Origin of the sequence: Ottowia sp., from assembly GCF_047975795.1 — a bacterium.
Classification (GTDB): domain Bacteria; phylum Pseudomonadota; class Gammaproteobacteria; order Burkholderiales; family Burkholderiaceae_C; genus Ottowia.
In genome coordinates, this window is sequence record NZ_JBKEEE010000083.1 from 1 (window position 1) to 56,086 (window position 56,086).

At 63.2% G+C, this 56,086-nt stretch carries 51 protein-coding genes and 3 tRNA genes (1 of these 54 cut by a window edge); 31 read left to right on the plus strand and 23 right to left on the minus strand.

Features of this window, described 5'->3' with window-relative positions:
• Positions 1-206 precede the first annotated feature (206 nt).
• The 4 genes from ACK5NW_RS12300 (at position 207) to ACK5NW_RS12315 (ending at position 3,824) form a co-directional block, all read left to right on the plus strand.
• Complete coding sequence (locus tag ACK5NW_RS12300) at positions 207-1,646, plus strand: alpha/beta hydrolase family protein (RefSeq protein WP_416928457.1); 1,440 nt, start codon at positions 207-209, stop codon at positions 1,644-1,646.
• A 401-nt stretch (positions 1,647-2,047) separates the two neighbouring features.
• Entirely contained in the window at positions 2,048-2,413 is a 366-nt protein-coding gene (gene arsC, locus ACK5NW_RS12305; protein WP_416928459.1) for an arsenate reductase (glutaredoxin), read from the plus strand.
• Positions 2,414-2,517: 104 nt separating this feature from the next.
• Positions 2,518-3,222, plus strand: coding sequence for a chromate transporter (locus ACK5NW_RS12310; protein ID WP_416928461.1), 705 nt, complete (start codon positions 2,518-2,520; stop codon positions 3,220-3,222).
• The gene (locus ACK5NW_RS12315; protein ID WP_416928463.1) at positions 3,219-3,824 is read left to right on the plus strand and encodes a chromate transporter; all 606 of its coding nucleotides are present in this window, start codon (positions 3,219-3,221) and stop codon (positions 3,822-3,824) included. Before ACK5NW_RS12310 ends, ACK5NW_RS12315 begins: the two co-directional genes overlap by 4 nt.
• 179 nt (positions 3,825-4,003) lie before the next feature.
• On the opposite strand, the gene ACK5NW_RS12320 is transcribed toward ACK5NW_RS12315, so the two are convergent.
• Together ACK5NW_RS12320 and ACK5NW_RS12325 are read right to left on the minus strand one after the other, a co-directional pair.
• Positions 4,004-4,354: a hypothetical protein gene (locus ACK5NW_RS12320; RefSeq protein ID WP_416928465.1), complete on the minus strand. Its 351-nt coding sequence runs from the start codon at positions 4,352-4,354 to the stop codon at positions 4,004-4,006.
• Complete coding sequence (locus tag ACK5NW_RS12325; RefSeq protein WP_416928467.1) at positions 4,354-5,130, minus strand: SIR2 family NAD-dependent protein deacylase; 777 nt, start codon at positions 5,128-5,130, stop codon at positions 4,354-4,356. The genes ACK5NW_RS12320 and ACK5NW_RS12325 overlap by 1 nt, the downstream gene beginning before the upstream one ends.
• Positions 5,131-5,240: 110 nt before the next feature.
• Here ACK5NW_RS12325 and ACK5NW_RS12330 point away from each other — a divergent pair, with 110 nt between their 5' ends.
• On the plus strand, positions 5,241-5,702 hold the full coding sequence (locus ACK5NW_RS12330; RefSeq protein WP_416928469.1) for a VOC family protein: 462 nt from the start codon (positions 5,241-5,243) through the stop codon (positions 5,700-5,702).
• Between the two features lie 436 nt (positions 5,703-6,138).
• On the plus strand, positions 6,139-7,902 hold the full coding sequence (locus tag ACK5NW_RS12335) for a diguanylate cyclase domain-containing protein (protein ID WP_416928471.1): 1,764 nt from the start codon (positions 6,139-6,141) through the stop codon (positions 7,900-7,902).
• A gap of 104 nt (positions 7,903-8,006) precedes the next feature.
• On the opposite strand, the gene rlmB is transcribed toward ACK5NW_RS12335, so the two are convergent.
• Together rlmB and ACK5NW_RS12345 are read right to left on the minus strand one after the other, a co-directional pair.
• Positions 8,007-8,753 (minus strand): 23S rRNA (guanosine(2251)-2'-O)-methyltransferase RlmB, encoded by a 747-nt coding sequence (rlmB, locus tag ACK5NW_RS12340; protein ID WP_416928473.1) that lies wholly within the window; start codon positions 8,751-8,753, stop codon positions 8,007-8,009.
• Between the two features lie 49 nt (positions 8,754-8,802).
• Entirely contained in the window at positions 8,803-9,546 is a 744-nt protein-coding gene (locus ACK5NW_RS12345) for an ABC transporter ATP-binding protein (protein ID WP_416928475.1), read from the minus strand.
• Between the two features lie 12 nt (positions 9,547-9,558).
• Here ACK5NW_RS12345 and ACK5NW_RS12350 point away from each other — a divergent pair, with 12 nt between their 5' ends.
• Complete coding sequence (locus tag ACK5NW_RS12350; protein ID WP_416928477.1) at positions 9,559-10,209, plus strand: arylesterase; 651 nt, start codon at positions 9,559-9,561, stop codon at positions 10,207-10,209.
• A complete protein-coding gene (mnmH, locus tag ACK5NW_RS12355; protein WP_416928479.1) occupies positions 10,206-11,267 on the plus strand; it encodes a tRNA 2-selenouridine(34) synthase MnmH in 1,062 nt (353 codons plus the stop codon). The genes ACK5NW_RS12350 and mnmH overlap by 4 nt, the downstream gene beginning before the upstream one ends.
• Here the strand turns inward: mnmH and ACK5NW_RS12360 are convergent.
• Together ACK5NW_RS12360 and ACK5NW_RS12365 are read right to left on the minus strand one after the other, a co-directional pair.
• Positions 11,264-11,467, minus strand: coding sequence for a hypothetical protein (locus ACK5NW_RS12360; protein ID WP_416928481.1), 204 nt, complete (start codon positions 11,465-11,467; stop codon positions 11,264-11,266). The two genes, mnmH and ACK5NW_RS12360, sit on opposite strands and share 4 nt — an antisense overlap.
• A 6-nt stretch (positions 11,468-11,473) precedes the next feature.
• Positions 11,474-12,238, minus strand: a complete 765-nt coding sequence (locus ACK5NW_RS12365; protein ID WP_416928613.1) for a DUF2189 domain-containing protein — start codon at positions 12,236-12,238, stop codon at positions 11,474-11,476.
• A gap of 493 nt (positions 12,239-12,731) precedes the next feature.
• On the opposite strand from ACK5NW_RS12365, the gene ACK5NW_RS12370 reads away from it, so the two are divergent.
• Positions 12,732-13,862 carry a mechanosensitive ion channel family protein gene (locus tag ACK5NW_RS12370; RefSeq protein WP_416928483.1) on the plus strand — a complete coding sequence of 377 codons (1,131 nt, stop codon included), beginning with the start codon at positions 12,732-12,734 and terminating at the stop codon, positions 13,860-13,862.
• Positions 13,863-13,960: 98 nt separating this feature from the next.
• Complete coding sequence (locus tag ACK5NW_RS12375) at positions 13,961-15,094, plus strand: mechanosensitive ion channel family protein (protein WP_416928485.1); 1,134 nt, start codon at positions 13,961-13,963, stop codon at positions 15,092-15,094.
• A gap of 11 nt (positions 15,095-15,105) precedes the next feature.
• Here ACK5NW_RS12375 and ACK5NW_RS12380 read toward each other — a convergent pair whose 3' ends face one another.
• From ACK5NW_RS12380 to cysM, 4 genes are all read right to left on the minus strand, one after another.
• A complete protein-coding gene (locus ACK5NW_RS12380) occupies positions 15,106-16,323 on the minus strand; it encodes a PLP-dependent transferase (RefSeq protein WP_416928487.1) in 1,218 nt (405 codons plus the stop codon).
• 58 nt (positions 16,324-16,381) lie between these two features.
• On the minus strand, positions 16,382-16,609 hold the full coding sequence (locus ACK5NW_RS12385; RefSeq protein ID WP_416928489.1) for a sulfurtransferase TusA family protein: 228 nt from the start codon (positions 16,607-16,609) through the stop codon (positions 16,382-16,384).
• Positions 16,610-16,709: 100 nt separating this feature from the next.
• Positions 16,710-17,261 carry an NUDIX domain-containing protein gene (locus ACK5NW_RS12390; protein ID WP_416928491.1) on the minus strand — a complete coding sequence of 184 codons (552 nt, stop codon included), beginning with the start codon at positions 17,259-17,261 and terminating at the stop codon, positions 16,710-16,712.
• 80 nt (positions 17,262-17,341) lie between these two features.
• Positions 17,342-18,244: a cysteine synthase CysM gene (gene cysM / locus ACK5NW_RS12395; RefSeq protein ID WP_416928493.1), complete on the minus strand. Its 903-nt coding sequence runs from the start codon at positions 18,242-18,244 to the stop codon at positions 17,342-17,344.
• 40 nt (positions 18,245-18,284) lie between these two features.
• Between cysM and ACK5NW_RS12400 the strand changes: the two genes are divergently transcribed.
• Positions 18,285-18,371 (plus strand) — tRNA-Leu (locus ACK5NW_RS12400).
• Between the two features lie 90 nt (positions 18,372-18,461).
• Here the strand turns inward: ACK5NW_RS12400 and ACK5NW_RS12405 are convergent.
• Positions 18,462-19,382 carry an NAD-dependent epimerase/dehydratase family protein gene (locus tag ACK5NW_RS12405; protein WP_416928495.1) on the minus strand — a complete coding sequence of 307 codons (921 nt, stop codon included), beginning with the start codon at positions 19,380-19,382 and terminating at the stop codon, positions 18,462-18,464.
• Between the two features lie 54 nt (positions 19,383-19,436).
• Between ACK5NW_RS12405 and ACK5NW_RS12410 the strand changes: the two genes are divergently transcribed.
• The gene (locus tag ACK5NW_RS12410; protein ID WP_416928497.1) at positions 19,437-20,483 is read left to right on the plus strand and encodes a CDP-6-deoxy-delta-3,4-glucoseen reductase; all 1,047 of its coding nucleotides are present in this window, start codon (positions 19,437-19,439) and stop codon (positions 20,481-20,483) included.
• A gap of 6 nt (positions 20,484-20,489) precedes the next feature.
• On the opposite strand, the gene ACK5NW_RS12415 is transcribed toward ACK5NW_RS12410, so the two are convergent.
• Positions 20,490-21,974 carry a patatin-like phospholipase family protein gene (locus ACK5NW_RS12415; RefSeq protein ID WP_416928499.1) on the minus strand — a complete coding sequence of 495 codons (1,485 nt, stop codon included), beginning with the start codon at positions 21,972-21,974 and terminating at the stop codon, positions 20,490-20,492.
• 190 nt (positions 21,975-22,164) lie between these two features.
• On the opposite strand from ACK5NW_RS12415, the gene ACK5NW_RS12420 reads away from it, so the two are divergent.
• From ACK5NW_RS12420 to ACK5NW_RS12440, 5 genes are all read left to right on the plus strand, one after another.
• On the plus strand, positions 22,165-23,169 hold the full coding sequence (locus ACK5NW_RS12420) for a Bug family tripartite tricarboxylate transporter substrate binding protein (RefSeq protein WP_416928501.1): 1,005 nt from the start codon (positions 22,165-22,167) through the stop codon (positions 23,167-23,169).
• A 17-nt stretch (positions 23,170-23,186) separates the two neighbouring features.
• Positions 23,187-24,143 (plus strand): tRNA 2-thiocytidine(32) synthetase TtcA, encoded by a 957-nt coding sequence (gene ttcA / locus ACK5NW_RS12425; protein ID WP_416928503.1) that lies wholly within the window; start codon positions 23,187-23,189, stop codon positions 24,141-24,143.
• A 22-nt stretch (positions 24,144-24,165) separates the two neighbouring features.
• Positions 24,166-24,885: a DUF4136 domain-containing protein gene (locus tag ACK5NW_RS12430; RefSeq protein ID WP_416928505.1), complete on the plus strand. Its 720-nt coding sequence runs from the start codon at positions 24,166-24,168 to the stop codon at positions 24,883-24,885.
• Positions 24,886-24,975: 90 nt separating this feature from the next.
• A complete protein-coding gene (locus ACK5NW_RS12435) occupies positions 24,976-25,629 on the plus strand; it encodes a histidine phosphatase family protein (RefSeq protein ID WP_416928507.1) in 654 nt (217 codons plus the stop codon).
• A complete protein-coding gene (locus tag ACK5NW_RS12440; protein ID WP_416928509.1) occupies positions 25,613-26,785 on the plus strand; it encodes a DSD1 family PLP-dependent enzyme in 1,173 nt (390 codons plus the stop codon). Before ACK5NW_RS12435 ends, ACK5NW_RS12440 begins: the two co-directional genes overlap by 17 nt.
• Positions 26,786-26,841: 56 nt before the next feature.
• On the opposite strand, the gene ACK5NW_RS12445 is transcribed toward ACK5NW_RS12440, so the two are convergent.
• Positions 26,842-27,309, minus strand: a complete 468-nt coding sequence (locus ACK5NW_RS12445; protein ID WP_416928511.1) for an Lrp/AsnC family transcriptional regulator — start codon at positions 27,307-27,309, stop codon at positions 26,842-26,844.
• 154 nt (positions 27,310-27,463) lie between these two features.
• Here ACK5NW_RS12445 and glmS point away from each other — a divergent pair, with 154 nt between their 5' ends.
• The gene (gene glmS, locus ACK5NW_RS12450; protein WP_416928513.1) at positions 27,464-29,368 is read left to right on the plus strand and encodes a glutamine--fructose-6-phosphate transaminase (isomerizing); all 1,905 of its coding nucleotides are present in this window, start codon (positions 27,464-27,466) and stop codon (positions 29,366-29,368) included.
• Between the two features lie 178 nt (positions 29,369-29,546).
• Positions 29,547-30,725 (plus strand): acetyl-CoA C-acetyltransferase, encoded by a 1,179-nt coding sequence (locus ACK5NW_RS12455; protein ID WP_416928515.1) that lies wholly within the window; start codon positions 29,547-29,549, stop codon positions 30,723-30,725.
• A gap of 132 nt (positions 30,726-30,857) precedes the next feature.
• On the opposite strand, the gene ACK5NW_RS12460 is transcribed toward ACK5NW_RS12455, so the two are convergent.
• Positions 30,858-31,523, minus strand: coding sequence for a c-type cytochrome (locus tag ACK5NW_RS12460; protein ID WP_416928517.1), 666 nt, complete (start codon positions 31,521-31,523; stop codon positions 30,858-30,860).
• A gap of 149 nt (positions 31,524-31,672) precedes the next feature.
• On the opposite strand from ACK5NW_RS12460, the gene ACK5NW_RS12465 reads away from it, so the two are divergent.
• From ACK5NW_RS12465 to ACK5NW_RS12475, 3 genes are all read left to right on the plus strand, one after another.
• Positions 31,673-32,515: an AAA family ATPase gene (locus tag ACK5NW_RS12465; RefSeq protein ID WP_416928519.1), complete on the plus strand. Its 843-nt coding sequence runs from the start codon at positions 31,673-31,675 to the stop codon at positions 32,513-32,515.
• Between the two features lie 4 nt (positions 32,516-32,519).
• A complete protein-coding gene (locus ACK5NW_RS12470) occupies positions 32,520-33,368 on the plus strand; it encodes a hypothetical protein (RefSeq protein WP_416928521.1) in 849 nt (282 codons plus the stop codon).
• Positions 33,369-33,431: 63 nt separating this feature from the next.
• Positions 33,432-34,025: a GNAT family N-acetyltransferase gene (locus ACK5NW_RS12475; RefSeq protein ID WP_416928523.1), complete on the plus strand. Its 594-nt coding sequence runs from the start codon at positions 33,432-33,434 to the stop codon at positions 34,023-34,025.
• A gap of 136 nt (positions 34,026-34,161) precedes the next feature.
• On the opposite strand, the gene ACK5NW_RS12480 is transcribed toward ACK5NW_RS12475, so the two are convergent.
• Entirely contained in the window at positions 34,162-35,301 is a 1,140-nt protein-coding gene (locus ACK5NW_RS12480; RefSeq protein ID WP_416928525.1) for a PepSY-associated TM helix domain-containing protein, read from the minus strand.
• The gene (locus ACK5NW_RS12485) at positions 35,301-37,511 is read right to left on the minus strand and encodes a TonB-dependent siderophore receptor (RefSeq protein ID WP_416928527.1); all 2,211 of its coding nucleotides are present in this window, start codon (positions 37,509-37,511) and stop codon (positions 35,301-35,303) included. Before ACK5NW_RS12485 ends, ACK5NW_RS12480 begins: the two co-directional genes overlap by 1 nt.
• 211 nt (positions 37,512-37,722) lie before the next feature.
• Between ACK5NW_RS12485 and ACK5NW_RS12490 the strand changes: the two genes are divergently transcribed.
• Positions 37,723-38,910, plus strand: coding sequence for a vWA domain-containing protein (locus tag ACK5NW_RS12490; RefSeq protein WP_416928529.1), 1,188 nt, complete (start codon positions 37,723-37,725; stop codon positions 38,908-38,910).
• A gap of 105 nt (positions 38,911-39,015) precedes the next feature.
• Here ACK5NW_RS12490 and ACK5NW_RS12495 read toward each other — a convergent pair whose 3' ends face one another.
• Positions 39,016-40,455, minus strand: coding sequence for a PLP-dependent aminotransferase family protein (locus ACK5NW_RS12495; protein ID WP_416928531.1), 1,440 nt, complete (start codon positions 40,453-40,455; stop codon positions 39,016-39,018).
• 203 nt (positions 40,456-40,658) lie between these two features.
• Between ACK5NW_RS12495 and ACK5NW_RS12500 the strand changes: the two genes are divergently transcribed.
• Positions 40,659-40,892, plus strand: coding sequence for a DUF2917 domain-containing protein (locus ACK5NW_RS12500; protein WP_416928533.1), 234 nt, complete (start codon positions 40,659-40,661; stop codon positions 40,890-40,892).
• A 71-nt stretch (positions 40,893-40,963) separates the two neighbouring features.
• On the opposite strand, the gene ACK5NW_RS12505 is transcribed toward ACK5NW_RS12500, so the two are convergent.
• From ACK5NW_RS12505 to ACK5NW_RS12520, 4 genes are all read right to left on the minus strand, one after another.
• On the minus strand, positions 40,964-41,257 hold the full coding sequence (locus ACK5NW_RS12505; RefSeq protein WP_416928535.1) for a hypothetical protein: 294 nt from the start codon (positions 41,255-41,257) through the stop codon (positions 40,964-40,966).
• Entirely contained in the window at positions 41,254-41,847 is a 594-nt protein-coding gene (locus ACK5NW_RS12510) for a cytochrome c oxidase subunit 3 (RefSeq protein ID WP_416928537.1), read from the minus strand. Before ACK5NW_RS12510 ends, ACK5NW_RS12505 begins: the two co-directional genes overlap by 4 nt.
• A gap of 58 nt (positions 41,848-41,905) precedes the next feature.
• On the minus strand, positions 41,906-43,183 hold the full coding sequence (gene gltS, locus ACK5NW_RS12515; protein ID WP_416928539.1) for a sodium/glutamate symporter: 1,278 nt from the start codon (positions 43,181-43,183) through the stop codon (positions 41,906-41,908).
• A gap of 171 nt (positions 43,184-43,354) precedes the next feature.
• Positions 43,355-43,912 carry a hemerythrin domain-containing protein gene (locus tag ACK5NW_RS12520; protein WP_416928541.1) on the minus strand — a complete coding sequence of 186 codons (558 nt, stop codon included), beginning with the start codon at positions 43,910-43,912 and terminating at the stop codon, positions 43,355-43,357.
• A 77-nt stretch (positions 43,913-43,989) separates the two neighbouring features.
• On the opposite strand from ACK5NW_RS12520, the gene ACK5NW_RS12525 reads away from it, so the two are divergent.
• The 5 genes from ACK5NW_RS12525 to ACK5NW_RS12545 all read left to right on the plus strand — a co-directional run bounded on the left by ACK5NW_RS12525 (position 43,990) and on the right by ACK5NW_RS12545 (position 52,710).
• Entirely contained in the window at positions 43,990-45,915 is a 1,926-nt protein-coding gene (locus tag ACK5NW_RS12525) for an autotransporter assembly complex protein TamA (protein ID WP_416928543.1), read from the plus strand.
• A 21-nt stretch (positions 45,916-45,936) separates the two neighbouring features.
• Positions 45,937-50,163 carry a translocation/assembly module TamB domain-containing protein gene (locus tag ACK5NW_RS12530; protein ID WP_416928545.1) on the plus strand — a complete coding sequence of 1,409 codons (4,227 nt, stop codon included), beginning with the start codon at positions 45,937-45,939 and terminating at the stop codon, positions 50,161-50,163.
• Positions 50,164-50,220: 57 nt separating this feature from the next.
• A tRNA-Arg gene (locus ACK5NW_RS12535) sits at positions 50,221-50,295 on the plus strand.
• A gap of 47 nt (positions 50,296-50,342) precedes the next feature.
• Entirely contained in the window at positions 50,343-51,572 is a 1,230-nt protein-coding gene (gene gspF / locus ACK5NW_RS12540) for a type II secretion system inner membrane protein GspF (RefSeq protein WP_416928547.1), read from the plus strand.
• A gap of 196 nt (positions 51,573-51,768) precedes the next feature.
• The gene (locus ACK5NW_RS12545; RefSeq protein ID WP_416928549.1) at positions 51,769-52,710 is read left to right on the plus strand and encodes a 5'-nucleotidase; all 942 of its coding nucleotides are present in this window, start codon (positions 51,769-51,771) and stop codon (positions 52,708-52,710) included.
• 212 nt (positions 52,711-52,922) lie between these two features.
• On the opposite strand, the gene ACK5NW_RS12550 is transcribed toward ACK5NW_RS12545, so the two are convergent.
• A tRNA-Ile gene (locus ACK5NW_RS12550) sits at positions 52,923-52,999 on the minus strand.
• A 22-nt stretch (positions 53,000-53,021) separates the two neighbouring features.
• Positions 53,022-54,050, minus strand: a complete 1,029-nt coding sequence (hrcA, locus tag ACK5NW_RS12555; RefSeq protein ID WP_416928551.1) for a heat-inducible transcriptional repressor HrcA — start codon at positions 54,048-54,050, stop codon at positions 53,022-53,024.
• Between the two features lie 58 nt (positions 54,051-54,108).
• On the opposite strand from hrcA, the gene ACK5NW_RS12560 reads away from it, so the two are divergent.
• Positions 54,109-55,005 carry an NAD kinase gene (locus ACK5NW_RS12560; protein WP_416928553.1) on the plus strand — a complete coding sequence of 299 codons (897 nt, stop codon included), beginning with the start codon at positions 54,109-54,111 and terminating at the stop codon, positions 55,003-55,005.
• A 2-nt stretch (positions 55,006-55,007) separates the two neighbouring features.
• Positions 55,008-56,086 carry the 5' portion of a DNA repair protein RecN gene (gene recN, locus ACK5NW_RS12565; protein ID WP_416928555.1) on the plus strand. The gene runs 640 nt beyond the window's last position, so 1,079 of the gene's 1,719 nt are visible here — the first part of the coding sequence; the start codon lies at positions 55,008-55,010; its stop codon lies beyond the right edge, outside the window.

The following is a 56,086-nucleotide window of genomic DNA, read 5'->3' on the forward strand; positions in this document are numbered from 1 at the left end:
AAAATCAGGGTCAAGCGAACCAAAAACAGCGCAAAACGATGAGAAATTCAACGCTCGTTTCGCCATGTGAACATTCACGCGCCACCTCGCCCTGCAGCGGGGGTTGTGCAGACCTTCCCTAGGATTTGCACGCGAGGGCCTGCGCACCGGGCGCGGCCCCTGCCCCCATTACGCATCACTCATTACGCCTTACGAGGAGACTATTCATGCACCCATCATGGACTTGGGCCACGCTGGCCGCGCTCACCCTGGGCCTGGCCGCCTGCGGCGGCGATGGTGGCGATGACGACGATGGCATCACCGCCGCCACGCGCGGCGACGTGCTCAGCGGCCCCACGGTCACGGCCAACTTCGCCAGCGCCGCCGATGTGCAAGCCGCACTGGGTGCCAGTGCTTCGGGCATCCAGTTGATGGCGCTCGGCGGCGCACCAAACTGTGGCGTGCGTTTAGCTTCTATCGAATACAGCACCATCGACGGCCAAGGCGCTTCTACCAACGGCACCACCGCCGTGATGCTGCCGCAAGGCAGCGATGCCGCCTGCACTGGCGCGCGCCCGGTGCTGCTGTACGCGCACGGCACTTCCGCTGACCGCAACTACAACCTGGCCAGCCCACAAAATGGCGAGGCAGCGCTGGTGATGGCCATGTTTGCCAGCCAGGGCTTTATCGTGGTGGCCCCCAATTACGTCGGTTATGGCGCGTCCACCGCCGGTGTGCACCCCTACCTGAATGCCGAGCAGCAATCGAGCGACATGCTGGACGCCTTGCGCGCCGCCCGCACCAGCTTTGCAGGCCTGGGCATTACCGATTCTGGCCAGCTGCTGGTCAGCGGTTATTCGCAAGGCGGGCACGTCGCCATGGCCACGGCGCGTGCCATCGAATCGGGCAGCTACGGCGCTGAATTTGCGCTCACCGCCTCGGGGCCGATGTCGGGGCCATATGCGCTGTCGAGCATGCTGCGCACCGTGTTCAGCGGCGGCGTCAACCTGGGGGCCACGGCATTCACACCCTTGCTGATGACCAGTTGGCAGCAGGCTTACGGCAACCTCTACAGCCAGCCCAGCGACGCTTACGAGGCGGCCTATGCCAGCGCCAGCGAAGGCGTGCTGCCTTCCACCACATCGACCGCCGAGCTGCTGCAAACCGGCCAACTGGCCCCTTACCTGTTCGACAGCGATCCGCTGGTCACCGGCACCGCCATGGATGCGGTATTCGCCGCCGGTATCGGCACGCCCAACCTGATCCGCACCAGCTACCGGCAAGCAGCGCTGGCCGATGCCGCGCACCCCCTGTGGGCCGCCGCCGCGCGCAACGATCTGCTGAACTGGACGCCCACCCGCCCCATGGCCTTGTGCTACGGCGCGCAAGACCCGGTGGTGTTCGGCAGCAACAGCACGGCGGCCACCACCTACTTTGAAGCTGCCGCGCCCGGCGTGGTCACACGCATGAACGTCGAAGACGCCAGCACCGTGGGCGACACCCTGGCCACCGCCTTTGCGCAGACCGTGCAGGCCACCGCAGCCACGGGCAGTGACAGTGCCAGCGCCGCCCAGGCGGTATTGAGCGCTTATCACGGCAGCCTGGTGCCGCCGTTTTGCGCCGTGGCCGTGCGCAGCTTTTTCCAGCAGGTGATGGCTGCGCCTTGAGAGCGTGTTCAACGTCTGAGCGTCAGGGGTGTGGAATGCGGATCGGGATGGGCTGCAAGGCGTAAACCGCAGCGATACTTGGCGGTATCGCGAGGATTGGCAACGCAGCAGACCGCCCGGGGCCGCGCCCACACACCCGCGCAGAGACTTTGACACGCTCTTATTCCATTTCCGGATCAATAGTGAACGCGAAGGCGAAGCGCAGACAGTACTGGCATACGGCAAGCTGAGCCGACAAAGTGCACTGTTGATCTGGAAATGGAATGAGACACCTGCAACCTGATCCAAGACCTTCCAAAGAGGAGTACTCTGGGCGCATCCAAGGACTTTGAGCCAAGGCGACTCCAGCATGACGGATGGATATGCACAATGGCTGCATCCATCCGTTTTTTATGGCCATCATGCGCACCACCACCATCTATCACAACCCCCAATGCAGCACCTCGCGCAAGGTGCTGGCCGCCATCCGCGATGCGGGGGTGGAGCCGCACATCATCGAATACCTGAAAACGCCGCCCACGGCTGACGAGCTGAAAGCCCTGGCATGCGCCACGGGCGAGCCGCTGCGCCGCCTGATCCGCACCAAGCAGCCCGAATACCTGGCGCAGGGGCTGGACAACCCCCAGCTCAGTGACGACCAACTGGCGCAAGCCTTGTCGGCCACCCCGGTGCTGATCGAGCGGCCCATCGTCGTCAGCCCGCTGGGCACACGGCTGGCGCGCCCTGCCGAACGGGTGCAAGACATTCTGCCGCCCGCCACAGGTTGAACGCCCCCGGCATGCCAACAAACAACCCATTGGCTAACCGTCGCAGTCCAGCGCTTACCAATCAAGCGCCAACAGATACAAAAACAATAGCAACCAAGTCTGTCATGCCTTCTGACCCCCCTTGCCCCGCAGCGGCGGCCACTGCGACTACGGTTGCACCCGCAGCAGACGCCGCCCCACTCAACGCCCCGCGCTCGCGGGCTGATTTGTTCTGGTCGTTCACCTGGCTGGCCTTGCAGGGCTTTGGCGGCGTGCTGGCCGTGGTGCAGCGCGAGATGGTGGAGAAAAAATGCTGGATGACGCGCGAGCAGTTCATCGAAGACTGGGCGGTAGCGCAAATCATGCCCGGCCCCAACGTGGCCAACCTGTCGATGATGGTCGGTGACCGCAGCTTTGGCCTGTCGGGGGCCATTGCCGCCATCTCGGGCATGTTGCTTTTTCCCACCATGATCGTGCTGGCCATGGCCACGGCGTTCGCCACCGTGGCCGACCATCCGGTGGCTCAGGGCGCGCTGCGCGGCATGGGTGCAGTGGCAGCGGGGCTGATCATGGCCACTGGCATCAAGCTCATCAGCGCACTGCGCACCAACGTCATGGGCACCACCGCCTGCGCCGTGCTGGCGCTGGCCACGTTTGGTGTGGTGGCCCTGTGGCGGCTGCCGCTGGCCTGGGCTTTGCTGATCGTGGGCGGCCCGGCCTGCGTGTGGGCCTGGTGGTGCCTGGGCACTGCGCCGCCCGCCCAGCCCTCCCCGCCTGAAGCGGCCACGGCCGCTACCGATCCTGATTCTGGCCAGACACCCCAACCATGATGAGCCTGAGCATCACCCTCACCTCAGCGGACTGGCTGGCCCTGCTGGTGCACTTTGCGTCGCTGTCGCTGCTGGCCGTGGGCGGGGCCATCACCACCGCACCCGACATGCACCGCTATCTGGTGGGCGAGCGCCAGTGGATGACCGATCCGCAGTTTTCATCGGCCATCGCCATCGCCCAGGCCTCGCCCGGCCCTAACGTGCTGTTTGTGGCGCTGATGGGCTGGGGCGTGGGCCTGAACGCCGGGGGTGGCCATGCGGGTGGCTGGCCTGCCTATGGGTTGGCCTTTCTGGGCATGAGCCTGACCATGCTGGGCATGCTGCTGCCTTCGAGCGTGGTCACGTATCTGGCCACCCGCTGGGCGCACCGCAACCGGCAGCGGCGCTCGGTGCGTGCCTTCAAGGCGGGCATGGCCCCGATCGTGGTGGCGCTGCTGATCGCAGCGGGCTGGCTGCTGACAGTGGCGCACAACGACCCCGCGCGCGACTGGCCGCTGTGGCTGCTGACCGCCGTGGCCGCGCTGCTGGTGTGGCGCACCAAGCTGCACCTGCTGTGGATCATCGCCGCCGGTGTGGCGCTGGGCATGCTGGGCTGGGTGTGACTTGAATCTTGCGCCTGGCATGGGTGGGCACCGCACTCACCCCAACCCTCTCTCCGAGGGGCAGACGAAATCAGATGACCGTACCGCAGGCCAAACCAGTGACCACCGTGGCAGTGGCAGCGCCCCCTTGAGGGGGATGGCGCAACGTGGCAACGCCCGTGAAGCCTAGGGTGGGCCTTTTACCCTGGGTTTTCAAAAAACACCGCATTGGTGTAGTCGCTGATCTCGAAATACACCTTCTTCTCCCCCGCATCAACCTGCATGTTCAGATTGGCGTCCAGCACGCCATAACCATAGCGGTAGGCGCGCGCCGCGCCATCGCCGGTGCCCAGCGCGGTGCTGATCTTGTCGATGCGCAAAAAGCGCCGCACCAGTTTGTCGCCCGCATAAATTTCCAGCACGCCATTGGTGCCCGTCCAGTTCTGCATGCCGCGCGATAACTGGTTTTGCTGCTCTTGTGTGCAGGCCGTCATCAGCAGCAGTGCGGTGCCAGTGGTTGCGACGCACAGCGCCTTGCTCAAAGGTGTCATCAATCATCTTCTCCAAAAATCAAAGGCAGGTATTCGGCCGCTGGGCCGCGCAAAAAACCGTGGGCCACTTCGTCCAGCTCGCTCGGATGGGGATTGAGCACCCACACCTGCGCGCCCGCCTGGCGCGCCGTGTGCGCCAGCCCCGCCGCCGGGTACACCGCACCCGATGTGCCCACCACCAGCATCACCTGGCAGCGCAGGGCAGCGTATTCGGCCGCACGCAGGGCCTCGGCAGGCAACATTTCGCCAAACCACACCACGTCCGGGCGCAGCAGGTTGCCGCATTCAGCGCACTGCGGCGGCTGACCGGGCTGGGCCACCGTGACCGAGCAGGCATCTTGCGGGCGACGAGCCAGCGCGCAAGGGTCGAGCCAGCGGTCATCGGCGATGCTGCCGTGCAACGCCAGCACGTCGGTGCTGCCCGCACGCTGGTGCAGGCCATCGACGTTTTGCGTGATCAGGGTCAACCGCCCAGGGTGGCGTTGCTGAAAATCGGCCAGTGCCACATGCCCGGCATTGGGCTGCACGTGTTGCAAACGGCTGCGCCGCTCGGCGTACCAGTTCCAGACCCGTTCAGGGTGGCTGCGAAAGGCGTCTTCAGTGGCCAGGTCTTCGGGTTTGAAGCTGGCCCACAGCCCGCTTTGGGCATCACGAAAAGTGGGCACGCCCGATTCGGCGCTGACGCCTGCACCCGTCAGCACGGCAATGCGCGATGCTGCGTGCACCGCCTGGCGGGCCTGGGCCAGCGCCTCTTCGTCCGGATTAAGAGTGGTCATGGGAGCGGGAGTGAGTGAAGACAAATTTCAAATCCAGTTTGCAACGACAATCCGGCCTCGCCCTTGGGTCATCCGAGGATGCGCGGCGCACATTTTTTCAGGAGTACAGCATGCAATTTTCACCCTACCTCAACTTTGATGGCGACTGCGCCGAGGCATTTGCCTTTTATGCCCAGGTGTTGGGTGGCCAGATCGTGCACCAATCCACCTTTGGCGAGATGCCGCCGCAGCCCGGCATGCCACCACTGCCCAAGTCAGCCCGCCAGCGCGTGATGCACGTGCACATGCAGGTGGGCGCGCAGGCCATCATGGGGTCTGACACCATGCCCGCCCTGCCAGGGCAAGACGCCAATGAGTGGGCTGGTGCTTACCAAAAGCCCCAGGGGTTGTGGGTGTCAATTGGCGTCGAATCAGACGCCGAAGGCCGCCGCGTGTTCGACGCCTTGGCCCAAGGCGGCACCGTCACCATGCCGTTTGCGGCCACCTTCTGGTCGCCCGGTTTTGGCATGGTCACCGACCGTTTTGGCACGCCGTGGATGGTCAATGTATCGACGCCCACTGGATGTGCCTGAGCAGCACCTTTATCGATACTAAAAGTACACTTTAAGCATGTATTTGTGCATGTGATAGGTATGCAGAGCAGAGGCTTTGGCGCAGAAAAAGGCCCTGTTGCTGCGCTGAAGCGCCCTTTTCTCTTCAACAAAAGCCACACCAAAAAAAGCTATACAAATAATAGCTCTATAAGATGATTTTACCGGTAATAAAGCCAGTTTTTACCTGTGAAATTACGCTGCTTCTCAATATCTGGCTTGTGACGAAGTTGGCAAACCTGTGGCCATCGCCACAAAAAATGCGTACAAATGCCTGACCTTTTGATACGCTGCCAACTGTAGTAGCTCTAAATCATTAGCCAAAATACACCATGCACCCCTCGGCTTTCGGGTTTTTCAGGCCCTGCCACGCCTTGCGGGCGGCTTTGGTCAACAGGCGTTTCAGCGCAGGCGGCCCATGCTGACGCTGCTGCGCAAGCGCACGCCTGGCCCATGGCTCACGCTGCGCCAGTTGCTCACTGTGCCTTACCTGCTGCTGGTGCTGGCCGTGGCACTGGTCATTGGCGCGCTGGCCTACCGCTCGGGCCAGCGGGCGGTGGACGATTTGTCGAACCAGTTGCTGCGCGAAACCGCTTTGCGCATTGCACTGGCCACCAAAGAACACATCACCGGCGCCAAGGGCGTACTGGAAGCGGCCTTTCCCGTTGGCGTGCGTGCGCCGCAGCGCTACGACGCGGCCGACATCGCCGAGCTGCGCGAACGCTTCTGGATCGCCACCAGCATCCACCGCACCCCGCACAACTACGCCTATTACGGCGACACACAAGGGCGTTTTTTCGGCCTGATGCGCCACGCCGACGATTCGGCCGAGCTGCGTCTGCGCCTGACTGGCGATACGGCACGCGCCTTGCACGACTTCAAAGGCATTCGCGGCGCACTCGGCCCGGCACAAACCGAAGCGCAGATGTTCGAGCCGCGCCAGCGCCCCTGGTTCAAGCTGGGTTTGCAGGCCGAACACAACACCTGGTCGCCCATTTACATCGACTTTCGCTCACACGAGCTGGTCACTACCTTTGTGCGCCGGGTGACCAGCGGCGGGCAGCAAGCCGATGGCGTGGTCGCCACCGATTTGCCCTTGCAGCGGGTGAGCGATTTTTTAAGCGGGCTGGAGATTCGCCCCCACGCGCTGGCCATGGTGGTCGAGCCGGATGGTCATCTGGTCGGCATCTCGGAAGGCAGCCCGCTGGCGCACCGCAATGACGGCCAACTGGTGCGCCTGTTTGCCCGCGATGTGGGCAATCCGCTGGCCGGGGCCACTTTCGAGGCGGTGCGCCCGCGCATCAGCCACCTGCCCACGGGCGAGGCCCTGACCACCACTTTTCAGTCCGCCAGCGGTCAAACCATGCACGTGGGCTACACCCAGTTGCGCGACGAGGCCGGGCTTGACTGGTGGGTGCTGGTGATGGTGCCGCGCAGCGACTTCATGGCCGCCATCGACCGCAGTGCGCGCCAATCGGCCATGCTGTCGATGCTGGCCGCGCTGTGCGCGCTGGCGCTGGGCTGGGGGATATTGCAAGTGGTGGGCCGCACGCTGGGCCAGTTCGTCAGCTCGGCCCAAATGGTGGGGCAAGGCCAGCCGCCGCCGCCGCTGCCGGTGGCGCGCCGTGACGAGCTGGGCGTGCTGGCCCGCAGCCTGAACGACATGCAGATCCGGCTGCAAACCGATGCACTGACGGGCCTGGCCAACCGCGACGCCTTTTTGCGCACATTGGACAGCCGCTTACAACAATTTCACGATGGCAGCGATCCTCACCCGTTTGGCCTGCTGTTTGTCGACCTGAACCGGTTCAAGGCCATCAACGACATCCTGGGTCACGCCGTGGGTGATGCCGTGCTGATCGAGCTGGCCCAGCGCCTGCGCACCAGCCTGCGCGCCGACGATCATGTCGGCCGTTACGCGGGCGATGAATTCGTGGTGCTGCTCAACCGCATCCGCAGCCCCGACGACGCCGAGGCCGTGCGCGGCGCGCTCGAAGCCGCGCTGCGCGAACCCCTGTATTCGGTGCCTTCCCATGCGCCGCAATTGTCCCAACTGGGTGCCGCCCTGGGCGTGGCCACCTGCCCGCACGACGCCACCACCGCGCGCGCACTGATCGCCCACGCTGACGCCGACATGTACCGCCGCAAACCCGCCCCACTGGCGGGCGGCAGCGGGCGCTAAAAACCGCACCACCGACGCCATATTTCAGTAGGTCAATGCGCGCTTCAAAGCGCGCTGCACCAGCACATCAAGCTGCCTATTGAGTCGCAATTGTTCAGCAGCAATCAACCCAGCGCCAAGCGCTGTCTGCGCGCCTCGTACAAACCCACGGCGCTGGCCACCGACACATTCAGACTTTCCACCGCACCCATCATCGGAATGCGCGCCAGCTCATCGCAGGTTTTGCGCGTCAACTGTCGCATGCCCGGGCCTTCGGCCCCCAGTACCAGGGCGGTAGGGGTGGTCAAATCGATCTGGTACAGCGTTTTGTCGGCCTCGCCTGTGGTGCCGATGACCCAGATGTCGCGCTCTTTCAACTCGCCCAGTGTGCGTGCCAAGTTGGTGACCATGAAATACGGCACTGTCTCGGCTGCGCCGCTGGCCACCTTGGCCACAGTGGCGTTGATGCCCGCTGCGTGGTCTTTGGGGGCGATCACCGCGTGCACGCCAGCACCGTCGGCCACGCGCAGGCAAGCGCCCAGGTTGTGCGGATCGGTCACACCGTCGAGCACCAGCAGCAGGGGCGGATCGGCCAGCGCGTCGAGCAAATCATCCAGCGAGCGCGCCGTTTCAATGGTCTGCACGCGCGCCACCACGCCCTGGTGGCCCATGCCACCGGCCAGCTTGGCCAGGCGCGCGGCGTCGGCCTCGATCACGCGCACACCAGCTTCACCCGCGCGGGCTAAAAACTGCTTCATGCGCGCATCGCGCCGCGACGGATCGACGTACAGCTCAATCACCGACGCAGGGGCCGTCTTCAGGCGCACGCCCACGGCATGGAAACCAAACAACACACGGGCAGGAGCAGACATGGCGGGAATTATCGGCGTTGCGCCCAACGTCGGTCAGACTTGAAAAGCTTCACACCAGCGCCGCCGCAGGCAACGCGCTCTGGCTGTCTTCGGCAATACGCCCGGCCTCCACCGTCAGGCGGCGCTGGCACAGCGCGGCAATGCTGCGGTCGTGCGTGACCAGCACCAGCGTGGTGCCTTGCTCACGGTTCAGCTCGAACATCAGCTCCATCACCTTTTCGCCGGTGGCAAAGTCCAGGCTGCCGGTGGGTTCATCAGCCAGCAGCACAGCAGGGTGAACGACGAAGGCGCGCGCCAGCGCCACACGCTGCTGCTCGCCACCTGACAGCACTTTGGGGTAGTGCCCCAAGCGCTCTGCCAGGCCCACGCGCGCCAGCATGTCGGCGGCCGCCTGGCGGGCGTCGCGCCGCCCGGCCAGCTCCAGCGGTAGCATCACGTTCTCCAGCGCCGTCAGGTTGCCCATGAGCTGAAAGCTCTGGAACACAAAACCCACCTTGCGCGCGCGCAACGCAGCGCGCTGGTCTTCGCCCACGGCAAACAGGTCTTCGCCATCCAACCGCACGGTGCCGCGCGTGGGCGTGTCCAGCCCCGCAATGATCGACAGCAAGGTGCTTTTGCCCGAGCCGGAGGCACCAACGATGGCCACAGTTTCCTGCGCTGCCAGACTGAAATGGATATCGCGCAGAATATCCAGGGTGCCGGTGGAGTCGGTCACCGATTTAAAGACATGCTCCACCGCCACGATGGAGGGGCGGGAGGCGTTGGGCCGTAAGTCTGACGCGTGTTCTGTCATGAAAGGTTTCTCTTGATTCGTCGACACATTATCCGCACCGCACTGGGCCTGGCCCTGAGCGGGCTTTTATTGCCCAGTCTGAGCCTGGCCGATGGCCCAACATCGATACTGGTGGTGGGTGACTCGCTCAGCGCCGAATACGGCATTGCCCGCGGCAGTGGCTGGGTGGCCTTACTGGAAAAAAAACTGGCCGCCGCCCAATCGCCCCCATCGCCAGTTCGGGTGGTCAACGCCAGCATCTCAGGCGACACCACAGCAGGCGGGCGGGCGCGATTGCCTGCACTGCTGGAGCGCGAGCAACCCGGCGTGGTGGTGATCGAGCTGGGAGGCAACGACGCATTGCGCGGCCTGTCGCTGGAGATGACGGCGGTCAATCTGACAGCCATGACCCAAGCGGCCCAAAAAGCCGGTGCCCAGGTGCTGCTGGTGGGCATGCAAATGCCGCCCAACTACGGGGCCAGCTATGGGCAGCGCTTTGAGGCGCTGTTTCCCCAGGTGGCCAAAGCCACCGGGGCGGCACTGGTGCCGTTTTTGCTCAAAGGCGTGGCCGACCGGCCCGATGCGCTGGAGCTGTTCCAGCCCGACCGCATTCACCCCAAAGCCGAAGCGCACCCCATCATCCTGAGCAATGTGTGGCCTGCGTTGGAGCCGTTGCTGAAGTGAGCCTGCACAAAATCTCCGGCGCGCAGGCACTGGCTGATCTGGCGCAGTTCAGCGCCGTGATCGACGCGCGCAGCGAAAGCGAATACGCCCACGACCGCCTGCCCAGCGCCATCAACTGGCCCAGCCTGCACGATGACGAGCGGGTGCGCGTGGGCACGCTGTACAAGCAGACCAGCCCGTTCGAGGCCCGCAAACTGGGCGCAGCGCTGGTGGCACGCAACATCGCCAGCCACATCGAACGCGAATGCCTGGACAAACCCAAACACTGGCAACCATTGCTGTACTGCTGGCGCGGTGGCCAGCGCAGCGGCGCGCTGGCGCTGGTGCTGGGGCAAATCGGCTTCAAGGTGACCTTGATCGAGGGCGGCTACAAAGCCTTTCGGGGTGCCATGCGCGCCGACTTGCCCACGCAGGCCGAGCGCCTGCACTACCGCGTGGTGTGCGGCCCCACCGGCTCAGGTAAAACGCGGCTTTTGCATGCGCTGCAAGATGCGGGTGCGCAGGTGCTGGACCTGGAAGGGTTGGCCAGCCACCGCGCATCGGTGCTGGGCATGATTCCGGGGCAACCGCAGCCGTCGCAAAAGCAGTTTGAAATGCGCGTGTGGCATGCCCTGCGCGGCTTTGATCCGGCACGCCCGGTGTATGTCGAGGCTGAGAGCAAGAAAGTAGGCAACCTGACCCTGCCCGACGCACTGATCAACGCCATGCGCGCCAGCGCCTGCCTGCACCTGCAACTGCCCGACGACGAGCGCGTGGCCCTGCTGCTGGAAGACTACCCGTTCTTTGTCAGCGACGCTGAATTTTTCTGCCAGCGGCTGGACACCCTGGTCAACCTGCGCGGGCGCGAGCTGGTCAGCCAATGGCAAGAACAGGCCCGGGCGGGACAAATGCAAGCGGTGGTGCGCGCCCTGCTGGCCACCCATTACGACCCCGGCTACGCCCAATCCACACGGCGCAATTTTGTGCAGTTTGACCGTGCACTGCCGGTGCCGCTGGCGGATCGTTCAGCCGCCGCGCTGGCACAGGCGGCGGCGCGGATTCTGGGCGCAGCAGCCTAATCTCCGCCGCCACCGTCCCCACCGCCATCGCCTGCACCGTCCGCGTCATCGGTCACGGCATGGTCGGGCGGCACGGCATCGCCGCCTTCGTGTGGTCGCTCGGCCTTGCGTGCGGCCTTGGCCTGGGCTTTTTCTTCTTTCTTGCGCTTTTTTTCCAGCTCGCGCTGGCGTTTTTCGTAACCGTAATTGGGTGTGGGCATAAGGGGTCAAGCCTCCGGTGGTGGGGCTGCGGCGCTGGGCGGCTCGCTCCAGCGCACGGTGCCGCGGTAAGCATGCCAACTGGCGTGGCCGAGCCACGGCCCCACAACAATCAAGCCAAGGCCCCAAGTCAGCAACGCCACCGCGATCAGCAGCGTGATGAGAAAGCCCCACCATAGCATGGTGATGGGGTTGGCAAACACCACCCGAATGCTGGTAATCGCCGCGCTGATGGCATCGGTGTCACGGTCCAAAATCATGGGAATCGACACCACCGTGGTGGAATACACCAGCATGGCAAACAAGCCCCCCACGGCCAGGTAGACCAGCACGAACTCCATGTTTTCGGGGTTGAAGATGGCTTCGAGTACTCCCGCCGTCGAGGGCATGCCGGTGTTGAAAAACACCGCAAACACCACCAGCGAGGCGCGCCCCCACAGCAACTCCAGCACGATCAGCACCATCACCAACATGCCCATGCTGCGGATATGCTTGTCCCAGCAGGTCAGCGATGCACCCAGCGCGGGCCTCACGCCCGCCTCACGCCGTCGGCTGGCTTCGTACAAACCCATGGCCAAAAACGGCCCCACCAGCAGGCAACCCGAGGCGATGGACATCACGTATTCGGGCTTGTTGCGAAACACCCCGATCAACACCGCGGCCATGCACCAAAAGCACACGCCGTAAAACAGCGCAATGACGGGCGCGGCCAACCCGTCCTTGGCCCCCTTGAGCAGCCAGCGCAGTGGATCGCCCAGGCCCAGCGGCTGCATCACCGCCTGCGGCCCGGTGGGTTGGGGCGGCTCATAAGGCTGGTAGGCAGGTGGGGCGGCAGCACTGGCCTCGGTGCTGATCTCGATGCTGTTGGCAGCGGGTGGTTCGGCAGGCGTGGCTTCAGACGGACGGGGTAGATTCATAGGCAAGGGCAGGCGTGGTTCCAAGCGAAAGAAAAGAGCACGCCACAAAGATGACGTTCATCAAGCACCCAGCGTAATATTGATCGAAGTCAAGACAACTGGGGGCAACCCGAACCATCAGCCCAAACCCAAGCTCCAGACCCTTGTTGATGCTCGCCGCTTAAAATCCTCCACCTTGCTCGCCTCATTGGCGATTCGCATGGCTCAAAAGGCTTGAGATAACGATTTAATCGCTATTAATTAAGTAGCTTTAATCGCTTTTTACACAAGCACGAAAGCCACTTTTTCTGTCAATTTTCTGACCGCTCAGGCTGACTTTCTAATGCTCGGCCAGTTCATCTCTACCCCCATGGATGTTTTGACCCCCTACCTGCACCTTTCCACCGATCTCAAAATCTGGGCTGTCCAGTTGCTGGGCATTGCGTTCGTCACCGTTTGCCTGAACTTTGTGCTGATGCGCGTGCTGGACACGGTGGCACGCGTGACCGCCAAAACCGCCTCCAACTGGGACGACGCGCTGCTCAAAGCCGCGCGCTTGCCGCTGCGGCTGCTGGTGTGGGTGCTGGGCATGTCGGTGGCCGCGCGGCTGGTGCTGGCCATTCATCCGGGGTTGGACTTCAGCCATTTGCCTGAAGTGCGGCGCGTGGCAGTCATTGCCATTCTGGCGCTGTTCGTCTTCCGACTGATCCACAATTTTGAAAAACAGTTGCTCGACAACGGGCGCGGCGGCAAGCCGGTCGACGTGACCACCACCAAGGCCATTGGCAAGCTGCTGCGGTTGGTGGTAACGGTGATTGCCGCGCTGCTGGCCATGCAGGCGATGGGCTTTTCGGTGTCGGGCCTGGTGGCGGCCGGCGGCGTGGGCGGCCTGGCGGTGGGTTTTGCAGCCAAGGACTTGCTGGCCAACTTTTTCGGCGCCCTGATGATTTACTGGGACAAACCGTTCAAGGAAGGCGACTGGATCCGCTCGCCCGACCGCGACATCGAAGGCACGGTGGAAGAAATTGGCTGGCGCCTCACGCGCATCCGCACCTTTGACAAGCGGCCGCTGTACGTGCCCAACTCGGCCTTTGCCAGCATCACGGTGGAAAACCCCTCGCGCATGCTGAACCGCCGCATCAAGGAAACGCTGGGCATCCGCTACGACGACGCGGCGCAAGTCACGGCCATTTGCGACGCCATCCGCGAAATGGTGCGCACCCACCCCGAGCTGGACCAGAACACCACGCAGATCGTGCACTTTGACAGCTTTGGCGCGTCCAGCCTGGACATTTTGCTGTACTGCTTTACCCAAACCACCAAATGGGTCGAGTACCACCGCGTCAAACAAGACGTGCTGCTGAAGGTGATGGACATCGTGAGCGCGCACGGGGCCGAATTTGCCTTCCCCACGCAAACGCTGCACGCGCCGGAACTGGCCGACATGGCGGGTATGCAGGTGGCGCTGTCGCCTTCGCGTGGCAACCCGCAACCCGCATGAGCACGCTCAGGCCAACGCCCAACTGGCCATTGCTGATCGCTCTTGGGTAGAAGCGCCCGCAGTGACCATCGCCATTCCTGATTTGAACTTGCGTTGATATGCGTGATTGGCTCCGCTACTTTCACCTCTGGCCCGAACCACACATCTGGCTGCTGCAACTGCTGGCTATCGCCTTGGCCACCGCCTTGCTTGGCTGGGCGCTGGCGCGCTTGCTGCGCCGCCTGACGCGCATCGAAAGCGGCCACCCTTCGCTGTGGCGCGGCGCTTTGCTGTACGCCAGCACGTTACCTGTGCTGCTGCTGACGGGCATCGCAGGGCTGACGGCGGCAGCCGGGTTGCTGCAAAACTTGCGCCCCGGCCCCGGGTGGGCGCACTGGCCCGCCGTGCTGCGGGTGCTGGTGGTGCTGGTGGGCGCGCTGTTTTTGATGCGCCTGGTGCGCAAGCTGACGCAAGGTGCCACCAACGCCCAGTTGATGGCGCACCCCATGGACGCCGAATCCGCCCTGGCCATGGGCAAGCTGGGGCAGGTGACGGTGGTGGCGCTGGCCGCGCTGATGGTGCTGGAAGCGCTGGGTTTTTCCATCAGTGGCGTGCTGGCTTTTGGCGGCGTGGGCGGCATCGCCATTGGCTTTGCGGCCAAGGACACGCTGTCCAACTTCTTTGGCGGGTTGATGATTTTTCTGGACAAGCCTTTCAGCGTGGGCAACTGGGTGCGATCGCCCGATGCGCAAATCGAAGGCACGGTGGAAGACATTGGCTGGCGGCTGACGCGCATCCGTAATTTTCAGGAGCGGCCGCTGTACATTCCCAACGCGCTGTTCAACACCATCGTGGTGGAAAACGTCTCGCGCATGCAGCACTTTCGCATCATGCAGACGCTGGGGCTGACGTATGACGATTACGCCCGCGTGCGGCCCATTTGCAACGACTTGCGCAGCATGCTGCAACAGCACCCCGACATCGCGCAAGACCAGACACTGCTGGTGCGGTTTCAGAAGTATGGCGCGTCCACGCTGGACATTCTGGTGTATTGCTATGCCAAAACCACCGACTGGGACCGCTTCATGCAGGTGCAAGAAGACGTGCTGATCAAGATGGGGGACATCGTTCAGCAGCACGGTGCCAGCTTTGCCTTTCCCACCACCACCACCTACAACATCGACGCGGGTTCGGCCGCTGCACCGCCATCGACAACGACCGGCGCAGCCACCGCGCCGCCCGCCAGCAAATAAAGACCAGGCTTTCAGCCCGGCAGCGCCTGGGTGATGGCCTGCGTCAGATCGGCCTGCAAATCGGCCACCGCTTCCAGCCCCAGCGAAAAGCGCACCAGCGTGCCGCGTTGCACGTGCACGGGCCATTGTTGACGCATGGTGGCCAGCTCGTAAGGCATGACCAGGCTGATCGGCCCGCCCCAGCTGTAGCCAATCTTGAAGCAGCGCAGCGCATCGCAAAAGGCATCCACCTGCTGCTGGCTATAGCGCTCGTGCAGCATCACGCTAAACAGGCCCGCCGCCGCGCCCTGCCCGCGCGCATCGGCCGCACCGCACACCTGCTGCCACTGCGCGTGGCCGGGCGCGCCGGGCAAGGCCGGGTGCAGCACCTGCGCAAACACTGCTGGCTGGCTGGCACACCAGCGCACCAGCGCGCGCGCCGCCTGGTCTTGCGCCTGATAACGCAAGGCCATGCTGGGCAAGGCGCGCAACACGGCCTCGGCGTCGTTGCCGCTCACGCCCAGGCCCAGGCGCATGTGGCACAGCTTCATCTTCAGGTGCAGCGCCTGCTGGCGCGTGGTGACGCTGCCCATCAGCACATCGCCGCCACCGCTGGGATATTTGGTCAGCGCGTGGGCCGACACGTCCACGCCCAACCCCTGCCCGTCCAGATCAAACGGGTTGAAGGCCAGGCCCGCGCCCCAGGTGTTGTCCAGCGCGCACACCACGCCGCGTTCGCGGCACAGCCTGACTTGCGCGATCAGATCAGGAAACTCCAGCGTGACCGACCCCGCCGCTTCCAGCCACACCAGGCGCGTGCGTTCATTGATGCGCGCGGCCAAATCGGTCACATCCATCGGGTCGTAAAACTGGTGTGTGATGCCAAACGCGGCCAACTCGCCCTCAGCCAGGGTTTTGTTGGGGCCGTAGGCGTTGTCGGGCATCAGCACCTCATCGCCCGTCTTCAGCAAACCCAGTGCCACGTTAGCCAGCGCGGCCAGACCGCTGGGCACCAGCAGGCATTGCAAGCCGCCTTCCAGCGTGGCAATGCGCTCTTCCAGCATGAAGGTGGTGGGCGTACCGTGCAGGCCATAGGTGTAGGCCGACTTGTCTTTCCACTCGCGCGTGCGCATCGCCGCCACGTTGGGAAAAAACACCGTCGATGCCTTGTGCACCGCCGGCTGCGGAGCTTCAAATTCGGCGGGCGGCTGGTAAGGGTGGTGAATGAGTTGGGTGCGTAAATCGGTCATGCCGCCATATTAGGGCAGGCCGCTCGCAGAGCAGACCGTACTTGCATCCGCATTCGCATCAGCGCCGTCGCAGCACGTGGATGAACTGCTCGCCCTCGGTTTGCTGATCCATCAGCGCGTGGCCGGTTTGCTGGGCAAACGCCTGAAAATCGCGCACCGAACCGGCGTCGGTGCACAACACTTTCAGTAAATCACCACTTTGCAGCTCGGCCAACGCCTTCTTGGCCTTGAGGATGGGCAGCGGACAATTCAGCCCGCGCGCGTCAACTTCTTTGGCGATGTTCATGGTGTCATTGTCCGTGATTTGAGTGGGCTTGATAGCACGCACGCCGCATCAACTACCCTCCTTCTCAGAAGCTCGCGGGGCAGGCGCTTCGGGAGAAGCTTTATTCCAATCCCCGGCGGCGCTCGGCGTCTTCGGCTTCTGTGAAGAACACCGGCTCGTGCCCGCGCGCGCGCAGCCAGTCGGCCAGCGCATAGCCAGTGCCTGCAGGCCAGCATTTCAGCTCATGCAGGGCATACAGGCGGTAATCGACCAGCTCAGACGACAGCCGCACTTCGCCCGTAGCTTGTACGTCGTAAGCGATGATGACCTGATTCATCCGCTGAAAGTCGTACACGCCCACCAGGCTCAGCGATGCCACGTCCAGGTTGGTTTCTTCCTTGACCTCGCGCACGATGCCTTCTTGCGGCGACTCGCCCGCTTCCATAAAGCCGGTGATCAGCGCAAACATCTTCGCAGGCCAGGCCGCATTGCGCGCCAGCAGCACGCGGCCATCGTCCATCTCGACAATGGCGGCCAGCACCGGCGTGGGGTTGTTCCAGTGCGTCCAGCGGCAGACCGGGCAGCGCCAGCGCTCTTTCAAGCCACCATCTTCTTCGGCCGCCAGCAAGGCCAGCTCAGTCGCGCAGCGCGGGCAGTAGGTCCAGTCCATCATGCGGGCATTCGTTAATTGCTTTGTTTTTGATAGCTTTATCGCCTATTGCACCAGCGATACAAGCCGTTTTATCAAAATTTTCAAACCGGAAACACCCCAGTCGACAAATAACGGTCGCCGCGGTCACACACCACGAAAGCGATGGTGGCGTCACGCACCGTGGCGGCAATACGCTGGGCCACCCAGGCCGCGCCGCCGGACGAAATGCCGCCAAAAATACCTTCTTCGCTGGCCAGTCGGCGGGCCATGTCTTCGGCGTCGAACTGGCTCACCAACACCAGCTCGTCCACCGCACTGGGGTCGTAAATTTTGGGCAGGTATTCATCAGGCCATTTGCGGATGCCGGGAATGCGCGAGCCTTCGTCTGGCTGCGCACCAATGATGCGCACCTTGGGGTTCTGCTCTTTCAGATAGCGCGACACGCCCGTGATGGTGCCCGTGGTGCCCATGGCGCTGACAAAGTGGGTAATGCGCCCGCCCGTCTGCGCCCACAGCTCAGGCCCCGTGGTTTCGTAATGGATACGCGGATTGTCTGCGTTGGCAAACTGATCGAGCATGACGCCCTTGCCCTGCGTCACCATTTTGTCGGCCAGATCGCGCGCGTATTCCATACCGCCCGAGCGTGGGGTAAGGATCAACTCAGCGCCAAACGCCTTCATGGTCTGGGCGCGCTCTACCGATAGATCTTCCGGCATGATGAGCACCATGTGGTAGCCCTTGATGGCCGCCGCCATCGCCAGCGCAATGCCGGTGTTGCCGCTGGTGGCTTCGATCAACGTGTCGCCCGGCTTGATCTCGCCGCGCTCTTGGGCACGGCGAATCATCGACAGCGCGGGCCGGTCTTTCACCGAGCCAGCCGGGTTGTTGCCCTCCAGCTTGGCCAGCACCACATTGCCACGCGCTGCATTGTCAGCCGCGCCCACGCGCTGCAAACGCACCAGCGGCGTCTGGCCCACGGTGTCTTCAATCGTCGGATAGTTCATCGCCACACTGTGCCATAATTTGCGGCTTGGCTATCGCGCTGCCCGGGTGGCGAAATCGGTAGACGCAGCAGACTCAAAATCTGCCGGTGGCAACACCGTGCCGGTTCGATTCCGGCCCCGGGCACCATCCTTGTCTTTGGATGGCAGACATCAAGCGACACGCCAAGAAAAAAAGGCCGCATCAGCGGCCTTTTTCTTTGGCAGCAACCCTCAAAAGCTATTTTTTGGAGAGCAATCCAGCTTCTGGGCTGAAATAGCGCAAGCGCAGGCGCAGCTCGCGCTTCAAGCGCGTGTTGCCCATTCGGCGCGACTCACTCATGAACGACAGCAGCGTGGGGGGCAGTTGCTCTTGTGCAGCGGCGCGGCTGATGCGCGGTGGCCGGGGCAAACCATACAGGTCGGCAGCCAGCTCGAAATAGTCGCCCATCTTCAAGTCGCTATCGTCGTTGACGTGCACCACGCGCTGCGGTTTTCCGCGCCACAGCGCGGCCACGCAGGCACGGGCCAGATCGTCGGCGTGGATGTGGTTGGTAAACACGTCATCTTCAGCCGCCAGCACGGGGGTGCCACGCAGCAGGCGCGCGCGCGGGGTGCCGCCTTCGCGGTCAGGCGCGTAAATGCCTGGAATGCGCAGGATGCTGATGCGCACGTCATGCGCGCGGCCAAAGCCGCGTATGTGCTTTTCCGCCGTCACACGGCGGCGTGCGCGGGCGGTTTGGGGGCGCAGCGCGCGCGTTTCGTCAATCCATGCGCCAGCACAGTCGCCATACACACCGCTGGTGGAGCCGTACACCAGCGCCGCAGGCGTGGTGCGGCGGGCCAGCACGCGCAGCAAGGCGGCGGTGCGCGGATCGCCCTCGCCCACCGCAGGAGGTGGTGCCAGATGCAGTACATGCGTGGCCAAACCGGCCAAACGCCGCAGGCTGATCGCATCATCCAGATCACCCACCAGCGGCTGCACGTGCTGGCCGCGCAACAAGGGCGCGCGTTCGGTGTCGCGGGTCAACGCCAGCACACGCACCCGTGGTGCCAGCAGGCGCGCAGCGCGCTGCCCCACATCGCCATAGCCGACGACCAGCACCCGCGCGCGTTTGAAGCGTGCTGGCAACGCGCCAAGGGGCGTTTGGTTAGAGGGCACAATCGACCTTTCCCGAAAAATAGACACAACCCACGCCCCAAGGATAACCACGCCATGGCCTACACCATCACCGTTCAACCCAGCGGCCGCAGTTATGAAGCCGCGCCTGACGAAACCCTGCTGACTGCCGGCATCCGGCAAGGCATTGGCCTGCCCTATGGCTGCAAAGACGGTGCTTGTGGTTCGTGCAAATGCAAAAAACTCTCGGGCACCGTGGTGATGGGACCACACCAGGACAAGGCGTTGTCGGCCACCGAAGCGGCTGATGGTTATGTGCTGACCTGCTGCGGCACGGCCACCAGCGATGTGGTACTGGAGTCGCGCCAGGTCACGCACGCAGGGGCTTTCCCCATCAAGAAAATGCCTGCACGCGTGGCGCAATTACAGCGCCTGTCGCACGACGTGATGCACGTGCGCCTGCAACTGCCTGCCAACGATGTCATTCAGTACCACGCAGGCCAGTACATCGAATTCGTTTTGCGCGACGGCGCACGGCGCAGCTACAGCATGGCCAATGCGCCGCACACGCTGGTGGAAAGCGGCGTACCCATGGTCGATCTGCACATCCGCCACATGCCCGGCGGCCAATTCACCGACCATGTGTTCAGCGCCATGAAGGACAAGGAAATCCTGCGCATTGAAGGGCCTTACGGCAGCTTTTACCTGCGCGACGATTCACCCAAGCCCATCATCTTGCTGGCCTCTGGCACGGGTTTTGCCCCCATCAAATCCATCATCGAACACATGCAGTTCATGGGTATCACGCGTGATGCCACGCTGTACTGGGGTGGCCGCAGGCCGCAGGATTTGTACATGGACGACTGGATCAAAGCGCGCACGGCCGAGATGCCACACCTGCGCTACGTGCCCGTAGTGTCTGACGCGCTGCCTGAAGATAACTGGAGCGGCCGCACCGGCTTTGTGCACCGTGCAGTACTGCAAGACTTTGCCGACCTGTCGGGCCATCAGGTTTATGCCTGCGGCGCACCCATCGTGGTGGATGCAGCACGCGCCGACTATGTGCAGCAAGCCGGACTGCCCGAAGAAGAGTTTTACGCCGACGCTTTTACCACCGAAGCGGACAAGGCCCACGCCGCCTGACACAGCTCATTGGCTGGCCGACGCCTGCGGCAATGGCATCGGCTGCGGTTGTGGCATAGGCTGCGGCAGCCCTGTACGCGCACGCTCAATGGTGTCAATGCGCTGCATCAGCGCCTGATAGGCCGGGTTGTTGCGCAGCAGTCGCCCGGCCAGTTCACGTAAACGGTCTACCGCCTCGTTCGGCAACACAAAACTGGTGGGCAGTTCCATGAAATAGCGTTTTTCCGCCGCATCGGGGATGGCGTCAAAACTCACGTCAATGGCATCAAAGGTGATGAGCGGCACCGCCGCCTCGGCCTGCGCCTTGGACATGCCGCCCAGGCGTTTGTGGGCAATGTCCAGCTCACGCCGGTTGCGCCAGCGCTGGGCCATGTCTTTCAGTAGCTCAACCGATTCATACGAAAAGTGGTCAATCGGCACACTGGACGACTGAAACAGTTGCGCCGTCAGACCCGGCGGCGTGGGGCTGCGGTCCCAGTTCGTACTTGGTTCGGAGCGCGAATTGACCACGATCACGACGATGTGCTTTATCTGATCGAACCCCACTTCGCTCCGAAAGTGCGGGCTGGCCTCCAGTTGCTCGAATGACTCCAGCATGGCGCGCAAGCCCAGGTTGTCGGATATGCCGCCATCGACCACATGGATATAAGGCCGCTGGGCGCTGTCGCTGGTGTCGCGGATTTCTCGCGCGCGCAGCAAGGCGCGGCCTGCCGGGCGGGCGCGGTTGCCGGGATCGGCCACGTCTTGCAGCCAACTGGGCATGTGCGCGCCACAGTTGCCGCCGTAATTGCGGTAGGTCACAGGCGTCAGCACCACGGGCACCGCCGACGACGTAGCGGCTGCGCGGGCCAGACGCACTGCGTTGAGGTCAGAACACATCAAGTCAAAATAATTTTGCGAAAACTCAAAACGTGCGCCGGTCGACAACTCAGTGCCTGTGACCAGGGCAATTGGTGTCGTGCGTTTGAGCAAATCGGCATAGGTTGCGCCGTCGAACAGGATTTCGTCGTAATAGTCGGCCGCCATCTCTGAGCGGCCATAGCCCGCACTCCACAGCTTGCCCCAGCGGGTGGGGCTGAACGTGCGCACCAGCAATTCAGCCTGCACGTTGCGCTTCAAAAAGCGCGCTTCAAATTCATCGAACAACCGCTCACCATACAAGGCGTAAGACAACGCCGTAAAGCTGCCGCCCGACACACCGGCCATCAAGTCCACCTCTTTCAGCAAAGAGTGGGGGTTGCCATTGACCGTGATGGATGTGCGCCGCAACTCCTCCAGCACACCGTAAGACAGCGCCGCCGCCCGCGTGCCGCCGCCTGAAAAGGCCAGCAACACCAATGCATCCGGACTGTTGGTGCTTTGCTGGCGTTTGAGCAAAGGGGCAAGGTGATAGTCGGCATCAGGTGCAACCTGCGCGATCTGTGGATTGACCGGTGCCATGGCAGCGCAACCCGTGAGCAGCACCAGCAACCCGGCGCTCAGCCATACCATCGCACCACGCCAGACTGGCCACCGTCCATGACGGGCAAAAAACCTAATATCAAACATCATCAAGACAAGAAATTGGGTGAAAACGCGGCACGCAACGCAGCCATGGAGGGGACGGTATTGTGACTTGCAGCGCCTGTGCATGTGCAGTGCACCGGACACACGTCCGCCGTCCGGTCAGTAACCGCCGATAATGGCCGCCATGATTCAACGCAAAACCTTCATCGCGTCGCTTGCATTCGCTTGCCTGAGTGCATCTTTTGTCACGCTGGCGGCCATTGCCTCGGCCCATGCGCAATCGCGCCCGGTGCACCTGATCGTGCCCTACGCGCCAGGCGGCCCCATCGATGTCACGGCGCGCATTCTGGCCGAGCAGTTGAAAGACACGCTGGGCGGCCCCGTCATCGTCGAAAACAAGCCCGGTGCGGGCGGCAACATCGGCGTCGGCATGGTGGCCAAAGCCACGCCCGATGGCCAAACCATCGGCATTGCCGCCGTGGCCACCATGGCCATCAACCCCTGGCTGTTCAAACGCCTGCCTTACGACCCGGCCAAAGACTTGGCCCCCATCACGCAAATGGTGCGCGTGCCCAACGTGCTGGTGATGAACGCCGAAGCGGCGCAGCGTCTGCGCATCAACACCGTGGCCGATCTGGTGGCCTATGCCAAGAAAAACCCCGGCAAGCTCAACTACGGCTCGGGCGGCAATGGATCGGCAGGCCATCTGGCGGGCGAGATGTTCAAGCAAGGCGCGGGCATTTTTGCCGTGCACATTCCCTTCAGCGGCGGTAATCCAGCGCAACTGGCCTTGCTGGCGGGTCAGGTGGACTTCAACATCGACAATCTGGCCACAGCTTCGGCCAACATCAAGGCTGGGAAAATCAAGGCGCTGGCCGTCACCACGGCACAGCGATCGACACTGTTACCCGGCGTGCCTGCGTTGAGCGAAACCATCAAAGGTTTTGAAATCGACACTTGGTGGGGCCTGGTGGCCCCCGCCGCCACGCCGCCCGACACGCTGGCCCAACTCAGCAGCGCCTTCAGCAATGCCCTGCGCTCGCCCGAGACACAGCAGCGTTTTGCCCAACTGATGGCCGAGCCGGTGCCCAGCACACCCGCGCAATTTGGCCAGTTCATGACGCACGAGCGCGCCCGCTATGAGCACATCGTCAAGCGCTCTGGCGCGCAGGTGGATTGACTGCGGAACATCACCTTATGACCGAAAGCCCCGTTGTAACTGAGCCCGACAGCACAGCCCACGCCGCCAGCATATCCGCAGGCCCGGCAGGGCGTGACCGCGCCGTGCGCGAGGCGCTCAAACTTGAAAAACGCCTGTGTCGCCAGGTCGGGCAAGCCATTGCCGACTTCAACATGATTGAAGAAGGCGACCGCGTCATGGTCTGCCTGTCAGGTGGCAAGGACAGCTATGGCCTGCTCGACATTTTGCTGAAGCTGCAAGCGCGCGCGCCAGTGCGTTTTGAGCTGGTGGCGGTCAACCTCGACCAGAAGCAACCTGACTTTCCGGCCGAGGTACTGCCCAACTACTTGCAGTCGCTGGGTATCGAGCACCATATCGAAACGCAAGACACCTACAGCATCGTCAAAGCCAAAATTCCTGAAGGCAAAACCACGTGCAGCCTGTGTTCACGCCTGCGCCGGGGCATTTTGTACAGCGTGGCGCGACGCCTCAAATGCAACAAGATTGCCCTGGGCCACCACCGCGACGACATGCTGCAAACCTTGATGCTGAACATGTTTTTTGGCGGCAAGCTCAAGGGCATGCCGCCCAAGCTGGCCAGCGACAACGGCGAATTCATCGTCATCCGCCCGCTGGCTTATGTGCCCGAAAAAGACCTGGTGCGCTGGGCCGAGCACCGCCAGTTCCCCATCATTCCGTGCAACCTGTGCGGCAGCCAGGACAACCTGCAACGCCAGGTGATCGGCGACATGTTGCGCGAGTGGGAAAAGAAGTATCCGGGCCGCATCGAGAACATGTGCACGGCGCTGCAAAACGTGGTGCCATCGCACTTGATGGATGCACAGTGGCACGACTTCAAGAATTTGCAGGCCACCGGCGTGGCCGATGAGCAGGGTGACAAAGCTTTTGACGAAGAAGTGTTTCCAGAGCCAGTAGGCACTCCGTTTGCAGGTGTGCCGCTGGTCAGTACCTGACAATTTCAGCGAGGTACAAGCTATGTTCCAGCAACTGATTCGTGTGGTTTTTGGCGTTCTGGTTTTGGCGGCGCTGGCCGGTTGCGCCACTGGCCCCCGCACGGTGGGTGCCGATGTGCAAACCACCACGGCGCTGCCGCCCGGCTCGGCCGTGCTGACCGGCGCACGTTTTCGCTTTGATCGCCCACCTGCGACAACTAACCAGCTTGCATCAGAAAAACTGCAAGCCATGGCGCAAACCGCCCTGGCGCGTGTGGGCGTGGTGCGCGACGACGCGCGCCCCACCGTCAGCGTGCAGGTGCAAGGCCGGGCCTATGCCTACTGGCGCGACCCCTACGGCGACATGTACGGCGGCATCAGCAACGCGCGCATCTCGCTCGGCCTGGGCTATGGCTGGGGTGGTGGCGGCATCGGCTTTGGGTATGGCGGGCCGCTGTACGACCCGGACATCCCGGTCTATGCCAGCGAAGTCAGCCTGGTCATGCGCGATGTTCAGACCGGCCAGATCGTGTACGACACGCGCGCCCGCCATGACGGATCGTGGAGCGATACCGACAACATTCTGGCCGCGCTGTTTGTCGCCGCCCTGGAGGGCTACCCCAGCCCTGCCCAAGGCACCCGGCGAGTCGGCGTGCCCTTGCTGCCGCCGCCCAGTGCCCCACCTGCGGGCAGCAGCGCCGCCCCGGCTCCTGCTCCTGCTCCTGCTCCGGTTGCCCCAACCACCGCACCCGCCCGTGATTGACTCGGCGCTCACCACGCTGGTCTTGACCTGGCGCACCAGACTGTGAAGTAAGCCCACGCCACGCCATAGTCCCCATGGCATGATCGGGGCATGGAATCCACCCGCATTCTGGCCATACGCCACGGCGAAACTGCCTGGAACGTGGGTTCGCGCGTTCAGGGGCACCTGGATATTGGCCTGAACGACACCGGGCGCGCCCAAGCCGACCAACTGGCCCGCGCCCTGGCTGAGCGCGATCCGATTGACCACATCTACAGCAGCGACCTGGTGCGCGCGCTGGACACGGCACGCGCCGTGTCTGCGCAAACCAGCGCACCCATCACCACCACCAGTAATTTGCGTGAGCGCTGCTTTGGCGACCTGCAAGGCCACACGTTTGCCGAAATTGCAGCCCAATCGCCGGGTGAAGCTGAACGCTGGCGGCGGCGCGACCCCGACTGGACGCCCGCAGGCCAAGGCGGCGAATCGCTGACGGCGTTTCGCACCCGCGTGCTCACCACGCTGAACGCCCTGGCGGCGCAGCACCTGGGGCAGTGCATGGCCGTGTTCACCCACGGCGGCGTGCTGGACGTGCTGTACCGCGCCGCCACGGGTTTAGGCTTGCAGCACGCCCGCACCTGGCAAATAGGCAACACCGCCATCAACCGTTTGCTGTGGAGTCCCGCCAGCGGCCTGACCCTGGTGGGCTGGGCCGACAACAACCATTTAGAAGAAGGCAGATCCCTTGATGAGAGTACAAGCTAAAACCATTCCCAGCGCCCTATCCGCCCTGGTGGGCCACAGCGTCGACAGCATTGATACGCCCACGCTGGTGGTCGATCTGGATGCCGCCAACCGCAACATGCAGCGCATGGCCGAGTTCACTGCCCGCCGTGGTCTGCGGCTGCGCCCGCACGGAAAAATGCATAAAAGTGCCATGTTCGCCCGCCTGCAACTGCAAGCCGGTGCCATTGGCCTGTGCACGCAAACCGTGGGCGAAGCCGAAGCGCTGGCCGCTGGCGGCATCAACGATGTGTTCATCAGCAACGAAATCGTCAGCCCTTCCAAGCTGCACCGCGTGGCAGCACTGGCGCACCAGCTCAAAGCCCGTGGCGGCCAACTGGCGCTGGCCGTGGACAGCGCCGAAGGCGTCGCGCGCCTGGCCCAGGCTATGCATTTGACCAACGCCGCCATCGACGTGTTTGTGGAAGTCGATATCGGCCAGGGTCGTTGTGGCGTCAAGCCCAGGCAGCCTGCCGTTGACCTGGTCAAGCAAGTGAGCGAACACGCCCCCAGCCTGCGTTATGCCGGTTTACACGCTTACCACGGCGGTGCCCAGCACCTGCGCTCGCCTGAAGAGCGCCACACCGCCATGGCCCGTGCGGCCGAACTGGTGCAAGCCACCTGCGAGCTGCTGCGCACCGAAGGACTGGAGCCGCCCTTGGTCACCGGCGCGGGCACCGGCACCTTCATGGAAGAAGCCGCCAGCGGCGTGTGGAACGAGATTCAGCCGGGCAGCTTTTTGTTCATGGATGCCGATTACCTGCAAAACCAGCGCGGTGCCGGGCAAATCCAGTTTGAGTCGGCTTTGTTCGTCAAATCCCAAATCATCAGCGCGTCTGCGCGCCATGTGGTGTGCGATGCCGGACACAAAAGCCATGCCATCGACAGCGGCCTGCCGCTGGTCTGGTCACCCACGGGCCAGCCTCAGTGGACGTTTGCCAACGGCGGCGACGAGCACGGCATCTTGCACGCGGTCAAACCCGGCGGCCCCCTGCCCAGCCTGGGCGACACGGTCTGGCTGATCCCTGGCCACTGTGACCCCACGGTCAACCTGCACGACTACATCGTCGTGGTGCACGGCGGCCTGCTGGACGGGAAAGTGCAAGCCATCGTGCCTGTGGATGCCCGTGGCGTGTAAATTTGCTTCTATTTTTATAGCTTATATCGCTTTGTACAAAAGCGATTGACGCATTTTTAACCCAAAGGCAGCGCCGTATCAAATTTGGCGCGCCGGGTCGCGAAATAAGCTTTCACGTTGCGCACGTTGGCGTCTTGCGTAAACAGGTGCTGGGCCAGTGCCTGATAGCCCGGCATATCGCGCACCCGCAGCACCAGCACGAAATCCGGCCCCGGTGCCACGCGCCAGCATTGCTGTACCGCCGCCTCTTGTACGGCGCGCGCCTCAAAGACTTGCAAATGCTCGTCGCCTTGCCGGTCCAGCGTGATCTCTGCCAGCACGCTCAACCCGTGACCCAGCAGCGCAGCCACCGCGTCTTCATTCAGCACCGCCACCTGACGTTCGATCAAGCCCAACGCGCGCAAATGGCGCACCCGCCGCAGGCAAGTCGGAGCAGAGATGTTCAGGCGTTCGGCCAATGCCTGATTGCTTTGAGCCGCATCGCGTTGCAGCTCGGCCAGCAGCTTCCAGTCAATGGTATCCATCAATATTTTCATCCGTCATTTCTATATTTTAGAAATTAAATTTCACACAAAAATTTTAATGGAATTTAATTTTATATTTAATCAAATTTTATTCTAAAATTGTTCTTCAATACCGTTAGCATGGCTGCGTTCTTCAAACAAAGGGGGTTTTGCCATGTGCGGCATCGTCGGCGCAGTGTCCTTGCGCAATATCGTCCCGACTCTGGTGCAGGGCTTGCAGCGACTGGAGTACCGGGGTTACGACTCATGCGGCGTGGCCGTGCACACTTCAGGGGTCAGCGTCCCGCCCGGCACCTTACAGCGCGTGAGGGGTATTGCACGCGTGGCCGATCTGGCCGCCCAGTGCGAGCGCGAAAACCTGCAAGGGCTGACCGGCATCGCCCACACCCGCTGGGCCACCCATGGCGCGCCTGAGATCGGCAATGCCCACCCCCATTTCAGCACCGGCCCATACCTCAGCGCGGAAGCTGCCGCCCAGCGCCCCGGCCGCGTCACCCTGGTGCACAACGGCATCATTGAAAACTACGAAAGCCTGCGCGCCGAGTTGCTGGCCAAAGGCTACCAGTTCACCAGCCAGACCGACACCGAGGTCATCGTCCACCTGATCGACAGCCTGTACGCAGGCGATGTGCTGGCCGCCGTGCAGTCTGCCGTGCAGCGCCTGCGGGGCAGCTATTCCATCGCCGTGCTGCATCTGGATGAACCCCAGCGCTTGATTGGCGCGCGCGAAGGCTCGCCGCTGGTGTTGGGTGTGGGCACTGACGGGCAAGAAAATTTCCTAGCCAGCGACGCCATGGCCCTGGCCGGTGTCACCGATCAGATCGTCTATCTGGAAGACGGCGACGCGGTGGATGTGCAACTGGGCAAATATTGGGTGCAGGAGCGCACCGGTGGCCGTGTGCAGCGCCCCGTCAAAACCGTGCAGGCCATGAGCGGCGCGGCCGATCTGGGGCCTTATCGCCATTACATGCAAAAAGAAATCTTCGAGCAGCCGCGCGCCATTGCCGACACGCTGGAAGGTGTCGAAGCGGTGGTGCCAGAGCTGTTCGAGGCGGCCAGCAACCACACGCCGGGCGAAGGCGCATGGCCCACCTTTCAGTCCATCAGGCAGGTGCTGATTCTGGCCTGCGGCACCAGCTACTACTCAGGCTGCGTGGCCAAGTACTGGCTGGAAAGCATCGCCCAGGTGCCCACGCAGGTCGAGATCGCCAGCGAATACCGCTACCGCACCTCGGTGCCTGACCCCGACACCCTGGTGGTCACCATCAGCCAGTCGGGCGAAACCGCCGACACCTTGGCTGCGCTGCGCCACGCCCAATCGCTGGGCATGCACCACACGCTGACGGTGTGCAACGTGGCCACCAGCGCCATGGTGCGCGAGTGCAAGCTGGCCTACCTGACCCGCGCGGGCGCTGAAATTGGCGTGGCCAGCACCAAGGCGTTCACCACCCAATTGGCAGGGCTTTTTCTGCTGACCATGGCCTTGGCCAAAACGCGCGCGCTGATGACCGACGAGCAAGAAGCCAAGCACCTCAAAGCCATGCGTCACCTGCCGGTGGCGCTGCAAGCGGTGCTGGCGCTGGAGCCGCAAATCATCACCTGGGCCGAACAGTTTGCCGCCAAGGAAAACGCGCTGTTTCTGGGCCGCGGCCTGCATTACCCGGTGGCGCAAGAAGGCGCACTCAAGCTCAAAGAAATCACCTACATCCACGCCGAAGCCTATGCGGCGGGGGAGCTCAAGCACGGCCCGCTGGCGCTGGTAACCAGCGCCATGCCAGTGGTCACCGTGGCCCCCAACGACGCACTGCTGGAAAAGCTCAAAAGCAACATCCAGGAAGTGCGCGCCCGTGGCGGCGTGCTGTACGCCTTGGCCGATGCCGACACCCGCATCGAAAGCGCCAAAGACCTGCACGTCATCCGCATGCCCGAGCACTACGGGCCGCTGTCGCCCATTTTGCACACCGTACCGCTGCAACTGCTGGCCTACCACACCGCCGTAGCACGCGGCACCGACGTGGACAAGCCCCGCAATCTGGCCAAAAGCGTTACCGTGGAATAAATCCCCACGCGCAGGCGGCTATCATGTGGGTCGCCTTACTCGTCGCTGACATCGCCAATCTGGCATCGCTGGCCCAAAAAAGCGATCCAACCCGCATCGCCTTGCTGGGTATGGACACCATCAGGCGCGAGTTTGTATATTTTCGACCTATCTTTTCCATTCCCACAGGAGATCCATCATGGCTGAAGCCTATATCGTCGCCGCCCGTCGTACCGCCGGAGGCCGCCGCAACGGCCGTTTGTCTGGCTGGCACCCCGCAGACTTGGGTGCCGTGGTGCTGGACACCCTGGTGCAAGACACCGGCATCGACCCCGCCGCCATTGAAGACGTCATCATGGGCTGCGTCAGCCAGGCGGGCGAGCAGGCCAGCAACGTGGCGCGCAACGCCGTGCTGTCGTCCAAACTGCCGGAATCGGTGCCCGCCACGTCGGTGGACCGCCAATGCGGCTCATCACAGCAAGCGCTGCACTTTGCCGCACAGGCCGTGATGTCGGGCACCATGGATTGCGTGATCGCCGCTGGTGTGGAAAGCATGACGCGCGTGCCCATGTTCACGCCCAACGAGCTGCCCCGCAAGGCCGGGCTGGGCGTCAGCGTCAGCCCCGGCATGCAAGCGCGCTACCCCGGCGTGCAATTCAGCCAGTTCACCGGCGCTGAAATGATGGCCAAGAAATACGGCCTGTCCAAATTACAGTTGGACGAATACGCACTGGAAAGCCACCGCCGCGCCATCGCCGCCACCAACGATGGCCGCTTTGCCAAAGAAATCATCGCCGTGCCAGCCCGCCGCAACGACGGCGAAGTGATTGACGAAGCACACACCGTGGACGAAGGCATTCGCTTTGATGCCACCTTGGAATCCATCGCAGGCGTCAAGCTGCTGCAAGAAGGCGGTGCCATCACCGCCGCCAACGCCAGCCAAATCTGCGACGGCGCCACCGGGGTCATGGTGGTGAGCGAAAACGCATTGAAAACCTTCGGCCTCAAGCCCCTGGCTCGGATCCATCACCTGTCGGTGATGGGGCACGACCCCGTCATCATGCTGGAAGCGCCTATTCCAGCCACAGAAATCGCGCTGCGCAAAGCGGGGTTGAAAATCAGCGACATTGACGCTTATGAGGTCAATGAAGCCTTCGCCTCCGTGCCCCTGGCCTGGCTGAAAACCACCGGTGCAGACCCGGCACGCATGAACGCCAATGGCGGCGCGATTGCGCTGGGCCATCCGCTGGGCGCATCCGGCACCAAACTGATGACCACGCTGATCAACGTACTGACGCAACGTGGCGGCCGCTACGGCCTGCAAACCATGTGCGAAGGCGGCGGCATGGCCAATGTGACCATCATCGAGCGTCTTTGAGTCGGGTTGCCATCACACCATGAGAGGGCAACGTGCTGTACAAGCAGGTTGCCCTTCACAAAATCAGGGGCTGCTCAGAGCCGCTGGTGATCAAAAACTGCATTGGGCGCATTCCGCGCCGAATGCAGTTTTTTATTTGAAGCGTGGCTCCGGCTTGGTCATCACTTGCCCCGGCAATGACCCGATGTAATAAGCCATGGCCTTCAGCTCGGCATCGGAAAACTGCTTGGCCGTGCCTGCCATGATCGGGTTGGCGCGCCCCCAAGTGTGGTGCGTGTCGTCACGGTACGACTTCAGGGCCACAAACAGATAGTCAGGATGCTGGCCCGCCAGCTTGGGGTAGCTGGGATCCAGCCCCTTGCTGAAATTGTCACCGTGACACGACACGCAAGCGCCTTTTTTCAGCAGCTCGGCCACCTCGGCACGCGGCTCGCGCGGTGCGGGCAGATCGGCCGGGGCGTTGTCGGCCTGGGCATAAAAAGCCGCCACATCGGCAATGTCCTGATCGCTCAGCGATCCGGCAATGCCGCGCATGCTGGGGTGCTTGCGATCGCCTTTGCGATAAGCCGCCAGCGCCGCTTCAAGGTACTTCGCACTTTGGCCTGAAATCTTGGGAACTTTGTAGACCTCAGGAAAGCTGGACTGGTAGCCCACAATGCCATGGCACCCAATGCACATGGCGACTTTGTTGGCACCGGCCTTGGCATCACCAGTCGTCACATCTTGCGCCATCGCCGCAGGTGCTGCGGCAACGGCCAGCAGCGCAGCCGCTAACATTGGGGACAGAGAAGGTTTCATAGTGGGTGCACAATTCATTCCAGAATCATCAGGATGAATTATTTGATATAGATCAAACGCCATTCTAAACATGGATCAAGCAGCATGCTGATCCCTATTTCCCCTCCCTTGTCACACCACGCTTGTTCTGCTTTACCTCTGCTTTACCCATGAAATTCCAAGGTTCCGATAACTACGTCGCCACGCAAGACCTGATGCTGGCCGTCAACGCCTCCATCACCCTCAAGCGCCCGCTGCTCGTCAAGGGCGAGCCAGGCACCGGCAAAACCATGCTGGCTGAAGAAGTGGCCCAGGCGCTGGGCCTGCCGCTGTTGCAATGGCACATCAAAAGCACCACCAAGGCGCAACAGGGCCTGTACGAGTACGACGCCGTCAGCCGTCTGCGCGACAGCCAACTGGGCGACGACCGGGTGAAAGACATCCACAACTACATCGTCAAGGGCGTGCTGTGGCAGGCTTTCACGGCCGACGAGCCGGTGGCGCTGCTGATCGACGAGATCGACAAGGCCGATATCGAATTCCCCAACGACCTGCTGCGCGAGCTGGATCGCATGGAGTTCCACTGCTACGAAACGCGCGAGACCGTGCGCGCCAAGCACCGTCCGGTGGTATTCATCACTTCCAACAACGAAAAAGAATTGCCCGATGCCTTTTTGCGCCGGTGCTTTTTCCACTACATCAAGTTCCCCGAGCCTGAGACGATGAAGCAGATCGTCGACGTGCACTTTCCCAAGCTCAAGCAAGAGCTGCTGAGTGCCGCCATGAAAGTGTTTTACGACGTGCGCGGCCTGCCGGGGCTAAAGAAAAAACCCTCCACCAGCGAGCTGCTCGACTGGCTCAAGCTGCTGGTCGCCGAAGATATTCCTCTCGATGCCTTGCAAAGCGCCGACAACAAAGTCAGCGTGCCGCCGCTGATCGGCGCGCTGCTCAAAAACGAGCAGGACGTGAGCCTGTTCGAAAAACTGGTCTTCATGAACCAGAGAAACCGCTGACGCCATGCTCAAGCCATATCCACGCCAAGCCGCCCTGGCGGCCTTGCTGGCCTTGGGGCTGGCCAGCGCACCAGTGCCTGCCCAGGCATTTTTGGGTGCCGTGGCCAAAGTGCTCGCCAAGGGGGCCGGTAAATCTGCCGCCAGCAAAGGGGCCGCCACCGGCGCGGCGACTGTCGGCGCAGCGAATGTGGCTGAAGATGGCGTACAGGCCGCCGCCAAAATCGGCGGCGCAGGCGCGGATGACGCGGCGCAACTGTCCAGAGCCTCGGGCCTGGGGCCTGCCGTGCCCGACGAAGTGCGCGCCATGCTCAAAACGCCGGGCAAGACATTGGCCGACGTGCCCGACCCCGGCACCCACGCCTGGCTGTCCACCCCGCCTTCCAAACTGAGCGCCGCCGACGGCGACGCCATGGTGCGCGACTATGTCGAGCTGCTGGCGGGCCGCCCTGCCAAAGGCCCGCTCATCCCAGACCCCAAGACCAGCGCAAAACTCAGCACCCAAGTCAGCACAAAGGCCGCCACTGAAACCAACGCCAAGGCCGTAAAAGTCACCAAGGCAGACGCGCCAAAACCTGCGACAACCGCCACCGCAACGCCCGCGCCCGCTCCCCACCCCAAAAAGCAAACCGTCGAAGTGCCCTGGTACGCGGCTGAATTGTTGGTGCGCGCCACCACCACCGGCAGCAAGCTGGCGCTGACCGAACAGCAGCGCCTGTGCCGCAACGCTGCCGACGCCAGCTTACGCCAGCGCTACTGCGGCTCGGCCGCTGATCGTCGCGTGACATCGGCCATCATGCGCGAGCGCATGCGCCAACGCCTGCGAGAGCAAGGCGTTCCGACCAGCGCGCCATGAGCCGCGCCACTTGAAAAAAAGCAGCGCTGACCGCGATGGCCAACCCGTTCAGGAGCGATTGATATGCCCTTTGTTGACCCCGTGGTGATGGCCGAGCGCGGCGTGCGTCTGGAGCCGCTGGCACTGGCGCACGAAGCGGGCCTGCGCGCCGCCGCCGCCGATGGTCAGTTGTGGAATCTGCGCATCACCAGCGTGCCCGCACCTGAGCAAACCCGTGCCTACATCGAGCAAGCTTTGCAAATGCGCACCGAAGGCCATCGCCTGGCCTTTGCCGTGATGGACGATGCCACCGGCCGTGTGCTGGGCAGCACCAGCTACCACGACATCGTGCCCGCCGTGCAGCGGGTCGAAATTGGCTACACCTGGTACGCCCAAAGCGTGCAGCGCAGCCACGTCAACACCACAGCCAAACTGATGATGATGCGCCACGCCTTTGAAGCCTTGGGCTGCGCCGTGGTCGGCTGGCGAACCGACAACTACAACTTTGCCTCGCAAAAAGCCATCGAGCGGCTGGGTGCCCGCAAAGACGGCGTGATCCGCCACCACGCGCTGCGCCGCGACGGCACCGTGCGCGACACCGTGATGTACAGCATGACCGCCGGCGAATGGCCCGAGGCCAAGGCGCAATTGCTGTACTTGCTGAATCGCCCGCGCTGACGGCTTTTTCAGCACGCAACCGGCCTGATCTGGCGACAGGCACAGCCTCTGGATCAGCATATTTTTCAGGCTGTTTGGGCTTTCAAAGCCTATCTATAAAACGAATTCAGCTATCGTTTTTGAATCTCTCGGCGGCTCAGGCAGAACGCACCTGTACCCGCTCACGTTGCTGGGGCCGCTGCGCATACAGCCACCAGCCCGTGGCGACAAACAGCAACAGCGCCAGCGACGCCAGCAGCATCACCGCCCGGCTGACCGTGCCCGCCCACGATCCCGTATGAAGCGGGTGCACCCAGCGCACCACGCGCTCGCCTGCGGACTGGGCGGCATGCCGCACGTCACGCTCCAGCATGCCGCTGTGCGGCGCGATCTGCATCAGGTTGCGCTCCCGGTCGTGAAAGGCATCCGCCGCGAGCCAGGTAATTTGCACCGGATGCCCCGGCGCGCGCGAAGGACGCAAGCTGGCGGATGTCCAGTCCACCCCGGCATCATTCAACGCCTGCCATGCCCGCTCCAGCTCTTGCGCGGTTGACGTATCTACCGGCCCGGGCTGGCGCGGCATACGCTGGGGCGGGGCAGCCCCCACCGCCGCGTGGGTGGCCACGCGCACGCTGTCAAACGCCCAGTACACGCCCGTCACGCTTGAGAGCAAATACACCGGCAGCAGCCACACGCCCAGCGCCGAATGCAACGACCACCAGAACGCCCGCCCGCGCAAGCGCCAGTCCACCTTGAACATGCGCGCCCAGGCGCTGAGCCGGGCACCGCGGCGTGGGCTGCGCACCACCAGCCCGGTCGCGCCCATCAACAGCAGCACCAGCGCCAGACTGCCCACCACCCAGCGTCCCGGTTCTTTGGGCAGCAGCAGCCAGCGGTGCAGCGCCTCGATGGTTTCAAAAACGGTTTCGCCATGCTGCGCACGGGGCTGGCCCGTGTAAGGGTCCAGAAAAAACACCCGTTCCTGCGCAGGTTGACCCGGCACCTCGGCCAGAATCAGACGCGGCGCAGCGCCTGCCTGGGCAAACATCGTCAGCGTGGCGATGGGTCGCCCATGCAAGCTGGCGGGCAAACGCGCCAGCAAAGCACCAGGGGTCAACACCGGCCCAGGCCGCAGTGCCACCTGGCTAACACCGGGGTTGGCCCAAGCCAGCAGTTCCACCCGGTAAGTCAACAACGCCCCACTGACGCCCACCACCGCCAGCCACGCCCCCAGCACCAGCCCCGCCCATCGGTGCCCCACCCGGCTGAACGCGCGCCACCGGGCCTGTTGGGCCATTACAAATCGACCGAGAACACCATCTTGGCCGTGCGCGGCGCGCCCGAAGCCAGGCGCGTACCGGCACCTGCCCAGTAGCGCTTGTTGGTCAGGTTATCGACCTGCAATTGCCAGCGGGTGTGGCGTCCGGCAATTTTGGTGCTGTAGACCACGCCGCCCGAAAACAGCGTCACGCCGCCCAGCCAAGCCTGGTTGAGATCGTTCACCGGCCTGCGCCCGGTGTAATACGCCCCGCCATTGACCGACAGACCCGGCACGCCCGCAAACGCATAGTTCATGAACAGGCTGGCGGTACGGCGTGCGGCGTTTTCAGGCAGCTTGCCGTCGTAGTCGGCACCAATGCCGCCAAATTTGGGGCGCAGCCACTGGGCCGATGCCTGCCAACCCCACTGGCGCGTCAATTGCCCCTGCATGGCCAGCTCCAGCCCCTTGTAGGTCTGGCGGCCACTGCCCACGAAATCGTTGTCGGCATTGGTGTAATAGCCGGGCCGCTTGATATCGAACACGGCGGCCGACACCAAAGTGCCTGTGCCTACCAGCCAGCGCACGCCCAGTTCTTTCTGTTTGGAAATGCCGGGCGACATGCGCGTGCCAACGTTGTTGGTGCCTGTGGGCGCGGTTTCGCCCTCTTCCAGCCCCTTGGCCCACGAAGCGTAAAACGACAAATCGTTGCGTGGCCGGTAAATCACCGCCACCATCGGCGTGGTCTTGTTGGGTGCGTAATTGATATCCCCCTGGTCGCTGCGGTAGCGCGTGTAGCGCAGGCCCGCCAGCACCTGCCACTGCTCGGTCAGACGAACGCGGTCAATCGCGTACAGCGCGTTTTCACGGGTTTCATAACCTGCCGTGGTGGGGTTGGTCGGCATAGCCCCCCAGGTCACACTGCCCGACACATCCACCGGGTCGTACAGGTTTTGCGCACTGACGCTGTAGTTTTGCCGGTAGATCGGATCTTGCTCTTTGGTCACATGGCTGATGCCGAATACCGGCTCATGCATGAAACCAAAAGTTGAGAACATGCCCGCCAGCTCGGCGCGCACCATCTTCGAGTTGATCGAATAATCCTGCGAGTTGCCTCTGATATCGCCCGCCCCGGTGGCCACCGCCGCCGCATTGCTGAAGCGGAAGATGGGCAACTGACGCAGTCGGTCAACCTTGGACTGCCCGCCCTCCAGCGTCAGCGCCCAGTTATCGCTGAGGGACACATCGGCGCGCACCAGCGCATTGAATGTCTTGGCCTTGAAGCGCGCCCAGTCCGGCCCGATCAGGTTTTTGGGGTCTACCGGATCGGGCAGCGTGATCACGCCATTGACCGCGCTGGGCAACTGAATGCCTGCCTGCTCGGTGATGCGACGGCGGTCGTATTCCAGATCGGCGCGCAGCGTCACACGGCTGTTGACACGCCAGTCGAACGCCATCGACGCAAAGCTGCGGTTGCCGTGGCCCACATCATCCAGATACGTGCCCAGATAGCCCCCGGCGGCATTGATGCGCAGGCCAAACTGCTGCTCATCACCAAAGCGGCGGCCGACGTCCATCTGGGCCAGCGCCGTGCCGTTGCTGTCCAGCGAAAAACCCAGCCGCGACACTGGCTGGCTGCCCGCGCGCTTGGTCACCAGATTGACCACGCCCGCAGGCGAAGTAAAACCGTAATACAGCGCTGAAGCACCTTTGAGCACCTCGACACGCTCTTTGTTTTCCATCGGCGTTTGCGAAAAGTTCATCACCGGCAGCGAACCGTTCAGGCGGTAATTGGTGCGGTTTTCCACCGCCATGCCGCGAATCACCAATTGATCCCACGTGTCGCCGCCGTTTTGCTGGCGCGTCACGCCAGCGGTGTTGCGCAAGGCGTCGTACAGGCCCGTGGCGGCCTGAGCATCCAGCGCTTCGCGCGTGACCACGTTCACCGTCGATGGCACTTCCATCACGCTGGAGCCGCGAAAAGTGCCTGCCTCTACCGTTTGCGGGCGCAAACCTGCGGCCTTGACACCAGTGACCGTGACCGTGGGCAGGGCCGCCCCTTCATTCACAACCGACTCATCCGTAACCGACTCATCCGCAACCGATTCTTGCGTCGGTTCGTCCGCCGCCCAGACCATTCCCGCACTCAACGCCAGCATCAGCGGAACGGTGACACGCACTGCCGCCGTCGGCATCCGCCGCTGACCAATAGGGGTTAATTTGATAGACGCTGAAACAACGAACGCCATGGCAGTGCTCTCCCTCTTATAAAACAAAATAAGAATAGTTTTTATTATCTGTATGTTTTGCATGCTGCCCATCTGTTGGGCTACAGCTTTACCTGGCACAGTGGCACTCAGGCCACACAGGCGACAATGCTTTGCTGGCGGTGAACGCACAATGCAGGGCATTGGCCATCCTGCGTAAAGAACGCAGCCACCGCCCTAACCCACCCACACCATGCTGATCGATTTTTTCTATACCCTGCGCGCGGCCAAGCTGCCAGTCTCGGTCAAAGAATTCCTGACCCTGCTGGAGGCTCTGCAAGCCAACGTGGTCGGCCCCAACCAGCCCGAGGCCTGCTCCATCGACGACTTTTATTACCTGGCCCGCACCGCGCTGGTCAAGGACGAAAAGCACTTCGACAAGTTCGACCGCGCCTTTGCCGCCTACTTCAAGGGCGTGGAAATGCTGGCCGACTTCCGCCAAGAAATTCCAGCCGACTGGCTGCGCAAGGTGCTGGAAAAAGAACTCAGCCCCGAAGAAAAGGCCGCCATCGAGAAGATGGGCTGGGACGAGCTGATGGAGACCTTGAAAAAACGCCTGGAAGAGCAGAAAGAGCGCCATGAAGGCGGCAGCAAGTGGATCGGCACCGGCGGCACCAGCCCGTTCGGCCACGGCGGCTACAACCCGCAAGGCATTCGCATTGGCGGCAAGGGCGGCGGTAAAAGCGCCGTCAAGGTGTGGGAAAAGCGCGCCTACCGCGACTACGACGACACGCAGGAGCTGGGCACGCGCAACATCAAGGTGGCGCTGCGCCGGCTGCGCAAGTTTGCCCGCGATGGCCACGAGCTGGAGCTGGACCTGCCCGACACCATCCGCGCCACCGCCGCCAACGCCGGCTGGCTCGACATCAAGATGGTGCCTGAGCGTCACAACAACGTGAAGGTGCTGCTGCTGATGGACGTGGGCGGCACCATGGACGAGCACATCCAGCGCGTCGAAGAGCTGTTCTCCGCCGTCAAGGCCGAGCTGAAACACCTGGAGTTCTACTACTTCCACAACTGCGTCTACGACTTCATGTGGAAGAACAACCGGCGCCGCTTTGCCGAGAAGTTCCCGACCTGGGACATCATCCGCAAGTACAACAAGGACTACAAGCTGATCTTCGTCGGCGACGCCACCATGAGCCCCTACGAGATCCTGCAGCCCGGCGGCAGCGTCGAATACAACAACGAAGAACCTGGCGCCAAGTGGCTGCAGCGCCTCACCCACGCCTTCCCCAAGTTCGTCTGGATCAACCCCGAGCCGCAGGGCGTGTGGCAATACCGCCAGAGCATCGCCGTCGTCCAGCAGCTGATGGGCCAGCGCATGTTTCCGCTCACCCTCAAGGGGCTGGAAGAGTCGATGCGAATGCTGTCCAAATAAGCTGCGCAAACACCACGATGGCAACGGACGGGGGGCGTTCATCCAGCGCCTGACTGCTCTTTTATAAGCTCGGTGGCCAAGCTCCCGGCAGAAAAAACACGCCGATCAAACCTTGGGGCGAACCATCGCTGTCGCGATGCCTCCCATGCGCTGCAATGCCACCTCGTGGGCAGGCGTCCAATCATTGCCCATACCCAGCCGCAGGCAGTTGCGAAAACGCCCACTGCTACTGAATACGGTGCCCGGCGCAATCAACATGCGCTCGGCCAAACAGCGTTCGTGCAGTTCCACCGTGTCCAGCCCCCGGGGCAATTCCATCCACAGCAAAAGCCCGCCCGGCGGTGCGCTGACGCGGGTGCCTCGCGGAAAGTGCTCATCCACGATGCGCCGCGCCTGCTCCAACCGCGCCGAAGCTTGCGCTCGCAATTGACGCATGGCCGCAGCCTGCCCCGCCTGGGTGATGAGATCGGCCAGCGCCAGTTCCAGCACAGCCGACTGCCCTCCCGACTGGGTATCTTTGATGGCACAAAGCCGGTCACTCCAGCGCCCGCCTTCCAGCCAGCCCAGACGCAGCCCCGGTGCCAGCGTTTTGGAAAACGAGTGGCACAGCATCACATGGCCCGTAGTGTCGTACGACTTGACGGTGCGGCGCATGTCGTCCAGCGTGACCAGGTCGTTGTAAATCGCGTCTTCAATCACCGCAATATCGTGTTGGGCAGCCATCTGCACCAAACGCCGCCGCTCAGGCTGAGGCATGCAGGCTCCCAACGGGTTGCTCAGAGTGGGCACCAGCAGCACCGCCTTGACCGGCTGGGTGTCCAGCGCCAGTTGCAACGCATCCAGCGACAGACCGTGGCGAGGATGCATGGGAATTTCCAGCGCCCGCAAATGCAAGCTCTGCAGCAGCTCAAGAAACGAAAAGTGAGTGGGTGACTCAATGGCCACCACATCGCCTGGCTGGGTTACCACGCGCAAGCACAACGCTATCGCATCCATGCAGCCACCAGTGATGAGGATGCGGTCGGCCTCCAGCGAACAGCCCATACCCACCGCGTAGCGCGCGATGGCACGGCGTGCTTCTGCTTCGCCCCGGATGTCGGGATAGGCACACAGTAGATTCCGGTTGCGCTGCACAGCACGCACGAGGGCGCGACGTACGCGATCAGGGTTGAGCATGTCCAGCCCCGGTGTGCCGCTGCTGAACGACAGCAACCCTTCTGGCCGCTCACGTCCCAGCACGCGCCGTCCCAGCCAGTCGGCCGACACTTCGCGCGGCTTGCGCTGAAGGCGCGAGAACGTGGGTTCGGGCAGTTCGACTGGACGCAGTGCCACAAAAAAACCCGAACGCGGTCGCGCCGCAATCAGCCCCGCATCTTCCAGCCAGTGATAGGCCTGCACCACTGTGCTGACCGCCACGCCATACTGACGCGCCAGATCGCGCACAGAAGGCAGCCGCTCGCCACGCGCCAACGTTCCGGCATGAATCAACTGCGCCAGTTTTCCGGCAATTTGCTGGTACAGCGAAGGCGTGTCATCAAGGCGCATTCTGAAATTCTGTACTGATTTGCTTTCCGCCATCCAGTACAGAGGGCCGCCAACTTCATCCATACAGATGCCGCCACAACGCGCCCTGTCACGGCACACATCGCACCGCATTGCCACTGTTCAGCGCGTGCGGCGCGCCGCACAGTGCCCGCATGAACGAACGCCTTCTCACACCCCCAGCCCCTTCCCCGGAGGAAGTTTCCATGCGTGCCGCCGATCCCGTGATGACTCTAACTTGCCATGCCTCAGAACACATCACGCTGGACGTGCTCGTCGGCCGCTTGTGGTTGACACGTCACGACAGCCCCGAAGACTGGTTCATCGAAGCTGGGCAGCGGTTTGCGGCCAAAGGGCCAGCGCGCCTTTACATCGGTGCCGATGGGTCGCAAGCCATGCGCCTGCACTGCTCGCGCCACACTGCGCGGCCTGATGCATGAAAGGCGGCCACAACGGTCGGCTTGAGATGAAATCTGGCCTCCACCAGCCCATTCCATCACTGGCCCATCAATCACTTGTCCATCAGGTAGGCACCCGCCTCCACCAGCAGCCCCAGCAAAATTAAGCCCATCACGCCGCTCATCCAGCCACGGGTAGACGCGCGCAGGTTGAGGTAAACCGCCACGATCTGCCAGGCTTTGAAGGCAGTCGCCACAAACACCAGCACGGTGGCACCTGCCGACAGGGGCTGCCAGCCCGCCCGTGAATGCAACAGGGCCGAGGCCATGGAGATCAGGGTGAGCAGCATCAGGCTGGCCCAGGCGATCAGCAGACGGCGGGTATCTGACAGGTTGTTCGGATTCATCGCAGCAGATAGACCAATGGGTACAGCAACACCCAAATCAGATCGACCATGTGCCAGAAAGCGGTCACGGTCTCCAGGTTTTCTTCAGACAAGCGCCAGCAGACCAAGGCCAGCAGGGCCAGCCCGAACAGCACGTGCGCAAAGTGAAAGGCGGTCAGGCCGTAATAAAAGCCAAAGAAGGTGTTGGTTTCAGGGGTGATGCCTGCGGCGAACTTGCCCGCGTATTCCATGAATTTGACGGCGCAAAAGACGACGCCCAGCACCATGGTCAGCCCCAGCCACTGGCGGGCGCGGCGGCGGCTTGTGCCCAGCGCCTGCAAAGCCAGTGCCGCGCACAAGCCACTGGTCAGCAAAATCAGGGTGTTGATGCCGCCCGCAATGGGGTCAAGCTGGCTCTGGGACAGATTGAACAGTTCAGGCTGGCGGCTGCGCTCCCAGGCAAACAGCATGAAAAAACCACTGAAGGCCAGCAGCTCGCTGATGATCAGCACCCACATCACCGGGTTGCCCGGCAGCGTGGACAGCGGCCCCCAGCCGGGGTTGAAAACGGGGGGTGCTGCTGGCCGGTTGCTGTGCGACGCTTGGCTCATGGTCAGTGCGGTCAGTCTGAAATTCAAAGTGTGCAAGGGTCTCACACCTTGAAACCCATTACTGCAAAAACGGTAATTGCGTGAACACCTGCAAGATGGCGGCGTTGACCAGATCAATGAAAAATGCGCCGACCATCGGCACGATCAAGAACGCCTTGTACGACGGGCCGTAACGGTCTGTAATGGCTTGCATGTTGGCAATGGCCGTCGGCGTGGCCCCCATGCCAAAGCCACAGTGGCCGGCGGCCAGCACGGCGGCGTCGTAGTTGCCCCCCATCAGCCTGAAAGTGATGAAGGCAGCGTACAGCATCATCATGCCGACCTGCACGGCCAGAATCAGCAGCACGGGCAGGGCCAGATCGGTCAGTTCCCACAGCCTAAGCGACAGCAGCGCCATGGCCAGAAACAGCGACAGCGAGGCATTGCCGAACACGTCGATCGCGCGGTCAAACATGTCGAAATTGAAGAAGTTGGTGAGCACGTTGCGCAGCACCACGCCACCGCCCAACGCCCACACAAAGGTGGGCAGCTCGAACATGGTGCCTTTGGCCACAGTGGTCATGATGCCCGCAAAGGCCATGCAGGCGGCAAACAGCGCCAGCGTCTCGATGGTGGACGAAGCAGTGATCAGGCGAATCTGATCGGGCTTGTCGAACATGGCGTTGTCCGGCTCGTCAGCCGATTCGGTATGGCGCGTGCTGTACAGCGACTGCGCGTCGGCCACCGCTTCCACCTCGGTTTTCGGTGCCGGATCGGCCAGCTTTTGGTGGTTGATTTTCTTGATCAGGTACTTGGCCACCGGCCCGCCAATCAAGCCGCCCGCCACCAAGCCAAAGGTAGCGGTGGCAATGCCCAGCGTGGTCGCGCCGGTGATGCCATATTTGCTCTCCAGCACCGGCCCCCAGGCTCCTGCCGTGCCGTGGCCGCCCACCAGCGTGATGGAGCCGGTCACCAGGCCCAGCAACGGATCCAGCCCCAACGCCGCCGCCATGCTCACGCCCACCGTGTCTTGCACCATGATGAAAGCCGCTACCACGCCCAAAAAAATGATCAGTGGCTTACCACCTGCGCGCAGGCGCGAGAAATCGGCGCTCAAGCCGATGGACGAAAAAAACATCAGCATGAAGGCGGTTTGCAACTGGCTTTCAAACTTGAAGGTCAAGCCAAACAGCACGTTCAGCAAGAACACCACAATGCCTGCCAGCAAGCCGCCGGCCACCGGCTCAGGGATGTTGAAGTCGGACAAGAACTTGATCTTGACCACCAGATAACGCCCCAGCAGCAGCACCAAAGCCGCCAGAATCATCGTGTAATAACCGTTGAGTACCACTTCCATGTGACTGCGCTCCTTTGTTGTAGTTGGTGGCGCATTATGGAAGGACTGCTGGAGTCAGATGGCCATGCCCTGCATTTATTTGATGCAACGCATGACGGCGCATCAAAACAGTCTCAATCACTGACGAAATCAGCCTAGGCAGCTTCCAAAAAAATAGCGGTTAGCGTACTTTCAGCGTACTTTTTGACTGCGCCGCGCCGCCATTTCCTGCCCCATCAAACCCTGTACCTCGGCGTTCAGCACGGCCTGGGCGGCGGGGTAAACCACCGCTTCTTCCAGCGCAATGTGGCGTTCGTAAGCGGCGGCAAATTCAGCCACCAGCGTGCGGTCAGCGGCGGTAATGGCCGGAGCTGGGTCATCGCCCTGCCAGGCGTGCAGCACGGCGCGCAGTCGCTGCCACATGGCGTGCATGTGCACGTGGTCGGCTTGCAGCGTGGCCACGACCTCGCGCACGCGCGCGTCGGGGTGCGCAGCCAGCGGGGGAAAGACGTGGCGCTCTTCGTCTTCATGGTGGTGCGGCCCGGCAATGTCGAAGTAGCGCAGCACATCGGCGGCGGCCGAGCGCGACTGCGCATCGTGTCCGTGGGCGTCGACGTGCGCCACGATGCGGCCCAGCAAGCCCAGGCTGCGCTGTACGCGCTCGTGGCAGGCTTGCAGCATCTCGAAAGGCTGGTCGAACCCCACGGCAGGTGAATTCAGTCCAGGAAAAGCGTGCGATGAATGGGCCATAGCCCGATTGTGCATCGCCCGCAATATCCATACCGCCCGATACAGACACCCGGCACGCCCCCGCTACACTTGCCGACGTGAGTAAAAAACCGGCTTTTCTGGGATTGTGGCAACGCATTGTCGTGCTGGCGTTGGCATGGAGCCTGCACGCCTGCGCGCTGTGGCCGGGCAGCACCGAACAAGCCCCTGCCGATCCCGCCGATGCACCCGCTACCCGCGCCAGCCAGACCACCCACTCGGGTCAGGTCGGCAGCACCGACAGCACGCCCGAAGTGCGCGCCTTCGACATCACGGTGCAACTGGATGACGAAGATTTAAAAACCCTGGTCGAGCGCCACAACGGCCTGCAACGCTACCAGGCCATCACCGATCTGGAGCCTGACGAGCTGAACCGCCTGATGGTGTTGACCGAGCAGGAAGTGCGCGACCTGCTGGCCACCGAGGGCTACTTCAGCCCCCAGGTCAACGTGCAACGCCAGAGCGCGCCTGACGCCGAACGCCCCAGCGTGCTGATCACTGTCGAGCCGGGCGAGGCCACGCGCATTACCGGCGTGGACATTCGCTTCGAGGGCGATCTGGGCAGCACGCAAGACGCCGGTGCGCTGGCCCAGCGCCAAAGCATCGAGCAAACATGGTCGCTGGACAAAGACCGCCGTTTCACGCAGGGCCGCTGGGCCAGCGTCAAAAAAAGCGCGCTGCGCCAGTTGGTTGAAACGCGCTACCCGCGCGGCAAGGTGGCCAGCAGCCGCGCCGATATCGACGCCGCCAGCCACACCGCACGGCTGGGGCTGACGCTCGATTCCGGCCCGCCCTTTCACCTGGGGCCAGCCACCATCCAAGGGGCCAGCCGCTACCCGCCTGAGCTGGCCGAGCGGCTGTCGTGGCTCAAACCCGGCGACGTGTACGAGCAAAAAGACCTGGTCGATGCCCAGTTGCGGCTGGCAGGCAGCGGCTATTACGACTCGGCCTACATCAGCATCGACCCTGAGGGCGACCCCGCCGCCGTGCCCGTGACCTACACCGTCACCGAAGCCAAACGCCAGAAAGTGCAGCTCGGCCTGGGCTACAGCACCGACAGCGGCCCGCGCGTGACGCTGGAGCACCGCGACAACCAGGCGTTTGGCACCACCTGGCGCGGCGACACCAAACTGCACTACGACCTGAAAGAGCCGCTGTTGCAATACGAGCTGACCTCGCTGCCCAACGCCCGTGGCTGGCGCAAGGCCGCGCTGGCGCGCTACATGCGGCAAGACGACGACCAGCTCAACACCACCTCGCGCACCCTGCGCGTGGGCCTGACCAAGGCCGAAGAAAACTACGACCGCGCCATCTACCTGCAATACGACGACGCCACCGTCACCGGCTCGGGCACCGACATCGTGACCGACAAGGCGTTACTGGGCGACGGCGCGGCCATCAGCGCCAATTACGTCTGGACGGGGCGCTATTTCAGGCACCTGCCTACCCCCACAGCGGGCTATGGCCTGAACTTTGACATCGGCGCGGGCATCACCACCGCGGGCGTGCACCGGCCTTTCGCCCGGCTGCTGGGCCGCTGGATGGGTCTGTGGCCCATTGGATCGGGCGGCAGCCGCCTGTCGATGCGGGCTGAGGCGGGTGGCATCATCGCCAAGCGCGACGCGCGCATCCCCGGCTCGTACATGTTCCGCACCGGCGGCGACACCAGCGTGCGCGGCTATGGCTACCGCGACATTGGCATCAGCCTGGGCAGCGACGTGATCGGCCCTGGCCGCTACATGGGCGTGGCCAGCGTGGAATACCAGCGCCCGATTTTTCAAGACCGCTTTCCCGGCCTGCTGGAACACACCGTGTTCATCGACGTGGGCAGCGTCTCCAACGAAGTCAAGGACATGCGCGCCCACTGGGGGGTGGGCACCGGCTTGCGCATCATCTCGCCCGTGGGGCCGATGGAAGTGGACGTGGCCTACGGCCTGAAGGCGCGCAAGTTCCGGCTGCACATGAGCGTAGGCTTTGTTTTTTAGAGCGTGGGCTTTGTTTTTTAAATGACCACGTCACCCACCCCGACCAATCCGACCACAGCCCAGGTCGAGGCCCGACACGCTACTGATTCAGTAGCTACAAGCGCTGCCACAACAAGCGCTGACGGCCAATTGGATTCAAAAAATTCACCCCACCCCGTCCCGCACCACGCCTGGCGGCGCACGCGGCGCATTCTGCGGCTGATGTGGCGTTCGGTCGGCGCGCTGGTGTTGCTGGTGGCACTGGTCACAGGCGGGCTGTGGGCCTGGCTGTCCAGCGAAGGATCATTGGCCACCGTGCTGGGTTGGGCCAGCGCCCGGCTGCCGCTGGTGGTGGGCGACGTGCAAGGCAGCGTGCTGCGCGGCGGGCGCATTGGCCGCTTGCAATGGTCGCAGAATGGCTTGAGCGTGAACGCCGAAGGTGCCGTGCTGCTCTGGTCGCCGCAGGCCCTGTACGCGCGCACGCTGCAAATCGACCAGCTCAGCGCCGCGCGCATCGCCATTGAAGACAAACGCCCGCCGCAACCCAAAGACCCCCACGCCGGGCCGCCCACCAGCCTGGCCCTGCCGCTGCTGATCGACGTGCGCCAACTGGCCGTCGATGACCTGCACTGGGCGGGGCCACCCGCGCTCAGCCTGCACGGCGTGCGCGGGCATTACCGTTTTGACGGCGGTGCACACCAAGTAGCGCTGGAGCAACTGCAATTTCAATCAGGCCGCTACCGCGCCACGGCGCGGCTGACCGCACAAGCGCCGGTGCAACTGCAAGCGGCCTTGTCGGGTGCACTGTCCACCGCCGTGCCCGAAGGCGAAGCGGCCCTGGCCCTGCGCGTGCAAGCGGCCATCCAAGGTCCGCTGACCGACATGAAAGCCTGGGCCAAGGCCCAGGGCGTGCCGCCCGCCGAATCGGGCGATTGGACAGCGCCCGCCAACACCGCAAGCGATGCCTCAGGCTTCAGCGCTCCGCCGCTCACGGCCCTGCCATCCTTGCCTGCATCCACCGACATTGCTCCAACCATCGATGAAGCCGCTGCACCCGATGCATCGGGCCACACCCCCGACAACCTGCCCCAAACCCTGCTGCAAGCGCGCATCACTCCCTGGGCCGCACAACCCTTGCCCGAAGCCTCAGCCCGCCTGCACGCGCTCGACTTGGGCGCACTATGGCCGCAAGCGCCCCGCACGCAACTGGCAGGCACACTGGACGTGACCCCCCTGCCCGCCACCGAAGCTGCTGGCTGGGCCGTGCGCACCGACCTGCGCAACGCCAGCGCCGGGCCGTGGGATAAAAAACATTTGCCGCTCGACCGCGTGCGGGCCGATGTGCAATGGCAAGGCGGCGTGGCCACCGTGCGCGAGCTGAAAGTCGAACTGGCCGGTGGCCAACTGACCTCGCACGGGCGCTGGGCCGCACCTGCACCCGCACCTGCCGAAAGCCCAAGCACCGCCGCAAACACAAGCGCAGATCCCGCTCAAGACGACGCCACCACATCGACCAACACCCCAGCCGCACCCACCGCCCAAGATTGGCAAATCACCACCGAACTCAGCCGTATCGACCCCGCGCGCCTGTACAGCACGCTGGCAGCGCTGCCCATCAGCGGTCGCGCCCAGGTCACAGGCCAGGGCAGCGCCATCGCCTTCGATGCCGCCCTGCAAGCACAGCGCGGTGTCGAAGCCCCTTCGTCCGCCGCCGCCCGCCCGCTTGACCAAGACCTGCGTGCCTTGCGTTTACGCGACATGGCCGCCCAAGGCCAATGGGACGCAGGCGTGCTGACGCTCCAGCAACTGCGCGTGCGCACCGACGATGCTGAACTGGCCGGCAGCGTCCGCGTGCGCCCGGCCACCCCCGATGCTCAGGTGGATCTCAAGCTGACTGCCCCCGGCACCTTGTTATCCATCAAAGGTGATGCCCAGCCCCGCAGCGGCGGCGGCACGCTGCAAGCGCAGTTGAGCGATGCCGCCCGCGCGCTGGGCTGGCTGCAATCGCTGCCTGTGCTGGACAAGGCCCTGACCGGCATGCGCGCCAGCGGCAGCGCCACGCTGAACAGCAGTTGGCGCGGCGGCTGGCAAGACCCCACCGTGCAGGCCCAATGGAGTGCGCCCACGCTGCAATGGCAAGCCAGCGCCGACGCCACACCCATCACGGTGCGCGACACCACCTTGAACGCCAGCGGTCAACTATCGCAAGCCCAATTCAGGCTGCAAGGCGACGTGCAGCAAGGCGAGCGCCAGCTCAAGCTGAATGCGGCTTTGTCGGGCGGGCGCACCAGCAGCGCCAAAACCCCGTTGGCACAAGCCAGTTGGCGCGCCAGCCTGAGCGAGCTGCGCGCCAGCGTGCAAGACCCGGCGCTGGGCGCGGGCACATGGCAGACAACCGTGCGCCAGCCGGTGGCCATCAGTTACAACCCCGCCAAAAACGGTCAACTCCAAAGTGGCCTGCTGGAAGTGGGCGCGAGCGAACTTGCGCTGACTTCGCCAGCACCCACCGCACAAGCGCTGCTGGCCTGGGGGCCACAGCGTTGGCAAAACGGCCGCCTGAGCAGCCAAGGCCGTTTGCAAGGCTTGCCGCTGGAATGGGCCGAGCGTCTGTCAGGTCAAAAACTGTCACAGGCAGGCGTGTCGGGCAGCATGGTTTTCAACGGTCAGTGGCAGGCCGAAGTGGGCAATGGCCAAGGCTTGCGGTTGAACGCCACGCTGGAGCGCGCCAGCGGCGATCTGACAGTGCGCCGCGTCGACAACCAAACCAACGTCACCACCACCGTCGATGCCGGTGTACGCGACGTGCGCGCCACGCTGCGCGCCGAAGGCAAGGCCGTGCAACTGGCCCTGCTGTGGGACACCGAGCGCGCCGGCCGCATCGACGCCAATGTGCGCACCGAGCTGGCCGCCAGCACCCCGCCCGGCGGAGGCGGGGCCACCGCCTGGTCATGGCCCGAAAGCGCACCGCTGCAAGGACAGGTCAAATTTGCGCTGCCGCAAATCGCCGCCTGGTCGGTGCTGGCCCCGCCGGGCTGGCGCATCCGCGGTGCATTGGCGGGCGACGTGCAAGTGTCGAACACCCGCACGGCACCGCAAATCAAGGGCAGCATCACCGCTGATGACCTCGCGCTGCGCTCGCTGGTCGATGGCGTGCAACTGGGCGAAGGCCGCCTGCGCGCGCGGCTGGATGGCACGCGCCTGATGGTGGACGAATTTACCCTGCGCGGCGAAGGCGGCGGCGATACGGGTGGACGCTTAAGCGCCAAGGGCGAAGCCGGGTGGATCAACGGCCAGACCCAGGCGCGCCTGCAACTGACGCTGGACAAGCTGCGCGCCAGCATTCGCACGGACCGCCAACTTACCTTGTCCGGCCAGGTGCAGGCCGGCTTTGATGGCCACACCGTCAGCGCCGATGGCCGCCTGAACGTCGATCAGGCCCTGATCGTGCTGCCCAGCGACATGGCCCCCAGCTTGGGCAGCGACGTGGTGGTGCACCGCACAGATGCCACAAGCAAGGCCCATGCGGCTGAAGCGTCCAAGCCCCCCGACTCGCCGTTGCAAGCCAGACTGGGCGTGCGCATCGACCTGGGCGAGCACTTTCAGCTCAAAGGCCAAGGGGTGGATACCCGGCTGGCAGGCGACTTGACCTTCAGCGCCGACGGCCCTTTGAGCACCCCACCACGCCTGACGGGCACCATCCGCACCGTGGGCGGCACCTTCCGCGCCTATGGCAAATCACTGGTCATCCAGCGCGGGCGCGTCATCTTCAAGGGCGACATTGGCAACCCCAGCCTGGACATTTTGGCCTTGCGGCCCATCTACAGCAGCGACCAAAAGGTGGGCGCGCAAGTGCTGGGCACGGCGCTGCTGCCACGCGTCAACTTGTATTCCGAACCCGGCCTGCCCGAATCGCAAACCCTGGCCTGGTTGCTGCTGGGACGCGAAGCCCCATCGTCCGGCGCTGAAGCGGCGATGCTGCAATCGGCCGCCGTGGCCGCACTCGGCGGGCGCGAAAGCCAGGGCCTGGGCAGCCGCATGGGCCTGGACGAACTGGGCTTTAACAGCACCGAAGACAACGGCGAAACCGGTACCTCGCTCAGCCTGGGCAAACGCATCTCTGACCGCATGTACGCCGCTTACGAGCACAGCCTGGCAGGCACCACCGGCAGCCTGATGATTTATTACGAACTGTCGCGCCGCTGGACACTGCGCGGCCAGGCCGGAGAAAACTCCGCCGTCGATCTGATTTACAAACTCAGCTTTAACTGAGCGGCGCTTTCGGCCCATGTGTCCTATCGTTGCGCCGATACAATCCCTGCGTTCCCCGCCGCCGTAGTTCAATGGATAGAACGAGCGCCTCCTAAGCGCTAGATACAGGTTCGATTCCTGTCGGTGGTACCACACACATCCGCCTTACCTTTTTCACGCCACCGCGCCACGCTGAATCCGTGCCCGCCTACACCTTTGAAGCCCTGCAAGCCGATGGCAAGACCCGCAAGGGCATTGTCGAGGCCGACACCGCCAAGGCTGCGCGGGCGCTGCTGCGCGGGCAATCGCTGGTGCCCTTGTCGGTGGACGTGGTCAGCAGCGGCAGCGCAGACAGCCAGGGCAGCGCGCTGTCCAGGCCGGTGTGGGGTGGCCGCGCGTTCAACAGCACGCAACTGGCCATCTTTACCCGTCAGTTGGCGGGGCTGGTGGGCGCGGGCTTGCAACTGGAGCGCTCGCTTACCGCGCTGGCCGATGAATCAGACGACGAGCGCCAGCGCCACGTCATGGCCAGCCTGCGCGCCGAGGTCAACGCCGGGTCATCGCTGGCCAAAGCCATGGCGCGGCACCCGCACGAGTTTTCAGGCGTGTACACCGCCGTCATTGCCGCTGGTGAGCAAGGCGGTGACCTGGGGCTGGTGCTGGAACGCCTGGCCGACGACCTGGAAGAGCGCCAAACCCTGCGCGCCAAGCTGGTCGGCGCAGCGCTGTACCCGGCCATCGTCACCGTGATTGCCATCGTCATCGTGCTGATGCTGATGACTTACGTGGTGCCACAGGTGGCCACGGTGTTCTCGGGCAGCAAGCGCGCCCTGCCCATGGTGACGGTGATCGTCATGGCCGCCAGCGACTTTTTGCGCCACTGGGGTCTGTGGCTGCTGGGCGCGTTGGTGCTGGGGTTTGTGGGCCTGCGGCTGGCCTTGCGCTCGCCCGATTTGCGTCGCCGCTTCGATGCCCTGTGGCTGCGCCTGCCGCTGGTGGGCCGCTTGTCACGCGGCTATAACGCAGCGCGCTTTGGCTCCACCCTGGCCATGCTGGCCGGTGCCGGCGTGCCTATTTTGCGGGTCTTGCAAGCCGCCGCTGAAACCCTGGGCAACACCGCCATGCGCGCCGACGCTGAAGACGCCTTGGTCATGGTGCGTGAAGGGGCCACCTTGGCCTCGGCGCTGGCGCAAAAAAAGCGCTTTCCCGGCCTGCTGGCCATGTTTGCCCGCCTGGGCGAGCAAACCGGCCAATTACCCGAAATGCTCCAACGTGTGGCCGAACAACTGGGCAACGACGTACAACGCCGCGCCACCCGCCTGGCAACCGTGCTGGAGCCGCTGCTGATCGTGCTGATGGGGCTGATCGTCGGCGTGATCGTCATCGCCATCATGCTGCCAATCATGCAACTGAGCCAGTGGGTGAAATAAGCCTACTCTTGTGGCTCCACGCGCCTCGCGTTGTTGCGCCCCTCCCCCTCAAGGGTGCGCGTCCACTGACCGGAAAAGCTCCGGTCACGGGCCTGCTGGCTTGACATGCAGTCTTGGGCAAACCAGTCCCCAAGATTTAAAGCAAAATAGACCTTTATCGCTTGCCTATAAAGAGCTTTAAGCTATCAAATTTGATATGTCCAGCACCTTGAAAGATCAGCTCATCGTCGCCATCTCTTCGCGCGCGCTGTTCGACTTTGAAGAAGAAAACTGCTTATTTGAAAGCGGCGACGCCCACGCCTATACCCGTTTACAGCTTGACCGCATTGACCAACCCGCCGCACCCGGTGTGGCCTTCTCGTTGGTTAAGAAACTGCTGGCCTTCAACACCGGCGGCATCAAGCGGGTCGAGGTGGTCATGCTCTCGCGCAACGACCCGGTCAGCGGCATGCGCGTATTCCGCTCGGCCCAGGCACACGGCCTCAAGCACATCCAGCGCGGCGTGTTCACGCAAGGGCGCGATCCATTCCACTACCTCAAGCCGCTGGGCGCGCACCTGTTCCTGTCGGCCAACGGGGCCGACGTGGCGCAGGCCCTGGCCCTGGGCTACCCCGCCGCACAAGTGGCCACCCAAGCCGTGCGTGCCAGCGACGCGCACCCCACCGAAGTGCGCATCGCTTTCGACGGCGATGCCGTACTGTTCTCCGACGAGGCCGAGCGTGTGTTTCAAAGCGACGGGCTGGATGCGTTTCAAAACCACGAATCCGAAAAAGCCGCCCTGCCCCTGCCACCCGGCCCATTCCATCCATTCTTGACGGCCCTGCACCGCCTGCAACAAACGGGCAATGAAGCCATGCGCATCCGCACCGCCTTGGTCACCGCCCGCAGCGCGCCCGCCAACGAACGCCCCATCCGCACCCTGCTGCACTGGGGCATCACCTTGGACGAAGCTCTATTTTTAGGTGGCCTGCCTAAAGGCGAGTTTTTGCGCGAATTTCAGCCCGACTTCTTTTTTGACGACCAAAACGGCCACATCCAGCATGCCGCGCGCCACGTCCCCGCCGGACATGTGGCGGCAGGCATTGCCAATGCGGGTGCGTCAAATCACGCTCAAGCCAAAAATACAGGTCAACCATGAGTGGTTGCAAGCAGCACGCTTAACACATCACCCAACAGCGCGCCACGTTGGAAGCTCAAGGCCAACCCATCAGCCCCACGGCACCCTGACCGCCACCTCAGCCAGCAAGCCAATGCCTCCAAGCATGGCATGAATCTCGCATTGACTGACGACAGGCAAGAAAAAACACCTACTGCGTCGCCACCGTAAGTGCCTGATCCTATTTAACATTTTGGTAGGGCGTGCAGGGCTCGAACCTGCGACCAAGGGATTATGAGTCCCCTGCTCTAACCAACTGAGCTAACGCCCCTCTGATGAAGAAGTGCGTGATTTTACGGGTTACCGAGCGCACCGCCTGGCTTGCCCTGACTGAGTGCGTTGCCGACCAGGCGCGAGGTGATGTCCACGATCTGGATCATGCGCTCATAAGGCATGCGTGTGGGGCCAATCACGCCCAGGGTGCCGACCACTTGTCCATCGACTTCGTAGGGCGCACTGACTACGGACAGGTCTTCCACTGGCACCGTCTGGCTTTCGCCACCGATGAAGATGCGCACGCCTTCAGCCTGGCTGGACACGTCCAGCAGGCGAATGAGTTGTGCTTTTTGCTCGAACAAGTCGAATGCACGGCGCAGCTGGTTCATGTCGCTGGAAAAATCGGTCACGGCCAGCAGGTTGCGCTCGCCTGAAATGATCACCTCATCCTGGGCTTGGTTCATGGCCTCAGACCCGGCCAACACGGCGGCTTGCATCAATTGCGCAATTTCACTGCGCAACGTGTCCACTTCTTGCCGCAGCCGCGCACGCACCTGGTCGATGGCCATGCCAGAGAAGTGTGCGTTGAGGTAATTGGACGCCTCGATCAACACCGCCGGTTCGTAATCGACATCGGTAAACAGCACGCGGTTTTGCACATCGCCATCAGGGGCCACGATGATGAGCAGCAAGCGGCGCTCAGAAAGCCGCAAAAACTCGATATGGCGAAACACCGAGCTGCGCCGCGGTGCCAGCACCACGCCCACAAACTGCGACAGGTTGGACAGCAAGCTGGCGGCGCTGGCGATCACCTTTTGCGGCTGGTCGGGCAGCAGCGCCGGGGTAGCCAATTGATCGCGCTGGGCGGTCAGCATGGTGTCGACAAACAGCCGGTAGCCACGCGCCGTGGGTACCCGCCCGGCTGAAGTGTGCGGGCTGACGATCAGGCCCAAATCTTCCAGATCGGACATCACGTTGCGGATGGTGGCGGGCGACAGCTCCAGCCCCGATTCGCGCGACAAAGTGCGCGAGCCAACGGGCTGGCCGTCGGCAATGTAGCGCTCGATCAGCGCCTTGAGCAGCAGCCGGGAACGGTCATCAAGCATTAAAAATAAGCCATGCAACGCCCATCAAGGATGGTATTCATTATGATGTAATTTGCCCATGAGCCTGAAGTTCCCCCGTGTCGCCCTGGTGGGCAAGTACATTGATTTGCCGACCGACGGCATGGCCGAATCCACGCGGGCGCTGATGCTGGACATTGGCGCTTTGATCCAAGAGCAGGGCTGCGAAGTCATCCTGGCCGAGCGCACGGCCCATGCGCTGCAATTGACCCAGTTTTCCACCCTGGACGTGTCCGGCATCGGCACTGAATGCGATCTGGCCGTGGTGGTGGGCGGCGACGGCACCATGCTGGGCATTGGCCGCCATCTGGCCCGCTACGGCACGCCGCTGATCGGCATCAACCAGGGACGGTTGGGCTTTATCACCGACATCCCACTGGATGGCTACCGCGACGCCCTGCCCGCCATGCTGCAAGGCGACTACGAAGAAGACCACCGCAGCCTGATGCACGGCAAAGTGGTGCGCGACGGTGCCTGCGTGTTCGAAGCCTTTGCCATGAACGACGTGGTGGTCAACCGGGGTGCCGCCGCCAGCATGGTGGAGCTGCGCGTAGAGGTGAACGGCCATTTCGTGGCCAACCACCGGGCCGACGGCATCATCGTGGCCACGCCCACAGGGTCAACGGCCTACGCACTGTCGGCAGGCGGGCCACTGCTGCACCCGCTGGTGCCCGCCTGGGCGCTGGTGCCGATTGCGCCGCACACGTTGTCCAACCGCCCGATCGTGGTGGCCGACCCGGTGGAAATTGCCATTGAAATCGTGGGCGGGCGCGATGCCAGCGCCAGTTTTGACATGCAATCGCTGGCCTCGCTGCACCACGGTGACCGCATTCTGGTACGGCGCTCAGACTTTCGCGCGCGCTTCTTACACCCGCGCGGCTGGAGCTATTTCGACACCTTGCGGGCCAAATTACACTGGAACGAAGGAGGCGTGTAACCATGGCATTGCGCCACCTGAGCCTGCGCGACTTCGTCATCGTGCCCGAGCTGGATTTGGCCTTGCACGACGGCTTCACCGCGCTGACCGGCGAAACCGGCGCGGGTAAATCCATCCTGGTCGATGCCTTGCAACTGGTGCTGGGTGGCCGGGGCGAGGCCATTTGGGTGCGAGAAGGCCAGCCGCGTTGCGAAATCAGCGCCGAGTTCGACACCCCGACCAACGCCACAGCTTGGCTGCAAGAGCGCGGCTTTGACGACCAAACCAACGCATTGCTGCTGCGTCGCACCATCGATGCCGCCGGCAAAAGCCGCGCCTGGATCAACGGCTCGCCCGCCACCGTCGGCCAGTTGAGGGAACTGGCCGAAGGATTGACCGACATCCACGGCCAGCACGCCTGGCAAAGCCTGACGCGACCCGCCGCCGTGCGCCAGTTGCTGGACGCCTACGCCGGTGCCAACAACACGATGGTGGCCGCTGCATGGCAAACATGGCAGCAAGCCCAACAGGCGTTGAACCAGGCCCGCACCGCCCAGGACAGTCTGGCCGCCGAACGCGAGCGCCTGCTGTGGCAAATCAGTGAACTCGACAAACTGGCCCCGACTGATGGCGAATGGGACGATTTAAGCCAGTGCCACACCCGCTTGTCACACGCGCAAGCCCTGATGGACGCCGCACAAGCGGCCGTGGCCGCGCTGGAAGGCAGCGACACGGGCAATGGCAGCGACAGCGGCAGTGTCAGTGCCGTTTCTGCGCTTGCGCAGGCCCAGCACGCGCTGGAAGCCGAGCGTGAGGTCGAGCCTGAATTCGCTTCCTTGCTGGACGTGCTGCAATCTTGCCAAGACCAGGCGCGCGACGCGGCGCACAGCCTGAACGCCTATTTGCGGCGTGCCGATCTCGACCCTGAACAACTGGCCGCGCTGGATACGCGCATGGCCCAGTGGATGGGCCTGGCGCGCCGCTTTCGCCGCCCGCCTGCCGAGCTGGCCACCCTGCTGGCCGAATGGCGGCAAGCACTGGCGCGGCTGGAAGCATCTGCCGATCTGGCCCAGTTGGAGCAAGCTGCACAGCAGGCCCAGCG

Excerpts from the sequence above, each read along its gene's own strand:
- ACK5NW_RS12300 (WP_416928457.1), top strand. The coding sequence starts at position 207 with ATGCACCCATCATGGACTTGGGCCACGCTGGCCGCGCTCACCCTGGGC.
- arsC (WP_416928459.1), top strand. The coding sequence starts at position 2,048 with ATGCGCACCACCACCATCTATCACAACCCCCAATGCAGCACCTCGCGC.
- ACK5NW_RS12310 (WP_416928461.1), top strand. The coding sequence starts at position 2,518 with ATGCCTTCTGACCCCCCTTGCCCCGCAGCGGCGGCCACTGCGACTACG.
- ACK5NW_RS12315 (WP_416928463.1), top strand. The coding sequence starts at position 3,219 with ATGATGAGCCTGAGCATCACCCTCACCTCAGCGGACTGGCTGGCCCTG.
- ACK5NW_RS12320 (WP_416928465.1), bottom strand. The coding sequence starts at position 4,354 with ATGACACCTTTGAGCAAGGCGCTGTGCGTCGCAACCACTGGCACCGCA.
- ACK5NW_RS12325 (WP_416928467.1), bottom strand. The coding sequence starts at position 5,130 with ATGACCACTCTTAATCCGGACGAAGAGGCGCTGGCCCAGGCCCGCCAG.
- ACK5NW_RS12330 (WP_416928469.1), top strand. The coding sequence starts at position 5,241 with ATGCAATTTTCACCCTACCTCAACTTTGATGGCGACTGCGCCGAGGCA.
- ACK5NW_RS12335 (WP_416928471.1), top strand. The coding sequence starts at position 6,139 with ATGCTGACGCTGCTGCGCAAGCGCACGCCTGGCCCATGGCTCACGCTG.
- rlmB (WP_416928473.1), bottom strand. The coding sequence starts at position 8,753 with ATGTCTGCTCCTGCCCGTGTGTTGTTTGGTTTCCATGCCGTGGGCGTG.
- ACK5NW_RS12345 (WP_416928475.1), bottom strand. The coding sequence starts at position 9,546 with ATGACAGAACACGCGTCAGACTTACGGCCCAACGCCTCCCGCCCCTCC.
- ACK5NW_RS12360 (WP_416928481.1), bottom strand. The coding sequence starts at position 11,467 with ATGCCCACACCCAATTACGGTTACGAAAAACGCCAGCGCGAGCTGGAA.
- ACK5NW_RS12365 (WP_416928613.1), bottom strand. The coding sequence starts at position 12,238 with ATGCAGCCGCTGGGCCTGGGCGATCCACTGCGCTGGCTGCTCAAGGGG.
- ACK5NW_RS12370 (WP_416928483.1), top strand. The coding sequence starts at position 12,732 with ATGGATGTTTTGACCCCCTACCTGCACCTTTCCACCGATCTCAAAATC.
- ACK5NW_RS12375 (WP_416928485.1), top strand. The coding sequence starts at position 13,961 with ATGCGTGATTGGCTCCGCTACTTTCACCTCTGGCCCGAACCACACATC.
- ACK5NW_RS12380 (WP_416928487.1), bottom strand. The coding sequence starts at position 16,323 with ATGACCGATTTACGCACCCAACTCATTCACCACCCTTACCAGCCGCCC.
- ACK5NW_RS12385 (WP_416928489.1), bottom strand. The coding sequence starts at position 16,609 with ATGAACATCGCCAAAGAAGTTGACGCGCGCGGGCTGAATTGTCCGCTG.
- ACK5NW_RS12390 (WP_416928491.1), bottom strand. The coding sequence starts at position 17,261 with ATGATGGACTGGACCTACTGCCCGCGCTGCGCGACTGAGCTGGCCTTG.
- cysM (WP_416928493.1), bottom strand. The coding sequence starts at position 18,244 with ATGAACTATCCGACGATTGAAGACACCGTGGGCCAGACGCCGCTGGTG.
- ACK5NW_RS12410 (WP_416928497.1), top strand. The coding sequence starts at position 19,437 with ATGGCCTACACCATCACCGTTCAACCCAGCGGCCGCAGTTATGAAGCC.
- ACK5NW_RS12415 (WP_416928499.1), bottom strand. The coding sequence starts at position 21,974 with ATGGTATGGCTGAGCGCCGGGTTGCTGGTGCTGCTCACGGGTTGCGCT.
- ACK5NW_RS12420 (WP_416928501.1), top strand. The coding sequence starts at position 22,165 with ATGGCCGCCATGATTCAACGCAAAACCTTCATCGCGTCGCTTGCATTC.
- ttcA (WP_416928503.1), top strand. The coding sequence starts at position 23,187 with ATGACCGAAAGCCCCGTTGTAACTGAGCCCGACAGCACAGCCCACGCC.
- ACK5NW_RS12430 (WP_416928505.1), top strand. The coding sequence starts at position 24,166 with ATGTTCCAGCAACTGATTCGTGTGGTTTTTGGCGTTCTGGTTTTGGCG.
- ACK5NW_RS12435 (WP_416928507.1), top strand. The coding sequence starts at position 24,976 with ATGGAATCCACCCGCATTCTGGCCATACGCCACGGCGAAACTGCCTGG.
- ACK5NW_RS12440 (WP_416928509.1), top strand. The coding sequence starts at position 25,613 with ATGAGAGTACAAGCTAAAACCATTCCCAGCGCCCTATCCGCCCTGGTG.
- ACK5NW_RS12445 (WP_416928511.1), bottom strand. The coding sequence starts at position 27,309 with ATGGATACCATTGACTGGAAGCTGCTGGCCGAGCTGCAACGCGATGCG.
- glmS (WP_416928513.1), top strand. The coding sequence starts at position 27,464 with ATGTGCGGCATCGTCGGCGCAGTGTCCTTGCGCAATATCGTCCCGACT.
- ACK5NW_RS12455 (WP_416928515.1), top strand. The coding sequence starts at position 29,547 with ATGGCTGAAGCCTATATCGTCGCCGCCCGTCGTACCGCCGGAGGCCGC.
- ACK5NW_RS12460 (WP_416928517.1), bottom strand. The coding sequence starts at position 31,523 with ATGAAACCTTCTCTGTCCCCAATGTTAGCGGCTGCGCTGCTGGCCGTT.
- ACK5NW_RS12465 (WP_416928519.1), top strand. The coding sequence starts at position 31,673 with ATGAAATTCCAAGGTTCCGATAACTACGTCGCCACGCAAGACCTGATG.
- ACK5NW_RS12470 (WP_416928521.1), top strand. The coding sequence starts at position 32,520 with ATGCTCAAGCCATATCCACGCCAAGCCGCCCTGGCGGCCTTGCTGGCC.
- ACK5NW_RS12475 (WP_416928523.1), top strand. The coding sequence starts at position 33,432 with ATGCCCTTTGTTGACCCCGTGGTGATGGCCGAGCGCGGCGTGCGTCTG.
- ACK5NW_RS12480 (WP_416928525.1), bottom strand. The coding sequence starts at position 35,301 with ATGGCCCAACAGGCCCGGTGGCGCGCGTTCAGCCGGGTGGGGCACCGA.
- ACK5NW_RS12485 (WP_416928527.1), bottom strand. The coding sequence starts at position 37,511 with ATGGCGTTCGTTGTTTCAGCGTCTATCAAATTAACCCCTATTGGTCAG.
- ACK5NW_RS12490 (WP_416928529.1), top strand. The coding sequence starts at position 37,723 with ATGCTGATCGATTTTTTCTATACCCTGCGCGCGGCCAAGCTGCCAGTC.
- ACK5NW_RS12495 (WP_416928531.1), bottom strand. The coding sequence starts at position 40,455 with ATGCGCCTTGATGACACGCCTTCGCTGTACCAGCAAATTGCCGGAAAA.
- ACK5NW_RS12500 (WP_416928533.1), top strand. The coding sequence starts at position 40,659 with ATGCGTGCCGCCGATCCCGTGATGACTCTAACTTGCCATGCCTCAGAA.
- ACK5NW_RS12505 (WP_416928535.1), bottom strand. The coding sequence starts at position 41,257 with ATGAATCCGAACAACCTGTCAGATACCCGCCGTCTGCTGATCGCCTGG.
- ACK5NW_RS12510 (WP_416928537.1), bottom strand. The coding sequence starts at position 41,847 with ATGAGCCAAGCGTCGCACAGCAACCGGCCAGCAGCACCCCCCGTTTTC.
- gltS (WP_416928539.1), bottom strand. The coding sequence starts at position 43,183 with ATGGAAGTGGTACTCAACGGTTATTACACGATGATTCTGGCGGCTTTG.
- ACK5NW_RS12520 (WP_416928541.1), bottom strand. The coding sequence starts at position 43,912 with ATGGCCCATTCATCGCACGCTTTTCCTGGACTGAATTCACCTGCCGTG.
- ACK5NW_RS12530 (WP_416928545.1), top strand. The coding sequence starts at position 45,937 with ATGACCACGTCACCCACCCCGACCAATCCGACCACAGCCCAGGTCGAG.
- ACK5NW_RS12545 (WP_416928549.1), top strand. The coding sequence starts at position 51,769 with ATGTCCAGCACCTTGAAAGATCAGCTCATCGTCGCCATCTCTTCGCGC.
- hrcA (WP_416928551.1), bottom strand. The coding sequence starts at position 54,050 with ATGCTTGATGACCGTTCCCGGCTGCTGCTCAAGGCGCTGATCGAGCGC.
- ACK5NW_RS12560 (WP_416928553.1), top strand. The coding sequence starts at position 54,109 with ATGAGCCTGAAGTTCCCCCGTGTCGCCCTGGTGGGCAAGTACATTGAT.